This window comes from Porphyromonas sp. COT-108 OH2963, from assembly GCF_000768895.1.
GTDB lineage: Bacteria > Bacteroidota > Bacteroidia > Bacteroidales > Porphyromonadaceae > Porphyromonas_A > Porphyromonas_A canoris.
Genome location: NZ_JRAP01000012.1, coordinates 173,014 through 221,874, shown reverse-complemented (window position 1 = coordinate 221,874; position 48,861 = coordinate 173,014). Strand labels below are relative to the sequence as shown.

General features: G+C 43.9%; 41 protein-coding genes (1 of these 41 only partly in view). 27 read left to right on the top strand and 14 right to left on the bottom strand.

Features of this window, described 5'->3' with window-relative positions:
- Positions 1-488: 488 nt before the first annotated feature.
- Positions 489-4,178, top strand: coding sequence for a leucine-rich repeat domain-containing protein (locus HQ39_RS07525; protein WP_036865083.1), 3,690 nt, complete (start codon positions 489-491; stop codon positions 4,176-4,178).
- 210 nt (positions 4,179-4,388) lie between these two features.
- Positions 4,389-4,691: a hypothetical protein gene (locus HQ39_RS09560; protein WP_152565535.1), complete on the top strand. Its 303-nt coding sequence runs from the start codon at positions 4,389-4,391 to the stop codon at positions 4,689-4,691.
- Between the two features lie 132 nt (positions 4,692-4,823).
- Here HQ39_RS09560 and HQ39_RS07515 read toward each other — a convergent pair whose 3' ends face one another.
- Entirely contained in the window at positions 4,824-5,534 is a 711-nt protein-coding gene (locus HQ39_RS07515) for an alpha-N-acetylglucosaminidase TIM-barrel domain-containing protein (protein ID WP_262498724.1), read from the bottom strand.
- A gap of 90 nt (positions 5,535-5,624) precedes the next feature.
- On the opposite strand from HQ39_RS07515, the gene HQ39_RS07510 reads away from it, so the two are divergent.
- A complete protein-coding gene (locus HQ39_RS07510) occupies positions 5,625-7,094 on the top strand; it encodes a sulfatase family protein (RefSeq protein WP_235317654.1) in 1,470 nt (489 codons plus the stop codon).
- Between the two features lie 572 nt (positions 7,095-7,666).
- Here HQ39_RS07510 and HQ39_RS07505 read toward each other — a convergent pair.
- Positions 7,667-7,846: a DUF3853 family protein gene (locus tag HQ39_RS07505; RefSeq protein WP_410524595.1), complete on the bottom strand. Its 180-nt coding sequence runs from the start codon at positions 7,844-7,846 to the stop codon at positions 7,667-7,669.
- 348 nt (positions 7,847-8,194) lie between these two features.
- On the opposite strand from HQ39_RS07505, the gene HQ39_RS07500 reads away from it, so the two are divergent.
- From HQ39_RS07500 to HQ39_RS07460, 9 genes are all read left to right on the top strand, one after another.
- Positions 8,195-9,268, top strand: a complete 1,074-nt coding sequence (locus tag HQ39_RS07500) for an adenine-specific methyltransferase EcoRI family protein (RefSeq protein ID WP_052079530.1) — start codon at positions 8,195-8,197, stop codon at positions 9,266-9,268.
- A 148-nt stretch (positions 9,269-9,416) separates the two neighbouring features.
- Positions 9,417-10,589 (top strand): HNH endonuclease family protein, encoded by a 1,173-nt coding sequence (locus tag HQ39_RS07495; RefSeq protein ID WP_036865077.1) that lies wholly within the window; start codon positions 9,417-9,419, stop codon positions 10,587-10,589.
- A gap of 41 nt (positions 10,590-10,630) precedes the next feature.
- On the top strand, positions 10,631-11,557 hold the full coding sequence (locus tag HQ39_RS07490) for a site-specific integrase (protein WP_052079533.1): 927 nt from the start codon (positions 10,631-10,633) through the stop codon (positions 11,555-11,557).
- A gap of 716 nt (positions 11,558-12,273) precedes the next feature.
- The gene (locus tag HQ39_RS07485; protein WP_148297500.1) at positions 12,274-12,642 is read left to right on the top strand and encodes a hypothetical protein; all 369 of its coding nucleotides are present in this window, start codon (positions 12,274-12,276) and stop codon (positions 12,640-12,642) included.
- Positions 12,629-13,021 (top strand): hypothetical protein, encoded by a 393-nt coding sequence (locus HQ39_RS07480; protein WP_018964974.1) that lies wholly within the window; start codon positions 12,629-12,631, stop codon positions 13,019-13,021. The genes HQ39_RS07485 and HQ39_RS07480 overlap by 14 nt, the downstream gene beginning before the upstream one ends.
- On the top strand, positions 13,018-15,069 hold the full coding sequence (locus HQ39_RS07475; protein ID WP_036865069.1) for a bifunctional DNA primase/helicase: 2,052 nt from the start codon (positions 13,018-13,020) through the stop codon (positions 15,067-15,069). The genes HQ39_RS07480 and HQ39_RS07475 overlap by 4 nt, the downstream gene beginning before the upstream one ends.
- Positions 15,057-15,368, top strand: a complete 312-nt coding sequence (locus HQ39_RS07470) for a helix-turn-helix domain-containing protein (protein WP_036865067.1) — start codon at positions 15,057-15,059, stop codon at positions 15,366-15,368. Before HQ39_RS07475 ends, HQ39_RS07470 begins: the two co-directional genes overlap by 13 nt.
- A gap of 119 nt (positions 15,369-15,487) precedes the next feature.
- Positions 15,488-16,261: a type IV toxin-antitoxin system AbiEi family antitoxin gene (locus HQ39_RS07465; RefSeq protein WP_036865064.1), complete on the top strand. Its 774-nt coding sequence runs from the start codon at positions 15,488-15,490 to the stop codon at positions 16,259-16,261.
- Entirely contained in the window at positions 16,258-17,049 is a 792-nt protein-coding gene (locus HQ39_RS07460) for a nucleotidyl transferase AbiEii/AbiGii toxin family protein (protein WP_036865062.1), read from the top strand. Before HQ39_RS07465 ends, HQ39_RS07460 begins: the two co-directional genes overlap by 4 nt.
- Positions 17,050-17,121: 72 nt before the next feature.
- On the opposite strand, the gene HQ39_RS07455 is transcribed toward HQ39_RS07460, so the two are convergent.
- Entirely contained in the window at positions 17,122-18,786 is a 1,665-nt protein-coding gene (locus HQ39_RS07455) for a helicase-related protein (protein ID WP_235317652.1), read from the bottom strand.
- Between the two features lie 416 nt (positions 18,787-19,202).
- On the opposite strand from HQ39_RS07455, the gene HQ39_RS07450 reads away from it, so the two are divergent.
- On the top strand, positions 19,203-19,967 hold the full coding sequence (locus HQ39_RS07450) for a ThiF family adenylyltransferase (protein ID WP_025837274.1): 765 nt from the start codon (positions 19,203-19,205) through the stop codon (positions 19,965-19,967).
- Here the strand turns inward: HQ39_RS07450 and HQ39_RS07445 are convergent.
- Positions 19,959-20,726: a response regulator transcription factor gene (locus HQ39_RS07445; RefSeq protein ID WP_036852786.1), complete on the bottom strand. Its 768-nt coding sequence runs from the start codon at positions 20,724-20,726 to the stop codon at positions 19,959-19,961. The genes HQ39_RS07450 and HQ39_RS07445 overlap by 9 nt on opposite strands.
- A 172-nt stretch (positions 20,727-20,898) precedes the next feature.
- Between HQ39_RS07445 and HQ39_RS07440 the strand changes: the two genes are divergently transcribed.
- The 5 genes from HQ39_RS07440 (at position 20,899) to HQ39_RS07420 (ending at position 26,767) form a co-directional block, all read left to right on the top strand.
- Positions 20,899-21,645 carry an N-acyl amino acid synthase FeeM domain-containing protein gene (locus tag HQ39_RS07440; RefSeq protein ID WP_036865060.1) on the top strand — a complete coding sequence of 249 codons (747 nt, stop codon included), beginning with the start codon at positions 20,899-20,901 and terminating at the stop codon, positions 21,643-21,645.
- Between the two features lie 220 nt (positions 21,646-21,865).
- Positions 21,866-22,111 carry a hypothetical protein gene (locus tag HQ39_RS09550; protein WP_025837280.1) on the top strand — a complete coding sequence of 82 codons (246 nt, stop codon included), beginning with the start codon at positions 21,866-21,868 and terminating at the stop codon, positions 22,109-22,111.
- A gap of 126 nt (positions 22,112-22,237) precedes the next feature.
- Complete coding sequence (locus tag HQ39_RS09280) at positions 22,238-23,449, top strand: M50 family metallopeptidase (protein ID WP_025837283.1); 1,212 nt, start codon at positions 22,238-22,240, stop codon at positions 23,447-23,449.
- Positions 23,412-24,470 (top strand): hypothetical protein, encoded by a 1,059-nt coding sequence (locus HQ39_RS07425; protein ID WP_025837285.1) that lies wholly within the window; start codon positions 23,412-23,414, stop codon positions 24,468-24,470. The genes HQ39_RS09280 and HQ39_RS07425 overlap by 38 nt, the downstream gene beginning before the upstream one ends.
- Positions 24,467-26,767 carry an outer membrane beta-barrel protein gene (locus tag HQ39_RS07420; RefSeq protein WP_025837287.1) on the top strand — a complete coding sequence of 767 codons (2,301 nt, stop codon included), beginning with the start codon at positions 24,467-24,469 and terminating at the stop codon, positions 26,765-26,767. Before HQ39_RS07425 ends, HQ39_RS07420 begins: the two co-directional genes overlap by 4 nt.
- Before the next feature lie 5 nt (positions 26,768-26,772).
- On the opposite strand, the gene HQ39_RS07415 is transcribed toward HQ39_RS07420, so the two are convergent.
- From HQ39_RS07415 to HQ39_RS07380, 8 genes are all read right to left on the bottom strand, one after another.
- Complete coding sequence (locus tag HQ39_RS07415) at positions 26,773-27,192, bottom strand: hypothetical protein (RefSeq protein WP_036852788.1); 420 nt, start codon at positions 27,190-27,192, stop codon at positions 26,773-26,775.
- 333 nt (positions 27,193-27,525) lie between these two features.
- Positions 27,526-27,834: a helix-turn-helix domain-containing protein gene (locus tag HQ39_RS07410; RefSeq protein ID WP_025837292.1), complete on the bottom strand. Its 309-nt coding sequence runs from the start codon at positions 27,832-27,834 to the stop codon at positions 27,526-27,528.
- A gap of 7 nt (positions 27,835-27,841) precedes the next feature.
- On the bottom strand, positions 27,842-28,111 hold the full coding sequence (locus tag HQ39_RS07405; RefSeq protein WP_025837294.1) for a helix-turn-helix domain-containing protein: 270 nt from the start codon (positions 28,109-28,111) through the stop codon (positions 27,842-27,844).
- Positions 28,112-28,696: 585 nt separating this feature from the next.
- The gene (locus HQ39_RS07400; protein ID WP_036865059.1) at positions 28,697-29,986 is read right to left on the bottom strand and encodes a site-specific integrase; all 1,290 of its coding nucleotides are present in this window, start codon (positions 29,984-29,986) and stop codon (positions 28,697-28,699) included.
- Positions 29,987-29,996: 10 nt separating this feature from the next.
- Positions 29,997-31,250, bottom strand: coding sequence for a site-specific integrase (locus HQ39_RS07395; RefSeq protein WP_025837298.1), 1,254 nt, complete (start codon positions 31,248-31,250; stop codon positions 29,997-29,999).
- Positions 31,251-31,516: 266 nt separating this feature from the next.
- A complete protein-coding gene (locus tag HQ39_RS07390) occupies positions 31,517-35,935 on the bottom strand; it encodes an Eco57I restriction-modification methylase domain-containing protein (RefSeq protein ID WP_036865054.1) in 4,419 nt (1,472 codons plus the stop codon).
- 94 nt (positions 35,936-36,029) lie between these two features.
- Complete coding sequence (gene topB, locus HQ39_RS07385) at positions 36,030-38,105, bottom strand: type IA DNA topoisomerase (RefSeq protein WP_036865053.1); 2,076 nt, start codon at positions 38,103-38,105, stop codon at positions 36,030-36,032.
- A gap of 25 nt (positions 38,106-38,130) precedes the next feature.
- On the bottom strand, positions 38,131-39,534 hold the full coding sequence (locus HQ39_RS07380; protein ID WP_036865051.1) for a DUF4099 domain-containing protein: 1,404 nt from the start codon (positions 39,532-39,534) through the stop codon (positions 38,131-38,133).
- A 390-nt stretch (positions 39,535-39,924) separates the two neighbouring features.
- On the opposite strand from HQ39_RS07380, the gene HQ39_RS07375 reads away from it, so the two are divergent.
- The 9 genes from HQ39_RS07375 to arsB all read left to right on the top strand — a co-directional run bounded on the left by HQ39_RS07375 (position 39,925) and on the right by arsB (position 46,114).
- A complete protein-coding gene (locus HQ39_RS07375) occupies positions 39,925-40,251 on the top strand; it encodes an ArsR/SmtB family transcription factor (RefSeq protein WP_005800946.1) in 327 nt (108 codons plus the stop codon).
- A gap of 77 nt (positions 40,252-40,328) precedes the next feature.
- The gene (locus HQ39_RS07370) at positions 40,329-40,562 is read left to right on the top strand and encodes a thioredoxin family protein (protein WP_005800948.1); all 234 of its coding nucleotides are present in this window, start codon (positions 40,329-40,331) and stop codon (positions 40,560-40,562) included.
- 9 nt (positions 40,563-40,571) lie between these two features.
- Positions 40,572-41,015: a nitrophenyl compound nitroreductase subunit ArsF family protein gene (locus HQ39_RS07365; RefSeq protein ID WP_036865048.1), complete on the top strand. Its 444-nt coding sequence runs from the start codon at positions 40,572-40,574 to the stop codon at positions 41,013-41,015.
- Between the two features lies 1 nt (position 41,016).
- On the top strand, positions 41,017-41,724 hold the full coding sequence (locus HQ39_RS07360; RefSeq protein ID WP_036865045.1) for an aromatic aminobenezylarsenical efflux permease ArsG family transporter: 708 nt from the start codon (positions 41,017-41,019) through the stop codon (positions 41,722-41,724).
- Between the two features lie 34 nt (positions 41,725-41,758).
- Positions 41,759-42,085 carry an arsenite efflux transporter metallochaperone ArsD gene (arsD, locus tag HQ39_RS07355; RefSeq protein WP_005655270.1) on the top strand — a complete coding sequence of 109 codons (327 nt, stop codon included), beginning with the start codon at positions 41,759-41,761 and terminating at the stop codon, positions 42,083-42,085.
- 25 nt (positions 42,086-42,110) lie between these two features.
- The gene (arsA, locus tag HQ39_RS07350) at positions 42,111-43,823 is read left to right on the top strand and encodes an arsenical pump-driving ATPase (protein WP_036865041.1); all 1,713 of its coding nucleotides are present in this window, start codon (positions 42,111-42,113) and stop codon (positions 43,821-43,823) included.
- A gap of 4 nt (positions 43,824-43,827) precedes the next feature.
- Positions 43,828-44,256, top strand: coding sequence for an arsenate reductase ArsC (locus HQ39_RS07345; RefSeq protein ID WP_036865039.1), 429 nt, complete (start codon positions 43,828-43,830; stop codon positions 44,254-44,256).
- Positions 44,256-45,056, top strand: a complete 801-nt coding sequence (locus HQ39_RS07340; protein ID WP_009388541.1) for a cation transporter — start codon at positions 44,256-44,258, stop codon at positions 45,054-45,056. Before HQ39_RS07345 ends, HQ39_RS07340 begins: the two co-directional genes overlap by 1 nt.
- Positions 45,057-45,067: 11 nt before the next feature.
- Positions 45,068-46,114 (top strand): ACR3 family arsenite efflux transporter, encoded by a 1,047-nt coding sequence (gene arsB, locus HQ39_RS07335; RefSeq protein WP_036790587.1) that lies wholly within the window; start codon positions 45,068-45,070, stop codon positions 46,112-46,114.
- Positions 46,115-46,771: 657 nt separating this feature from the next.
- Here the strand turns inward: arsB and mobC are convergent.
- Positions 46,772-48,775, bottom strand: coding sequence for a conjugal transfer protein MobC (mobC, locus tag HQ39_RS07325; RefSeq protein WP_036865034.1), 2,004 nt, complete (start codon positions 48,773-48,775; stop codon positions 46,772-46,774).
- A gap of 51 nt (positions 48,776-48,826) precedes the next feature.
- On the bottom strand, positions 48,827-48,861 hold the final stretch of the coding sequence (mobB, locus tag HQ39_RS07320) for a conjugal transfer protein MobB (RefSeq protein ID WP_036865031.1). 1,249 nt of this gene lie beyond the right edge of the window; only the last 35 of its 1,284 coding nucleotides appear in the window; its start codon lies off the right edge, out of view — the gene reads right to left on this strand; it ends in the stop codon at positions 48,827-48,829.

The window sequence follows — 48,861 nt, the reverse complement described above, 5'->3', positions numbered from 1 at the left end:
AAAAATTTTCATGCGGACGAAAAAATATCTGCGTGCGCAGAAAAAGTATTTTCTTTAGCATAAGAGTTGTGGCGATCCGGGCATAAAAATATATTTTCACAGGCAGGAAAATATATTTTTATACGAATCGGAGGTATTTTTTATGCTTGCGGACATATTTTTGTCTGCGTGCGGAAATGAATTTTCATGATGACGGGAGATGAACGATCTCCTCTCTCTCCGAAACTTTTTCCCGTTTTTGGAAAAACTTTTTGGCTTGTTTTTTTGAGTTTTTTGGCTGAGAAGAGGTGCTTTTGGGGGAGAAAAGTTGGTTCGTGTCGGTATTTATGACTAAAGTTTTGGTTCTGTTTTTGAATCTTTGTACCTTTAGGACATCACGATATGCGGGAGAAGCCACACCTGAACATATAACCTGCCGCGGGTGGCGATCCTTGAGACTTTATGCGTTGTTACGAATGAATGAGAAACTAATGAAAACAAAAAATCAGATGGAACGTATTTCTATTAAATCTTTATTCGCGCCGGTTCTGCTGTTTGCCCTGCTGGCAATCGGCTGCCAAAACGAACGCGAATCACTATTACCGGGAAAGAGAGAAAGGCAGCTCACCTTTACGGCTTCCATGCCGCAGGATGGCATGACCACGCGTGTGGCTTTGGAGAAAGATCCGGGCAAGAACATCCTTTCGGCCCGCTGGGAGTCGGGAGATAAAGTAACGTTTGTCTTCGAGCAAGGAGCACGGCTTACGGAACCGGTGGAGGTGGTCGTAGGCAGCATCGGTCAGGAAGGCAAAAGTGCGAAGCTGGACATCGAAGTGCCCGAGATCATAGACACGGCGGAAGAGTACACCATTCACGCATTCTGCGGAGTTCCGGGAGAGGGAGTGAGTATTCGTAACAAAGAGATTCTTTTGGACATTCTGCCCTTGCGAGGCGATCGTCTGTCGGATATTGCCGTTCCCGTCCTTTCCAAGCTCAAAGTGGAGCCCGAAGATATGGCGGCTTCGGGCGAAATGCTTCTTCCGTTCGCACATCTCGGAAGTGTGGAGTATGTCGATCTCAAGAACAGCTCGGATGCGGAGCTGAAAGTGCTCAACTGTCATCTCTACGGCACCGATCCGGGAGCGGATGAGTGGCGCTATCTGCCCGGCAACGGGAAGCACTATCTCTACAAACCGATGACTGACGAGGTGGTGTCAGCAGACGGAGACAAGCCAAACCCTTTGGAAGCAGCGGGATCCGGCATCGGCATTGCACCGGGAGCGACTCACACGTTTGCCGTTTGGCATCGCCCTACGGGAAAGAACATTCCGGAGTTCGGCATATCCATGCAGACGGAGCATGGCACCAAACTCTCGGCCAACAAAAAGAGAGCCAAAGCGTTCTCGATGACTGCCGGCAAGGCTTATCGTGTGCAGGCGGAGTGGAAAGAGAACAGCCTGAGAATCCTGGGCGATGGCGTGGAAGAGGATCTGCCTTCGATCTCTTTGACCACGGAGAGGGCAGTTGGCGGGAAGATTTGGCTTTTGGTAGATGCAGATGACGCAGACCGTCCGGATGTCTGGATAGACCTGAACAACAACAATACCAAAGATGCAGGAGAGAGTGTAACCACGTTTGACGAAAAACAAGTATACACGCTCGGCTCTCAGACCATTACCGTGTACGGAAAGATAACTGTTTTTAACTGCTCCGCGGCAGGAATCAAAACGTTAGATCTTAGTAAAAGTCCGGCTTTGAAAGAATTGCTCTGTTTCGAGAATCCTCTCGCTTCGTTGGATGTGAGTAAGAACACGGAACTGGAAAAGCTGGAATGCTGCGATATAGATGAACTTACTGCTTTGGATGTCAGCAAAAACACAAAGCTGACTTATTTGGACTGCTCTGGCTCTTCGATCAGCTCTTTGGACGTGAGTGAAAATATACGGCTGACCAAGCTGGTCTGCCACTCTAATCCTCTCAATTCGTTGGATGTGAGTAAAAACACGGCTTTGTCCGAACTTTTATGTAACAAGATCGGGCTGAAATCTTTAGATGTGAGCAGTAACGCAGACTTGCAAGAGTTGTATTGCAACGGCAACAGCCTCACCTCGTTGGATGTGAGTAAGAACCCAGCATTGATTGTCTTGTCTTGCAGCGAAAATTTCCTCCCTTCTTTAGATGTGAGTGGTAATAAGAAGATGACTTATTTGGATTGCAGGGACAACAAAGAGTTGAGCTCTCTGAAGATTCCCAACAGTATAAATAATGCACTGTTCAGCCTCAATTGTAAGCTGGACGCAGAGACACTGGACGAAATATTCAAAACTCTTCCCGATGTAACAGGGCAAAGCATTGGCGATAAGAAGGTCTTTGTTGCAGGAAATCCCGGAGCGGACGCCTGTCATCCCGAAATAGCCACCCAAAAAGGATGGAAAGTGGATGTCGTGGGGCTTCCTCTTATCAATAGCATGGTGCTGACGACAGAGAAAGCGGTCGGAGAAAAGATCAATCTTAGCATAGATGCAGATGACGCGGACCGCCCGGAAGTCTGGATAGACCTGAACAACAACAAGAAAAAAGATGCGGGTGAGAGCGTAACCAAGTTTGGCAAAAGCCAAGAGTACACGCTTGGAGCCAAGACCATTACCATATATGGAAAGGTAACCACGCTGCGGTGCGAGAAAAATGGCCTCACGGCACTGGATGCGAGCAAGAACATTGCTTTGAAAGACTTGAACTGTTGGGAGAATAAACTCTCCACATTGGATGTAAGTAAGAACCCGGCTCTCGTCCGGCTCTCTTGCAATAATAATCTTCTCAATGCACTGGATGTGAGCGGGAACGTTGCTTTGAAGTATCTGTATTGCGGTAACAATAAGATCTCCCGTTTAGACTTGAGCAACAATAAGAATCTGACCTATCTGGAGAGCCGTGATAACAAAGAGTTGACATATCTGGAAGTTCCCGGCACCCTAAACTATGGCTTGGTTCTTTCCAATTGTAAGCTGAGCGAAAGCGTATTGGACGAGATCTTCCGGACACTTCCCGATGTGAGAGGACTCACCGACAACCAGAAGATCCTTATTGCAGGCAATCCCGGAGCGGCTGCTTGTCATCCCGATATTGCAACATATAAAGGATGGAAAGTGGATGTCGCGGGGCTTCCTTCTCCTTGGGAGATGGTTCTGGCGACAGAGAAACCGGTCGGCGCCAAGATCACACTTCTGTTGGATGCGGATGCGCCGGATCGTCCGGATGTCTGGATAGACCTGAATGATAATGATGTTAAAGACGCAGGCGAGGCAGTAACCACATTTGGCAGTTACCAGGAGTACACTCGCGGTAGCGAGGTCTTCACCATATATGGAAAGGTAACCAAGCTCGACTGCCATAATCAAGAGCTCTTCGGCTTGGATGTGAGCGACAACCCGGCTTTGGCATGGTTGGGCTGCTACAATAATAAGCTCACGGACTTGGATGTGAGCGACAACACGGCATTGAAGGTGTTGTACTGCGACGGCAACCGGATAGAAACATTGGATCTGAGCAAGAACACCCTTTTGGAATACCTGAACTGCTTCGATAACCTCCTCACTACACTGGACATGAGTAAGAATCCGGCATTGAAAGGGCTCCGTTGCAACCACAATGAGCTTTCCGACTTGGATGTGAGCGGCAATCCGGCTTTGGAAAGCTTGAAGTGCGAGAACAATAAGCTCTCCGCCTTGGATGTGAGCAAGAACACGGATTTGATGGTGCTTTACTGCGACAAGAACAAGCTCACCACCCTGGATGTGAGCAATAACATCTTGTTGAAGGTGTTGAACTGCTTCAAGAATCAGCTCGTCGCGCTGGATGTGAGCAAGAACACGGCTTTGGAACATCTGGACTGCTACGTAAACAACCTCACCTCCCTGGATTTGAGCAACAACAAGAATCTGACCGTCTTCGGCTGCGACAACAACAAGGATCTGAGCTCTTTGAAGATCTCCGGCAGCATAAACAATATGTTGTATTGCCGCAACTGTAAGCTGAGTGCCGAGACACTGAACGAGATATTCACCATACTTCCCGATGTAACCGGGGTGGCGGGAGGCAAGAAGACCATCTACATCCACGGCAATCCGGGCACGGATGAGTGCGACAAGAAGATAGCCACGGACAAGGGCTGGACGGTATCTCTTGACCCCGTTCCATAATCTCTGTTCTTGAGGAAACAGGTAGAAAAAATGCAGGCAGCGCCGGTACGATGATAAGTGCCGGCGCTGCTTTTTTTTGTGTCGCAACGGAAGAGGAACAGCAGGGTAGAAGAGCAAGCGGAGCGGGACACTTTTTCTGGGGCTGTAAGTGCTTCATAATAAGTGTTTTCGGAGGCGGAAAGAATTCTTTGCGGAAAGCGTCAAAATTTCTTGGCCAAGAAAAAATATTTTTGTGGCCAAGGAAAAAAAATTGCGTGGCCAAGGGGGGAATTTTTTGTGGCCAAGGGGAAAAATTTTTGTGGCCAAGGGGAAAAATTTTTGTGGCTAAGAGGAAAATTTTTTGTGGCCAAGAGGAAAAATTTTTGTGGGCAAGGGGGGAATTTTTTGTGGGCAAGGGGGAAATATTACGTGGCCAAAGGGGAAATATTTCCTTGCGGAAAGAAATTCGCCCCCATACGAAAGGAGTTGCAGATAACCCTTAGGAGAGATGAAAATAAGGAGAGAAAAAGCTGAGGATGGAGGAGGAGAAGATGGACTTTAATCCGGCTTAATTCCCAATGGATAGCTGCTCCAAGATTTCCCGGTATCTATCGGAAGATATACGGGGAGTGGAGGGGATTGTCGGGGCGTCGATCCATCTTTTTTCTATCTCGAAGTAGTCCGGTGCTTCGGTTCGGATGCCTTCAGCTTGCCATACAGACCATTCTTCTCCCCAAAGTTGCTGACATTGCACCGGAGAAACGGAGTGTCTTCGTAGCCCTTTCTTTTCTCCCAATTGTCGGTGTTTTCCCCGAACAGCTCGATCACAAGCGCATGCCGTTTGTCAAGACCCTGCAAGAGCTTTGTGCCGGGATTCTCTCCCCACCCTTGCAGCACCCAACAGCTCTGCGGAAAGGCTTGCATCATCTCCTTTTGGATGGCGGACGAAGCAAGGGCAACATCTACTCCGGAGCTATTCCCTCCCTCATGGAATGGATCTCCTCCAAAGTGTCTGAGATCATCACCATACAGCCGCTTCATCTCCTGGTAATAGATCTGCGCCACTCTTTTGAAGTTCGGATCCGTGGGAAGTAAAAAGTCGGGGCGTTGAAATCCTCCTGCCCATCTGCCTTGAGGGATGATGCCGGCAGAGAGTTTATCCTTGAGCGTCGTCGGCACCATGCCATAGAAGCCTTGCATGACCGGCTCGATACCCAACTCTCTCATCCGTTCGAGAATCTTCTGTTGCAACTCCTTCTGCTGCTCTATCAGAGTATCGCTTACGGGACCTCCCCAGCCCTCCAAGTTGCCCATCAGCCACCAGACACCAAACACAGGATGCGCAATGAAGTCTTTAATCTCCTCCTTATAGAGAATAAAGTTTATTTTTGCGGAGAAGATAAAAACGAAAGACTTATGAACAAGAAATATCTCGTTGGTTCGCTTTTTCTAAGCTTTCCCTTGGCGATGTGGGGACAGAGCAAAGATCGTCCCAATGTGCTGATCATATATGCCGATGACCTTGGCTACGGAGACCTGGGCTGTTATGGAGCTAAAGGCGTGGAGACGCCCAATATCGACAAGCTGGCAGAGGAAGGAGTCCGGTTCACCAACGCCTATGCCATGGCTGCGACGAGTACGCCGAGCCGATATGGTATGCTCACGGGAGAGTATGCGTGGCGGAAGCCCGGGACGGATGTTGCGGCGGGTGATGCAGGAATGATCATCAAGCCGGAGCAGTTTACCCTCTCCGATCTTTTCAAGCAGGCGGGCTATGCCACGGCAGCCATCGGGAAGTGGCACCTTGGTCTTGGGCCGGAGACAGGCAAGCAGGACTGGAACAAGCCTCTTACGATGGGACTGAAAGACTTGGGATTCGACTACCACTACATCATGGCTGCCACTGCAGACCGCACTCCTTGCGTCTTCATCGAACAAGATACCGTTGCCAACTACGATCCGTCTGCTCCCATCGAAGTGAGCTACCTGCGACCATTCGCGGGAGAACCTCTGGGACGGACACATCCGGAGCTCCTTCAGCTGCGCTCTTCTCACGGGCACGACATGGCGATCGTGAACGGCATTGGCCGCATCGGTTACAGTCGGGGAGGAGGTCGTGCGTTGTGGAAAGATGAGAACATCGCGGACAGCATCACTGCGAAAGCCGTGCAGTTCATCCGCGAGCACAAGGACCAACCCTTCTTCATGTACTATGCCACGAACGATGTCCACGTCCCCCGCTTTCCGCATCCTCGCTTCCGGGGAAAGAGCAGCATGGGACTGAGGGGAGACGCCATCGTACAGTTCGACTGGGCTGTGGGCGAACTCCTTCGCACCCTTGACGAGCTCGGCATCAGAGACAACACCATCATCCTCATCTCCAGCGACAATGGGGCTGTCGTCGATGACGGCTACGAGGACAGAGCCGAAGAACTTCTTGGAGAACACCGCCCGTCGGGAGGTCTGCGCGGATTCAAGTACAGTGCATTCGAGGGCGGCACTCGCGTCCCGGCGATTCTCTCCTGGCGCAGAGGGCAGCAGGGCAAAGGCACCTCCGACCGTGTCGTGAGTCAGGCGGACTGGCTGGCGAGCTTTGCCCACCTCCTCGACATCACGCTCTCGTCCGGTGCCGCTTCCGATAGTCGCCCGGCGCTCTCCGCATGGCTTGGTCGGCACGATGCTCCGCACCGCTCTCATGTGATCGGGCAGGCTGCCAACAAGACCCTATCCGTCCGCACACCGGAGTGGAAATACATAGAGCCGTCCAACGGAGCACCCATGATCACGTGGGGGCCGAAGATCGAGACCGGCTACCTCCCCCGTCCGCAGCTCTATCACCTCCCATCCGATCCGGAAGAACGACACAACGTTGCCGACAAGCACCCTGACATCGTCCGTCGGATGCAGGCAATCCTTCAGAAAGAACGCAATCCCTAAAGCCACCGGCTGTTTGGAAAAAAGGGGAAGAGGCTCACCGATCATGGCGAGTCTCTTCCCCTTTTTTGTTTAGTAGTAAACGAAAAATTAACTTCCGGAATTGGACAGATTGCTTATTGATTAGGCAATTTTACCTCTAAATATCAAGCTGAGAATTGTATTGAAAATTCGGACATCGGAGTAGAAATGTACTACTTCTCCAAAGGTTCTGATGCTGTTATTTGATCTGTCCAAAAAGGTTTGTTGAGATAATGGATATTAGACGACTGCCAAACCCATCCGAAAAGGACTATCTACGTCTCGACAGATACAAGCAGAGGTACGTATATCTTAGACAAAGAGAGCCGTGATCTTATTTTTGTGCATAAAAAGGGAGTATATCGCATGAGTCGTGAATTGTCAAAATGATACTTACGACACCTAAAAGCCGAACTCAAAAGTACTTGGGACAAAATTATCTTCCTTGCATGGAACAAATGAACTAACCTTCCGTTTTGCAATTAGCTATTTAAGCGCAAGATCTGCACCTAAAGATAATCATCTACCTTGCTTGATGTGGATAGTGATAGGAATTACAGCTGAAAAATGAGCGATGCCAGAGAGATCATGATCATACACATGGTGTTTTGTTCTTTGGAAGGTTTTGCCTCCGTATTCGTATTGCTGGGCTGTGAGCCGTGGCGAGCAAGGAAGAGCAATTCCTCGCCTGTCATCTGCCATACGGGCTTGCCCAAAAGTTCTTCTAAAATCATACTTCATTGCAGTTAAGTTGTGAATACTTTTGCCCTTGTGCTTCGGGCTATTAGTCAGCTCTGACACTGCGAAAGTATGAGCTAATTCGTTGTTTATGAAATGGTAGGGAGGTGTCAGGAAATACAAGGAAGTCGCGGGAAATCAAAGCTCCTCATAGATCCCCCCTGAATACGCATTTTCACACAAAAAGAGGCTTGCAGAGCATCACTGCCCTTGAGCCTTTCTCCACTTCTTGTCCTCCCCAAGCCCCACTTCTTCGTTTTCAGTGTTAAATAGGGAAATCCCCTCGTCCCTCTGCAAGCTTCTTCGTACCTTTGTAAGATAAATAGGATTTATAGATAGAATATATGGCAAATAGAAACCTCAAAGATGCTAAAGCAGCTAAGAATGATGAATTCTATACGCAATATCACGACATAGAGGCTGAGATGAATGCCTATTTAGAGTATAATGCGGAAGTATTCCGAGGCAAGACGGTGTTGCTCCCTTGTGATGATCCCGAATGGAGTAACTTCACACGTTTCTTCGTGGCTAAGTTTGAAGAATTGGGACTAAAGAAGCTCATTAGTACGAGCTTCGCTCAAGAGAGCAAGAACTACAAATCTGATTGGCAACCCTCCCTATTCGAGACAGAAGATCCTCGATACAATGCAGAGAAGTCGGCTATTTGTGGTAAAATATTCACCCTTACACATGACACTAATCATAGTGGCAAGATTGATATAGATGACTTGGAATGGGAATATCTCGAGGGCACTGGAGACTTTCGTAGCCCTGAGGTAACGGCTCTGAGGGATGAAGCCGATATTATCATTACCAATCCTCCGTTCTCGCTCTTCCGTGAGTTCCTCGCTTGGATTATGGAGGGAGATAAGAAGTTTGCCATCATAGGCAATATGAATGCCATTACCTACAAAGAAGTCTTCCCTCTCATCAAGGATAATAAAATCTGGCTGGGAGCCACTGGGAATGGGAAGGACATGGTATTTGCAGTTCCTAAAGGTGCTAAGGTTGATGAAAAAGATAAGCAAAAAGCGGCTCGGTTAGGGTACATTGGAGACTATACAAGATTAGGCAATTCTTGTTGGTATTCCAATATCGAGCATGGACGTCGTCACCAGCCACTGGCTCTTATGACAATGGAGGACAATCTGCGCTATAACAAGAAAATGAAAGGAAAAGAGGGTTATGAACGTTACGATAATTATGATGCGATAGAAATTCCTTTTACTGATGCAATCCCTTCAGATTATGATGGAGTTATGGGCGTTCCTATCTCTTTTTTGGATAAGTATTGTCCGGAGCAATTTGAAATCTTAGGGATAGACCGATATATAGAGGATAATCCTATTCCAGGTAAACGATTTAGTATCAATAATAAAGAGGTCTATGCTCGAATACTCATTAAGTTCTTACTCTAATAAAAATGCGTTTGTAGATTCTCTGACTTTGAATAAAAGGCTGTGCGATACCACTTTCTCTATGCCAAAGTCCGTTAGAAAACCCTTTACCTTCGCTTTCAGTACACCCTAAGATTTCAACTCAGTTACATAAATACAAAAACAATAAATGAAAACAGAACTACATACAGAATGGACTATTGCAGATATCTGCAAAGGGTTTGTTTACAATGAGCTAGAAGGAAAGGGACTATTTGGTCTAGATGGAAGGCTAACGATACAGCCCGAATATCAACGGCATTATATCTATAACGATGGTAAGAAAGATGTAGCCGTTATTAAGTCCATTTTAAGTTCCTATCCTCTGGGGTTGATTTACTTTAATCGTACAGCAAACGGCCAATATGAAGTGCTGGACGGACAACAACGCATCACATCTATAGGACGCTTTTTTACAGGTAAGTTTGCTATAGAAGATGCCAATGGTAATATGCAATATTTCTCTGGTTTGCCTGTGGAACAGCAAAAACTCATCTTAGACTCAAAACTCTTGGTGTATGTCTGCGAGGGTGAGGAGCGAGAGGTCAAAGAATGGTTTAAGACCATCAATATTGTAGGCGTACCTCTTAACGAACAAGAACTGCGTAATGCTATTTATTCAGGTTCGTTTGTCAATGCAGCAAAGCGAGTTTTTAGTAACTCACAGAATGCCGAAGTCCATAAATGGAGTCACTACATCAAAGGAGATGTCAAGCGACAAGATTATCTCAAGGTTGCTCTCGAGTGGGTCAGTACAAGCCATCAGCAAACTGTGGATGCCTACATGAGTATGCACAGGCATGATAAGGTAATTACAGGGTTAGAGTCCTACTTTCGATCGGTAATTGATTGGATTGCGACCACCTTCACAATGACAGATCGAGAAATGTGTGGTCTCGAATGGGGGCGACTCTATGAAACATATCACACAACACCCTATAGTATCGATCATATTACAGCACGGGTGAAAGCACTCATCGCTGATGAAGCCATCAAGTGCCCACGTAATATCTATGAATATGTATTAGGTGGGGAGCAGCATACTCACCTCTTGGATGTGCGTTTCTTTGACGAAAAGGATAAGAAGGTGGCCTACAAGCAACAGACAGAACGTGCAGAGAAAGAAGGGAAATCAAACTGTCCGCTGTGTGCCATTGGGGAAAACGCCAATAAAACACGCATTTACAAACTCTCAGAGATGGATGCCGATCATGTAACAGCATGGAGCAAAGGTGGTAGTACAACTCTTGCCAATTGCGAAATGCTCTGCAAGACGCACAACAGATCGAAAGGAAATAAATAGAAGTTCCCATCTTGTACATGTTATTCTATGAACTAAAAACAATGTACAAGATGCAAACAACATTTCATCAAGTCGCACAATCGTGGTGTGAGGCCAAGCAACCTCTGGTCAAGTACTCCACGATGTGCGCTTATCGGCTTATCCTTCGTACACATTTGTTGCCCCAATTTGGGGCAATGACTCAGATTGCAGAGTCTGATGTCCAAGATTTTATTATTGATAAGATTAATAAAGGACTCTCCAAGAAAACCGTTCGAGATATCATTGCCGTACTTAGGGCTATTATCAAGTATGGAGCAAGACAAAAACTATTTGAGTCGGAGAACTGGCATCTAAGTTACCCAACAATAGAGAAAGGTAGTAAGTTGCCTGTGATGTCGGTTAAGCACCAACGCAGGCTTATGACTTATCTCATCGAGCAGCCAGACTCCAAGAATATAGGGATATTGCTCTCGATCTGTACGGGTATGCGTATCGGGGAAGTGTGTGCATTAGAGTGGTCTTGCGTAGATTTATCTCATCGAATTCTTCGTATACGGCAAACAGTAGCACGCATCTACGATTGCGAAAAAGGGGCTACCGAGCAAGTTTTTAGCACTCCTAAGACAAAACATTCGTTTCGAGAGATTCCTATGAGCAGACATCTGTTTGAGGCTTTGTGTATCTTGAAGAAGTCATCCGTTTCGCCCTTTGTTGTTGGTTCGTCTATCAAAGCAATAGACCCTCGCACTTATCGAGATTATTTTGCCCGATTACTCAAGCGCCTACGGATTCCTCCGATTGTTTTTCATGGCCTCAGACATACATTTGCAACACGCTGTATAGAGAGTCAGTGCGACTATAAAACTGTCAGTACTATTCTCGGACACTCCAATGTCTCAACAACACTTAATCTGTATGTACACCCAAACCTGCAACAAAAGAAACGTTGCATTGAGAAGATGAGTCGATTCCTTGAGACAAAATAGCAAATGATCTCAGTATAAGGAATGATAATTTACCTGTATTTCTTGTAGGTTGCCTTTATCGGTGCAACCGCATAACCTTAAACAAAATCACCACCCAAGCTGTAGTCTTAGGTGGTGATTTTATTGCCTCTAAATTTTTGGGTGTAATAAAGGGTGTAAACCGCATACTCTTGCTGATTTACACCCTTATTGCGGAGAGAGAGGATAATGAACTATATTCTTCAACTCCTTGTATCGTAATCTTTTAGTCCTTTTTTCTTCTTTTGGTGTAGCCAAATTGTAGCCACCAGAGAGTTCTTAGAGAGTACTCATAGATACTGCTATTGGAAATACTCACTTGTATTTCTTTGGTTCAAAAGTACTCAAAACAGGAACACTTTCCAAACTATTTGATAGGAAATATTTTATCAGCCTCTTGGCTACAATTTTCAGTGCACGGTGCAAGCCCTTATATATAAAGGGACTTGCACCGTGCACTGACTTTCATTAACCTATACATGGCAAATCCTCCTCAATGGTATCATAATACCAAATAATGGTAATATAATATTCTGTTTCTGAGCTTTTCTCTATGGAACTTTGCAGTAAAAAATATAAATACTTATACGATGCCCAAAAAGAAATGCCCCAAAATGGAAGAACAAGGATGCCTGTTTATTGTCTGTCCAACTTTAGAAATGAGACTTCGAGCTTCTTCCAATCTCAAGAGAGTTGCAATGAATGCAAACATGGAATACTCCAATTTTATTAAAGCTTGTAAGTTAGAGAGCAATCTCAATCTTCGCACCTATCTAAAGTGTGCAAAGGCATTTGACAAGGAGGTTGTTTTACTTCATCTCCCTTCAGGCTTTGTGGAATCTATTACGACTCCTCAGAAACATCAATGGTTCTCTACTATCGAACAAAGAGACCTCATGGAGATTGTACGCAAGCTATTCCAAATAGACACAGAAGTTATACTTTTCCACATTGAGCACTTTGTGCATCAAATGAAAGAGCAAGGAGATGATGAGAGCATGAAGCAACTATTCGCATCATTGTTCGAAGTTGTACAGAAACTTTTGAAGAATTATGGACACAAATAATCCTCTATCGTTGCTTGACGAAGTCAGAGCTCTTCGTGAAGATATCAGACAGGTGACAGGCTTCATTCTGGAACTCAAACGTGACTACTCGGTACTGGAGGATAAAATAGAATTGAATAGTTCTGATGTTCTTCGCCTTTTGGGCATCTCGAAAGCATCATTGGCGCGTTGGCGAGAAGCTAAAGTTATTCCCTATCGCTACCTGTCGAGCAATCATGTGGTTTATCCTTTTAAGGGCTTATATCTTGCTATCAAGACGGGACGAGCAACTTTCAAGGGCTTTCGCAGGTTAGAAGCTTTGCAGAGAATGAATGCTTACAAAGATGGTATCATTAAAGGCTATATGGGAGAGGATACGGTAATATTTGAAGAACTATGAATCTGAAAGAAGAAATCTTAGCTCGCACCAATCGGGGTTTAGAAGTATTCTGCTTTTATATGCCGATTGACTTCGTACCCAAACGTAACTTTAGAAACCCTCTGTACGACGATAGGCGTGCCTCCTGTAACATCTATTTGGATGCTAAAACGCAGTGTTACCGTATGAAAGACTTTGGTAATGATATGTATTCGGGAGACTGTTTTTGGTTTGCTGCTACTATTTTGGGATTAGATGTAAAAGCAGATTTTCGTAAGGTCTTGGAGTGTATTATTGAAGATCTACATTTGAATATCTCAGATGATAGTAGTGAAAGGAAGAGATATTTGCCACGTCCCTCTCCCCCTGTTATCAAGCCTAAGCGACCTATAACAAGCACAGAGCACCTCAAGCGATTCAAGTTATACGAACAAGCCTTTACGAACGAAGAACTAAAATTTTGGATGCATTATGGCATCAACAATAAGACCCTTGAACGCTTCCATGTTCGCTCCTTGGCTCGTTATGAGTCCATTTCATCTCAAGGGAAGCCCTACTTCCTACAATCCTCTCTGGAGGAGCCGATGTTTGCCTATATATTGGGAGATTTTGTAAAACTCTATCGCCCCAAGAGTAAAGTACGCTTTCTTTATGGAGGAGAGAAAACAGAGGATTATATTTTTGGATTTGAGCAGCTCCCCAGTAAGGGAGATGTACTCTTCATTACGGGAGGAGAGAAAGATGTACTCACTCTTGCTGCTCATCATTTTCATGCTATTTGCTTTAACAGTGAAACGGCTCTTATTCCTGAGCCCACTATCGAAAGTTTACAACTCAGATTTCGACACATTATCCTCCTTTATGACACGGATGAAACAGGACAAAGAGAAGCCGAACGCCAGGCAGAATTACTCTCTCATCGCAACGTGTTGAGCTTGACTCTACCTTTGGCAGGGAGCAAAAATGAGAAAGATATATCAGACTTTTTCGCTTCGGGTAAAACTGAGGCAGAGCTTAGAGCCCTGATAACTCATAGGCTATCGGAAATATATACACAAACAATGATGATGCTACGTTCTTGTGAGATAGATTATGACAACCCGCCGGATGCTTCCAAAGCCATAGTGTCCGTAAAAGGTGTCCCCCTTGGAACACAAGATAATCTTCTCTGTGTTACGGGAGGTGAGGGTACAGGGAAAAGCAATTATATCTCGGCTATTCTTTCCGGAGCCCTTGGCATAGAGCGTTTGAATCCCGAACAAACCTTGGGCTTGGAGATTACAGCTAACCCCAAAGGCTTGGCTGTATTGCATTACGACACAGAACAATCGGAAGCTCAGCTGTATAAGAATTTAGGCAAGACCTTACGAAGGGCTTCTTTATCAACTGTACCTGAATTTTATCACTCGTTATACCTTGCCTCCTTCTCTCGAAAAGATCGTCTCAAACTGATTCGCGAGAGTATGGATTTGTTTCACCATAAACATGGGGGTATTCATCTGGTTGTAATTGATGGTATTGCAGATCTCATACGCTCGGCCAATGACGAAAGTGAGAGTATTGCCATAGTAGATGATCTCTATCGTTTAGCCGGGGTTTATAATACTTGCATTATTTGTGTGCTTCACTTTGTTCCCAATGGTATCAAACTCCGCGGTCATATCGGCTCAGAATTACAACGTAAAGCTGCGGGAATTTTATCTATTGAGAAAGATGATAACCCCGAATATTCAGTGGTAAAGGCTCTGAAGGTAAGAGATGGCAGTCCTTTGGATGTGCCGATGATACTTTTTGGCTGGGACAAAGATTTAGATATGCACGTTTATCGAGGGGAGAAATCAAAGGAGGAGAAGGAGAAGCGTAAGACCGATGAACTTATTGCTGTTGTGCGAGAAGCGTTTAAGCATAGCCACAGACTTTCATATCAAGAACTCTGTGAGGTGCTGATGCGAGAGATGGAAATCAAGGAACGTACTGCCAAGAAGTATATTGCTTATATGAGGGAGCAGGAAATTCTGACTCAGGATACAAGTGGGTATTATCAAAGAGGAGAGTTATGTCGAATTTAGAGAATCAAACCGAAGAACTCTGGCAAAAACGCCTGTTTGAACGTATTTTATCTCTGGAAGAAAAAGTCGACCATCTGCTCGTTCTACAAGAGCAATGGATCGACACAAAGATTCACCCTCCCTTAAAGCCCGAGTATCTTGACATTATCGATGTATCTAAACTTCTTAAAGTGGAACAGAAGACTGTCTACAACTGGGTTTGGTCTGGTAAAATACCCTATCTTAAGGCTAATGGACGATTACTCTTTAAGCGAAATGAGATTGATGAGATGCTAGAAAACGATAGAATATTGGAGTAGATGTTGCAACAAATAGAATATCAGAAGTTTGCATGCTCGAACTTAATTGTCTAAATTTGCAAATGGGGACGAAAAGTGTCCCTATTTGCAAATTTGAACAATAGGTAGATTGCCTGAAGATGGTTTACGGAACTTTTATTGAAAGTGTGCTTGCAGAGGGACGACTAACATTCTCTCGCGAGAAACTAATTAGTCGTGGAGTATCTCCTGAGTTAGTAAAGAGAACTATCTCTAGATATACTCAGCTGGGTAAACTATATTCTATCAGACAAGGTTTTTATGCAATTGTTACTCCAGAGTTTAGTACTCAGAATAGAGTACCAGAGGTGTTATTCATTGATGACTTAATGAAATACCTACATACTCCCTACTATGTTTCTCTATTATCTGCCGCAGCTTTACATGGTGCCGGTCATCAACAACCAATGAGTTTCTTTGTAACACAATCAGGCACAAAAATTAGGAATATTGAGACAGGAAAGCATTTGATAGATTTTACTTTATCCCAACATTGGGAAAGTGAGTCCGTTATGTCATTAAAAACAAGAACGGGATATATCCAAGTTTCCACACCAGAAGCAACAATCTTCGATTTGGTTATATATCAAAAGAAAATCGGTTTAGGGAGAAGTATTGAGGTTATTCAAGAACTGACTGATATTATACAAAAGTCTAAAATGAGATCACTAGTTCGTTTCTACCCTGTTGCGATACGACAAAGAGTAGGGTACATCTTGGACTTCATTGGTGTAGATTCAACAATAATAGAATCTTCTCTAAAATCTGAAATCCTACATAAGGTACCTTTTTCTCTGTCTAAACCAAGAGTTGGTACAGCTGACGAAAAGTGGAAGGTTATAATGAATGAGACAATAACAACGGATATCCTATGATTCCTCAAAGATATATTATAGAGTGGCGACATATAGCTCCGTGGACAAATGATGCCCAGATAGAGCAGGATTTGGTAATTAGTCGAGCTTTAGTTGAGATGTTTCAATCTAAGCTGTTGCGCAATGCTTTGGCTTTCCGAGGAGGAACAGCCTTGCATAAGCTATTTATTGCTCCCCAAGTGAGATACTCTGAGGACATTGATTTAGTTCAAATCTCATCAGAGCCCATAAAGCCAATCCTTATGGAAATCCGTAAGCGGTTAGCATTCTTAGGGACAAAACGTGTCGTTAAGCAACACATTCATAACAACACGATATTGTATCGATTTGAATCAGAGATGCCTCCTATTGTCAATCTCAGACTTAAAATAGAAATCAATACACGAGAGCACTTCAGTGTTCTGGGACTACAAGACTTCCCTTTTCGTGTTGAGAATTCATGGTTTTCAGGAGAGACCACCATCAATACATACAAATTAGAAGAGTTATTAGGAACAAAGTTGCGTGCATTGTATCAGCGTCGCAAAGGTCGAGATCTCTTTGATTTGTATTGGTCTCTCAAGCAAGGAAATGTTGATTTAGAACAAGTATTGGCTTGTTACCAAAAGTATATGGAGTTTGTCGTAGACAAAGTCCCTTCTAAAAAACAGTTCTTAGCGAATATGGAAGATAAGATGCAGGACGAGGAGTTCCTCTCAGATATGAGAGCTATTATTCGTCCAGGGATAAATTACTCTCCGCAGGAGGCTTGGACACTGGTAAAAGAGAAACTAGTTGATTTGTTATAATGAATCTTGGCACAATCATTAGTAAAACAAATTGTGGCAAGCCTTTACTATTAGGCTTGCCACAATTTATTTTTATATTTTCCACTTGGGCTTAGAGATTACCACACGACTCATGATGCCCGGGTTTTCTGGCTCGCTCTTCTTAGGAGCGTGCATAGAGGACTGCGGCGTTGTCATGTGTTGGGGCAAAGTGTGAGTAGACTCTTGCGTTGCCCCTTGAGAGGTCGTGTTTTGTACTCCTCCTTGTCCTTGCCTCTTCTTCTCTCCATCTTTGATTTCTTCCTTCTCAGGCTCAGGCGGAGCAAGCTCTAAGGCAATTTTTCGGTCGAGTTCGGCAGCTTGTCCTTTGAGCAAACGCAGTTCGTTCTCCTTCTTCCACGATCCATTGGCAATTGTCGTGTACACCCCAATATCTGCCGTCGCCTTGGCAAGTTCCTTCTCATGTGTCTCAATGACCTTAGGGATACGTTCGAGGGCATTGACAAAGTTAGCACAGGCAAGTTTAGGATCACTGGCGAGCTTACCATTGTTATAGGTGTAATAGATACCTTCCTGCCCTTTGACAAAAAATCGATTGGACGACATCTGAAAGAGGTCTTTCATGGAGCTTTCTGTCTTTACCATGATAGAGAAACCGTAAATTTCTCCGATTTTGTGGTGTTCACCGTTGGTGCGGGCTTTCTCTTCAATCTCCCGCAAGCGTGCTACCATCGTCTTGATGTCGGCACCCTCTTCTACGCCTTTGAGGACAAGTTTATTGATGGGATTGCCTTCTTCATCACGCTGTACTCGGCTCTCAAATGTCACCATATCGGCTTTTGCCTCTTCAACACGCCCCGTGTGATACTCCACTGAGTGCTGCATCTCAGCCAATTTACCGCTGGCGGCATCACGCTCTTTGAGAAAGGACTTACGCTCTGACTCAAGAGCTGTTATCTTCTTATCAAGCTTGGCTTTCTCCAAAAGGTCTGTATTACCCGAGAGTACGGCCACATATTCCGAGAAGTTCATACCGCTATCCTCGTCCATAGAACCCTCGTCAATCGTACGAGAGCCGAGCGTATTCGTTTTGAGCTGATTGATGAAGAGCTGCTTGTTGTGTAACAGATTGAATTTGTAGCTATCTAATGAACGCTCAACGGCATAGATAATGACATCAACCTTATTGTCGGCAAACTCTTTGGCTATGAGGTTCCCCTTACGGATAGCTCGTCCGTTGCGCTGTTCAAGGTCTGAAGGACGCCAAGGCGTATCGAGATGATGAATCGCTACCGCTCGCTGTTGAGCATTAACTCCCGTTCCAAGCATTTCGGTGGATCCGAACAGGATGCGTATACTCCCCTTATTCATGCCCTCAATTACTGCTTTTTTAGCTTTCTCATTTTTGCATTCTTGAATGAAGCGGATCTCTGATGAAGGTATGCCATAGTCTTCAGTGAGCTTACGCTTGATTTCGCTATAGACATTCCACTCTCCGGGCTTGTAAGTGCCTAGGTCGGAGAATACGAACTGCGTACCTTTCTGCGCGTTGTACTTTTGATAATAGTCATTGAGCATTTTGGCGCAGTGAGAAGCCTTGTTGTCGATGTGGTCTTCGTAGGCAGGATCAATCATGCGTAGGTCAAGGCTCATCTTTCGGGCGTAATCGGTTGCGATAAGCATTTTCGCCTTTTCCTCTCGTTCGCTTAGCGGTTCCCGCCCTAAGACAGTCGCATTCCCTGTCTTGGCAAACTCCATCAATCTCTTAATAAAATCCTCTTGCTCAGGTGTTGGAGGGATGTTGTGCAAGATCTCATTCTTCTCTGGCCGATCGATACCGATGTCCTTGGCAGTGCGGAAATCGCAGATCTCCGCATAGAAGGATGTTTGTGAGCACTAACCTATTGATTACGAGCTATTGGCTGGCTGTCAATTAGTCCAAGGGGAACGATTTGGAAACGAGCGAACTGCACTTTATCTCTACGTCCTGCTACAACTCAAAGAACGCTTAACTGCTCGTTGCAAAGGTATCTTATTCCTATTATCTAACCAAAAAAACTCTGATTTTATTTGTAGAAAAAGTATGCTCCCCAATAAAAATTACCCGTTTGGGTATTGTGAGTGTTCAAATAAGGTCTGAACTTTGTAATCGTAACTATTAAGTAGAGATTTCTATGAAAAGATATGAACGAAATCGGATATATCTGTCCGAAAATGACCAAAAGAAGATAAAAGATTATCGAGTTTTGCTCGGAGGTGCGGGTATCGGAAGTAACATTGCAGAAACATTATTGCGTTTAGGCTTTGAGCATCTTACTATTGTTGATGGTGATGTCGTGGAGGAGAGTAATCTCAATCGACAGAATTATCTATTTAGTGATATTGGACGTCCCAAAGTAGAGGCTCTTAAGGAGCGTCTATTAGGGATTAACCCATTGGCTAAGATAGTGGCGATCCCTAAATATATTGACGAAAACAACATAGAAGATATTATCAATGAACATGATGTCGCAATCAATGCTTTAGATTTCAAGAGTGACATCCCATTCATTTTTGACAACCTATGTACAGAAAAAGGGATGTATGTGTTACACCCCTACAATATTGGTTGGGCAAGTGCTGTAATGGTTATTGCTCCCAATGGACAAAAACTTGATAGTTTACTTTCCGAAAACGAAAGTATAATAGGTTTTGAAAAGAAAGCAGTAAAACATCTGACGGACTACTTCAATTATTGGGTCCGTCCAAAAATTTGGATAGAAGAGATAGTTCAGAAATATGAACAAGAAGAGAGCCTGTTGCCACCTCCACAATTAAGTATCGCATCTTCGTTAGCAGGAGGTTTGTGTACTGCCATTATACTGAGATTGGTACGAGGAGAGTTTGTCAAGACTTTCCCGAAGTTCTATTACTACTCCGATTGCGATGACTTAAATTAACTTACGGTGAGTTGCTATCGAGATTGCTTCTGTAATGTTGCTTACTTCGAGCTTAGCAAATAGGCTTTTACGATAGCCTTTCACAGAATCTTCAGATCTATTGATCTGTTGCGCAATTTCACTAACTGATAAGCCTTGGTTCGATAAACGAATCACGGCTTTTTCATTTAAAGAAAGCTCTATCGGTTCTATTTGCTTCCATCTTCCTAATTGAGGCTTAAAAATCCATCTGTTTTCAGGATTACACGAGGAAATATACGCAACTCCAACTTTGGTGGAGGGGGCTAATGAGACAACGCATAGAGCAAGCCAGATATTTCCTCTCGCATCAAGTTTAAGCGGTGTGATTTGATGATTGATTAGCATACTTTCTCGAGGTTCCTTTGCGTATAGATGAAAGTTGTAGGATATACTATACTTCGCTCTGTCTTGCACAGCTATATCACGAAAGAACTCAAACCCAGCACGATTTACTTGCTGTAGAAAAAGGAGATCCGGCTCGGGAACATGTTTCAGATAAAAGTTGTATCCTTCCTCAAGGACATCTTCTACAGCTTCATCACATAAGAATAACGGATTGTCGCATACGTAAAGGAAGTTCATGCGATAGTAATCTATAATGTAGAGTGATTTATAGGTTCCTCGTGCAAATGCCTTAACAGAATCAATATATGGTTGCAGGGTATGATACTCCGACTCCTCTATTTGTGGTCGGACATCACTCGGTAATTGGAACTGAATACTGTCATTTTCTTTCATATACCAGCTTTTATTGCTCTGTGATACAAATATACCAATATATAAGGATTTATTACCCGAAAGGGTGAAAAACATGATAGTTGAACCTTATTGAACTAAAATCACCCGTTCGGGTATTGCGTCCCAAATGCTTCATCACGAGCTTTGCATCAAAATAATATATAATCAATATATGGATAGATTTATAACGCATCAAGGCGACATCTCGCTATGGCAAATCGATAAAAAAGGAATTGCATCTTTAGCGAAGTTTGTGGTTGAAGAAAACTTTATGCACCACGAAGGAAAAATGCTTTCATCTTGTGAGAGTAGTGAAGAGTATCATCATGTACTACAAGAAGAACAGGCATTCTATGAGTATTCCTCCATTATCGTAGCTAAAAATACTCAAGGAGATATCATTGGTGCCATTCGTATAGCTTGTTGGGATAAAAATCCGCACACCATACCATTGGTAAAACTTTTTGGAGATCATCTCATAGATCTGGAGCAATTACGCCATGATCACAAGCACTTGTGGCATATAGGTCGTTTTGCAATCAACCGAAATTATACAGATAACGGGAGGCTTTTCAAACTCTTGATGCTATATGCTATTAGCCCAATATTTCGATACAATAGAGGTGTCTTATTGGCTGAAATTGATCAAAAACTATTGCGTACATTAGGGGCTTTGCATATTCAAGCGACCCCCCTATCCAAGGGAATAAGTTATCTCGGATCTACCACAATTCCTATCACTATCTACAAAGAAGGATTAGATGAGTTTATGCTCAAGTATGCTTATCTAGCTTTTGATATTCAGTTCAGAGAAACCCAAAGAGAATTACCCGAATGGGTGAAAATCAAGCCGAGAACACAGAATTACCCGAATGGGTATTGTCAAGATAATCAAGGTTATAGAACTTTGCAAATGTAAAACCTATCAATAAGCGCTGTTGATAATTATAAAGTGTGATACAACTCAAATAAGAAGGGCGTGCCCTTCGGATTTGCATCGATAATTTCTTGTCGATCGCAAAAATCAACTCACGAACAAAGTTGGCTTACTTTGGTATCAAAACAGTCCAGACCTTACTGTAAAGGCACAAAAATCCTTGAGTGAAGAATAGGAGTTATAACTTAAATAATCAATCAAAATGAGTAAAACAGATTTTGAAAGAATCAAGTTTGAAGAACTAGAAGACCGTTTCGAAATGGAAGCTGCAGGGGGATCTTGCGAAAGGAAGTGCTCTGGTGGCGATGGCGGTGATGGTGGTGATGGTGGTGGTAACGGCGGCAATGGCGGCAATGGCGGCACAATCGAAGTCAAGCCAGACATCAAAGTCAAGCCAGAGATCAATTCTGGAGGTGGTACGGGGAGCAATCCATCACTGGCACTATAAAAGATAAGTTAGATCTACTAAACCCCTAACTAAGTTTATGCAATCCTGGAGAGGAGGGACACTACTCCTCTCCAGAGATTGACTATAGAATGAAGGATTGTAGACTTCTTTATAGATTTTTGTAAAATGGAATCTGCAAAAAACGAAAGGGAAATTAGTGTTTCTCAGCAAAAAAAAGGTGTTTGGAATGTATCATACAAAGGAAGATATTTTCAGGTTAATGATATTACGAAACATCTAATTATTTGTATTATTAAGGGGCTTTCAAACGAAGATACTCTGCATAGTGTATCAAAAAAATTTAGCGATATACGATTAGAACACTCTGATATAGATTTGGTTAGAAAAAAGATGGAATCAATAGAGGAGAGTCATATTTGCCACAAAAGTGCATACATAAAATTCAAGAAAACATTAGTTCGGCTAGAAGAGAAGAGGTGTACGACTCTATTAAAAAGATTGTCATCGCTTTTTGACACAAAGGTTGTTGTTGTTGTGATGGCAACATTTTTTTCTCTTTTATTATTGCGACATAGGGATTTATTTTGCGTAAATCGCCATGAATTATTCGCTACAATAAAAAGTAATCCGTTTTTGGTGCTTCTCTATATTGTAATAAGTATTGGAATCATATTTATACATGAGATGGGGCATGCTGTAGCTTCTGAACGCTACAAGGTTTCCCCAAAAGAAATTGGTTTTGGATTTTATCTTTATTTCCCAGTATTTTTCACTGATGTCTCTAGATCATGGATGGCAACAAGACGCCAACGAATTGTGATTGATGTTGCAGGATTTTATTTTCAAATAATATCAATGACAATTCTTTTGCTGTTTTCTTTTCTGTATACAATGCCAAACCATATACTTTTTGCTATAATACTTGACAATTTAATTGTTATTATATATAATATGAATCCATTATTTCGATTTGATGGATATTGGATTTTTAGCGACATTTTCGGCATAACTAACTTGAGAAATAAAAGTTACTTTGCTATAGCGGAAATAGTATTGTGGATTGGGGCTAAGTTTCGACAATGTAATCAGAGAGAATTTTCATACCCAATTCTTGTATATCTCTATTCTTGTATTAGCCTTCTTTTTGTTTTTACGATGGTTTCCACCTTTGTCATATTTGCCTTTAGACGTTTAGTGACATTAATATCAATGCTAATGCAGAATTCTATTCCTTCTGATAATAGTATTTGGATATTCCTTATCTCTACAATACTATTATTTGTGGGAGTTTATTTTTCATCAATTTCGGTAATACAAACAACTAATACAATAAAAAAGTATGTCTTACAACTACGCAAAGAAAGTAGCATCGATTAACTCAATTATCGAGAAAAGATTAAAGGACGGAGAGAATACCCTTCAGAGAGCTATGATAATTGCGTCTCTAAAGCGTTTCTATCCCGAATTAAAAGAAGAACAGTATGATAGTTTTCTTCGTTCTGTTTTGATAAATCAAGAATTGGCATGGCAAGAACAGTCAGATGTAAGCATACTGACCTATTGCACAATATCAGACAACCTTGATCACTTACATACCCCCGCAATTTATTGTTCTTTTCATTTGTCTTCATACAGATTGAGTCTATTGTATTTGCTAACTCTAAAGAAACCTATTACATTATTGGCATCGCAAAAAGTAATTGATTCTCAGAAAGAAATAATTAGTAAATATTCAAGTCTTGCGTCAGGAAATTCTCCAGTGAAACTTATAAATGCAAATTCTCCTCATTCATTATTATCCATGGCAAAAGATCTCAAAGATGGAAGGAGTTTATTTGTATTTATAGATGGGAATACAGGAGTTGGAATTGCTACAGAAGAAACAAAGTTAACATCTGTTAGAATATTAGAATCGGAAATTCTTGCTCGTTCTGGAGTTGCCCATTTGGCTCTTATTACCAATACTCCCATTGTGCCAATCATCACTTTTAGAAATGAAGGAGAATATCCTTCAATTAAGGTGTTTCCTAAACTATTGCCATCTGAGCGATATACAGATCGGAGTATTGAGGCAGATTTGCTAACACGAAAAATATATTCTATTGCAGATCCTTTACTTAAGAAATATCCAGAACAATGGGAGCCGTGGCTGTATCTGTATAATTTTGTTTCAAAGAATCATTCCAAATCCAACAATGTGAAAATATTCAAATTCAACAAAAACAGGTATTTGTTTTGGAATAATAAAAACAAGTCATATTTAATTGACAATGTCGACTACTCTGTAATCGAATTAGACTCTAATACGACAGAAGAATTACAGAAAGATGTGATTTGCATAGAAAACATTCAAGATAGCATACTAAGAAATTTAATTAATAATCAGATCATCATATGAAAAGAAGTTTCATTGTATTCCTATTCATTCTCTCTTCGATAGTATCTCTATCTGCTCAGTCTGTAGTTGAGACAAGAGGTTCCATTGTCGACAAGGCTGGAGATCCTCTGATCGGAGCTGTCATCTTTTTTAGGAATGTGGCTGATAGCCTTGCTACATTCCCTGCGGTTACTGATAGAAATGGGTGCTTCAAGCAACTTTTAGCACCATCTCGGTACTCCTATTCGATCTCTTATTTGGGAGAAGAGTATAACCCGAAGTCCAATCTGTTGACCATAAAGGATCAGCCCATAGACATAGGCACTATTAAGATCTCTGTGAGGGCTGTTCAATTAGGGGAAGTCGTAGTAAGGGTAAATCGTCCCTTCGTCTCATATAAAGGGGTAAACCCTGTGTATAATCTAAATGCCAATCCAAGTATGAAGGGTAGCAACCTATTGGATGGTATCAAACATCTACCTGGCATCTATCAGAGAGAGGGGGCAGGACTGAGCGCTTATGGCATTTATGATGTGACTATTGCTCTGAATGGTCGTGTGTTATTGCTCCCAAAAGAAGAAGTTCTCTCCTATCTTACCACCTTTAACACGAGCGATGTCGAGAGCGTGGAGGTAATACGTAATCCTGGACCAGAATATGGAAACAACTTAGATATTGTACTCAATATCATAACCAAAAAGAAATCTTGGCAAGACGAGTCCAATATCTTTGTCTCCTCGGATATTACTTCTCAGAGAGGAGATCTTTTCTCAGAAGCATTAAGAGGAAGATTTAACCTAAACAAAGGGATCTCTCGCAACTATCTCTCTGCTTCGATCTCTAATCTCAATCGCAAGGAAACCTTAGAGACTACTTTTGGTGTTGATACCACAACGATCACTCCTCGTAGACTTTATGGCATAGAAGCTGGCTCGGATCTTCAGTTGTCCAAGAGTTCTCTATTAGGTGGTCGAATAGGCTTATCTAAGATTACGGAGGCTCTGAGAAACAATCACACGTCACAGGTAAATCTTGACAGGAATGTCGTAACGGGGACTCTATATCATCACTTTAACAGAGACAATTGGGCTTGGGATGTTAATGGGGATATGCTGTTTAGTAAGAGTGATATCTTGTATCAATCACTCCAAGAGGCAGCTTCCTCTGAGCATGATAATAGAACTCAATCTTATCGTGCCACATCAAACTTCTTCTATCGATTCTCTCCTTCTTTCAAGATACAGACAGGCATTATCAGTAGTCACACTTTGCTTAATGAGAGAGCTCAAAAAGGAGAGCTGGATCTGAGATATAGAGAGCATCAAAACTCCGTCTATGCCACACTCTATTATCAGCATAAGAGCATAAACGGACGAATGGGGGTACAGCTTAATAACGACATTCGAGCCTTATCGGGAGTCTTTTCTCAGGACAAAGCACAGAGATGGAGCTGGTGGAATTGGCAACCTTACTTTAGTGTGGATTATAGCATCGCTCGGCATCATTTACTCTCGTTAGTCTTATCGTCCTATTACAATCGCCCACAGTTTAGAGACCTACTACCATATACTTCAGGATCTTCGGGCTTCTTGAAGCGAAAAGGCAATCCCGATCTGAAGAACAGTTTTAGATACAACCTATCGCTCACTTACTCCTTTATGAGGGCTGCCAGTCTTGAATTCAGCTATTCGGACGAACGCCTTCCTATTGTCGAGATGATAAGTCGGCAAGGAAGTAACTACTACCTCTCTCGCAATAATTTGGATAGGAGTCAATACATCAGAGTCGTTGCAGGACTGCCTATTCCTATTATTAACAATCAGGATCTAGGGATAAATTGGCTTGCTTCCACCTACTTTGCATTTCATCGACAATTTGACAGAGGGGTGGTCAACGATAGCCACATAGATAGAACGTTCAATGCTTATTATCTGATGCACAGTCAGAGTCTAAGCCTCCCGAAGAATTGGAACATCTTAGCACAAGCAACCTATTATAGTCCTCTGTTTATGGGAGTATACCAGACTACCAAACCGCAATGGTGGATTGATCTGACCGTGAGCAAACGGATTGCCAACTGGAAATTTTCCCTCTCAGGGCGAGACCTTCTGAATAGCAATATAGCCGAAGGACAAGTCGTAGGACTACCCATGGAGATGCACTTCAAGAAGAATTGGCACCAGCCTTCTGTCACTCTTTCTATCTCCTTATTTATTGGGAATGATAAGCTAAAAGGGACCCGAAAGATGAACACATCAGAAAGTGCCGACAGAATTGTATCAACGGCTGATGAAAGCATTTCTTTGCAGAAAAAATAAAGATATCATCCAAATCTATCAGCATACTCTTCAGTCAGTTTGATCGCTTGCAGTTGGAGTTTGATGAGGAGAGCGGAGTACTTTTCTAGTTTGCGGAGCATCCGCTGTGCAGTGGCGATGGAATGGTAGCTATTAAGCGTTTTGGTTGCTTCGTTGTAGAGAATGCCAATCTTATAAGTTAGGGTTACTATACTAGAGAGTTCACGCAGATATTTCTCCGCTGACTTATCCTCTGTTATCACTTTGAATGTCTCTCCGAGGAGTCTTGCCCTAACAAAGTCACTCTTTGATTTTGCACCCGACCTTTGGTAAAGGTTAATGACCTTCTGTTGGTCTTTAGGATTGGGTAATCTGATGTGCCATCTGTCCCATTTGGGACAAGTGGCACATCTGCCGTCTGGCTTGTCCGTTTTCTTTTCTTTCATTGTTCTTTAATCACGACTTTGGAGTGATTTAATCCCCTTTCGGGTCAAGGGGCTTTGTGCGACAAATGTTAATTTGTGGTACAAAGACACACCTTGCCAATATCAAGATTGGGGTATGCTTGGGTCGCTGATTGCTCAGCATTCAGTAAGTCTGTTAGTTCTTGAGTTCAGAGTTTGCTGTGTAATTCCAAAACGCAGTTCAGAGGTCATTATATGGTTTCAAAATTGAGTTCAGAGGTAGTTGTATGAGTTACTCTGGGACTTGGTCTAAATAGACTAACTGACCAATTGACCAACTGACCTAAGTCTATTCTGACCTGAGTTGGTCTAATCCTACTTCCTGACTGTTAGAATGGGGTTATAATGCCTTTCGAGCATCGCTTGGATGTCGCTCTGCTTATACAATATCTTGCCTCCTATCTTGTAAAAAGCTAAGACGCCATTGCTTCGGTACTCTTGGAGTGTTCGACTGCTAAGTTTAAGCAATTCGCAGACTTCCTCGCCAGTGAGGAAGACCTCTCCGCCTAACATTGGGCGAGCCGAGGCACAATAACGCTCCAATTTGGCTAATACTCCCTCCATCATTTGAGTAAACACCAGTATCTGAGGGTCTTCTCTTGTAATCATTTCATTCTCTGCCATAATGGGTTCATTCAGTTTTTGAGTTCAATGCTTCTGTGATGTCACTCTCTTTGTAGTAGCACTTATGCCCAATCATTGAGAAGGGGATTTTGCCTGTATCTCTGAGCGTCTGCAAGGTTCGCTTGCTGATGCTCAGTCTACGGCAGACGGCTTCGTTGTCGAGCCACGCTTCTGTTTGGGGCGGATTACCAATGAACTGCTCCACTCGGTGGATAAAGTCGGCAAAGGAGGAACGGAGCATCTCCCACGCTTTGCCCTCTACGATGATAATTCTCATTGCTTCGGTTGGTTTTAGGTTGCGTTCTTGATTTAGTGCAAGCAAGGGCTATCGCTCTCGCCTGCTTTGTTATTTGAGGGCAAAATTAGGCGGAGAAATGCAGTCCTCAATGGGCTGTAGATGAAGGCAGAAAGTCAAGGAAATGACAAGAAACGAAGCCTCTCCAATAGGCTTGTATTGCGGTAATGAGATGAGGTGTTGGCTCGTTCCTATGGGCGAGAATTATAAGTTTGAGATGTCGATTTGTCGATAAATCGATAAATCGATAAATCGAACGTTCGATTTATCAAGAGTTTTATAATCTGTTTGAGCGATAGCCAGCACGATTGTTTGAGCTACCTCTCAACCGATAGTCAGAGCGATAGATAGCTTTAAGCCTTGCTTGCGTCCAAAGAGCCTGAGTCTGTCGTGTTCGTTCGGGCTTTTCTCTCGAGGGCGGTCTTGCCGAGCAAGGTGGGAGGGAATGAATACTACCGCTATAATACAAGAAGTCCTGCGGTAGAGATTCTTCCCTCCCTCCGCAGGACTTGACCTTGATAGGCAAACAGACCGCCCTTGTACCTTTGCCCGATATGAATACGACCCTTAGGCGGTGGACGGCTCGGCTTGGTTGGATATTGACTTCTTTCTTGGTGGACAAACTCGCAAGGCTTTGCGTAGCGTCTGTGTCTGCTCGCTTCCCATTAAGGGGAGCATCTCCTTGGCGATTTTCTGCTTGCTGACTTTGGCATATAGCTCCGTAGTGGAGATAAAGCGATGCCCTAACATTTTACTCACTGTCTCAATCGGTAAGCCGTTCTCCAAACAAATGGTCGTGGCAAAGGTATGTCGTGCGACGTGCGAACTTACTTCTGTCGATGTTGAGCAACCAGCCTTAACGAGCAGCTCACGAATTTTACGATTGAAATAGCAGTTTACTGGGAACTCTCGAAAGTATAGCCCCTCAGTGCGTCCTTGCCCTACAAAGGCGAGTATCTCCTCCGCAATAGGCAGGAGTGGTACAATGCAACAATTCTGCGTCTTGGTGCGGTAGAGCGAGATGTATCTGCGTCCATCGCTAAGGGTATAGATGTCCTCCATACGCAGTTTCTTGATGTCTGAGAAAGCCAAACCAGTGAAGCATCCCAAAAGGAATATCAGTCGGTGGTGGTTATCCATAGAGCGGTGCGGACGATAAGCCAATAGTTTCTGTAAGTCGTCTCCGCTAAGGCTATTTCGCTCGTAGGTGGGTGTTTCGATGTCTATGAGTTCAAATGGGTCTTCTCGCATATAGTCCTCCATAATAGCCCTACGGACAACTTGATGCAAATGCCTAAGACGATTAGCAACACTGCTTGCTTTATTACCTAAATCACGAAGCATATAGAGGCGATAGTCCTCTATCAAAGCCTTATCCACTTCGTAGGGTAAGCATCGCCTCTTTCCCTTGCTGTCAAGGAAACGAGCAAAGCTCTTGCAACTATCCCCAAAGGCTCTAATCGTAGCCTTGCTAAGCGTCTTACCGCTCTGTGCCTCCTTCTCTTGGAGTAGCGAGCTATAAAGCTCCACGAGCGTTTGTTGGGGCTTGTTCTGACGCAGATGCTGCTCTTTGAGGTACTCGGCTGTGATGTAATGCTCCTCTCGGAGAATACGCTCATAGAGTGCATTCAATCCCTGCTCAGTTGCATTCAGTGTGTTATTGATGCCTTGTGCTGTGGGAGCGGAGCTTTTTACTTGCCCCCTCTTGGCTTGCCAATCTTCGGGGGCAGTATATTGCTTGGTAGAGAATGAGGAGGTTTTACCATTGCAGGAGATACGACAGCGGATAAGACACAGCCCCTCCTCGTTAGTCTTGCTTCGGTCTATATAAAACAGAACTGAGAATGTACTTTTCATTGTGGTAGGCTTAGTTGGTTAAACGATAGTGGGCTATTTCGGGAAGAATACGCTCTACATCTCTAAACACACGCTCGGGAGAAGTCTCGGCATAGACTTGTGTAGTCTTGATTTGACTATGCCCTAACATCTTCGACACACTCTCGATAGATACCCCTTCAGATAGGGTCATCTGCGAGGCAAAAGTGTGGCGAGCCATATGGAAGGTTAATCGTTTAGAGATTTTGCAGAGCTTGGCAATCTTCTTGAGGTGGATATTGACGGTATCTGCCCCAGGAATGGGTAGAAGATAACCCTTGGGCGGTTCGTGCCGAAAAGCTCGGTTGTGAATACCTTTGTATTGCTCAATGAGGGCAGATGCCTCGGGCAAGAGTGGTATGTGGCACATATTGCCAGTCTTGACTCGTGGTTTGCGTATCCAAGTCATACCACCTTCTTCGATAAGATGCTCTGCTGTGAGGTGGTAAATATCCGTGTAAGACAAGCCCGTATAGCAAGAGAAGACGAACATATCCCTTGATACCAGCTCATAATCGCCCAGTTGCGTTTCGTCTAAGGCTACGATACGCAGGAGTTCCTCCTTGGTAATGTAGCGTGGCGAGCCAACATCCCAACGGATAGAATAGCCTAAGAAAGGGTAAGAGTCGATGATGTGCCGTTTGTGTAGGTCTTTCAGTAGCGATGCCAGCATAGAGAGGTAGCCAGCCGTGGTATTGAGTTTGTATCCCAGCTCACGAGAGAAATAACCCTCGAAATCCTCTATAAAGGCTCTGTCGGCTTTGGGTGCAGGCACATCGCCCATTCGATGGCGGTGTTTGATAAAGGCTTCGAGATGGTTGCGGAATTGCAAAAGGCACTTATACCTTCGCTCACTGCGGTCTATGCCCACACGCTCACGAAAGCGTGCGAGGTATTCCTCCAAATGATAGAGTAAACCTTGGCTACCGCTGTTTAGCCCAAACACAAGGGCTTTGACCGCCTCTGCCGTTACCGCTTCGCCTTGCTTACGCTGTAAGCCCTCAAAGGCTCGATGGACGGAAACTTGCAAGCGGTCGAGCTCAGTATTCACGGACACGGCTTCGGCACTCTTGCCTACAAGCCTATTCTTACGGCTATCCCATAGCTTGGGCGAGCAACTTGTCTTGCAACTAAACTGTACCATTGTTCGCCCCACACTTAGGCGAGCCATAATGGGGCTTTTGCCGTCTTTGCTCTGCGTACTTCGCTTGAGGTAGAAGAGCAACTTCAATGTCTTTTCTTTCATCGTTGTTTTTGTTTACAAAGTTAGACCTCTAAGAGATAGTTGTCGCTGCGCAAAACGCTGAAAACGAATGAGAAAGCATCGTTTTAGTTGCCACTTTTTTCCTCTTCTTGCCAAAGCCTCAAAAGGGGAACGATTTGGTAACTAAACTCGCTCCTTTTACCGCCCTTTTTCGCCTTTTATCCTCGGTGCAAGGTGGTGCAGATATACTCAATCTTATCTGTTAATCAGATAGATAGCATTTCTCTGCTATTCCTTGCTCCCAACTCTCATATTTCCGCATAGAACGAGGCGAGTTCCGGTACCTTAATGAAGGTGCGGAAGCGTTCCTTCTGAATGATTTCATTTGTTACTGAAAACTCATAGTCGGTGCTTTTCTTGGCAAAGACTGCTGCCCAAGCATCAAAGCTGTTGATACCTTGCTTCTCAAGGGCTTGCGGACGCAGGTATTTGAAGAGCAAATAAAGCTCGGTCAAACTATTGGAGATTGTCGTGCCGGAGAGGAAAGTCGCCCCCAAGTCCTTGCCCGACCGCTCCTGAATGGTACGAATTGCAAAAAGCATATTGAGGGCCCGTTGTGAGCCATCGGGGTTCCCCAAGCCTGATACACGGTCATGACGGGTATTGAACATCAAGTTCTTAAATCGATGCGACTCATCCACAAAGAGGTGATCAATGCCCATCATCTTAAAGTCTACGGCATCGTCCTTGCGTTCGGCTATGCTGTCTTGGATATCTCGGAGCTTAACCTCTAAGGTCTGCTTCCGTTTTTCCAAGCCCTTGAGCATACCCCGAGAGATGTCCCTACCCTGTTGGCGCAACACCTCGAGGTTCTCTTCCACCGAGTCCATCTCCTTTTGCAAGATAGCCTGCTGTATTTCGAGGGCTTGAGGGATCATTCCAAACTGCTCGTGGGTAAGGATAATACAATCCCAATCGTTGTTCTTGATGTCGTTGAAAATACGTTGGCGGTTCTGCTTGGTGAAGTCCTCTTTACCGGGATAGAGGATTTTGGCATTAGGGTAAGCTTTGCGAAAGGTATCGGCAATGTCAAAGACATTCGCCTTTAGGCCGATAATCATCGGCTTATTCACTAAGCCCAATCGCTTCATCTCGTAGGCTGCTGTACACATAATGAGAGTCTTGCCTGCTCCTACTTCATGGTCGCAGATACCCCCTCCATTGGTTTTGAGCATCCAGACGGCATCCTTTTGGCTCTTATACAGGTCGGGAATCCCTAACCTCTTGAGGTCGAGGTTAGGGAAAGATTGATGCGAGCCGTCAAAGTTTGGACGGACAAAGCAGTTGAAGAGTTCATTGTAGCGATCAGCAAGTTGCTCCTTAAAGTTCTCAGGACTTCTCCCCAGCCAATCAACAAATCCTTGGCGGATCTCTTCAATCTTGGCATTGGCTTGCTGTATTTTCTCACCATCTCTGACTTTGATGGTTTTCGTTTCCCCCGTGGTCTTATCTACCACCTCCTTGTTCTTATTGATGTCGGGGATGGTATTATGTAAGGCATGCTTGAGGAGATGTAAACCATCATAGCGACGAAATTCCCCTTGCACCGCATACTTGTGCCAGATACAGGCATTCTTCCTATCACAGCTAATCGTGTACTCATCCATGTTGGAATGGTAACTGATACGAATGTCCGTTTCAAAGAACTCAGAGGCAAACTTCTCATATACACTACTCGGAATCCAACGCTCTCCAAAATTAAAATCAAGGTCACTAAAAGGAATTGGCGTTGGGCGCGCTGCCATGAGTGCTGCCAAGCTCTGCTTACCTTCCTCATGGTCGGGGTGGTCAAGCAACCAAGAGGCAAGCCTATCGGCTTTCTCAATCACATTGCCTGATACGAACTTGTCGGCAACCTCGTAACCATCTATCTCGGGATTGAAATAGATGCGTCCTTCCAAGGCAGAGAGGATATCCGACTCTTCCATCTCAGGAAGCAGAGAGCTCATATAGTCAAGTTCTACCGTTCCGTACTTATTGAGCGAAGCACTGAGTGCTTCCAAGGGGTCTGCAGCAATGGTGAGTTCGGATGTGGAGAATGCCGTGGGATGGTCAAAGATATCGGCTTTGACAAATTGACCATTTTCTGACCTTTCGAGGAAGAGCATTTCCACCCCTGTGGCATCCATCTTGATGATATCGATATTGCTCTTCTGATTGAAATGTCCCCAGCGAGCGACATAGCTGTCATATAGTCGATTGAGTTTGCTACGCTCCTCTCTTTCTTCAGAGTGATTGATTGCTTCGTAGTCGTATAGGCGATGATAGCTCTCACGTACCTCAATATAGGCTTTCAGTCTTGACAGCTGCGCATAAGGCAAATCCATCGGATTGAAAGTCGGATGCCTTTTCAGATCGGAGATAAATCCCACTTGACCATTCTGCAATACGATAGAACCATTCCTCAAATGTGAATCGGGAGCAGAGAGAAAAGGACGAGGAGAAGCGTCAAAGATTTTCTTACTCTCGATAGTAGATGGAGCCGAATAAGACTCGTTTTCATTTGCAAAGTCGAAAAGACTACGTTCATAGCCACTTGTTGCTTCCTTTTTTTTGTTGGCTCTATGACGACGCTGTGTAGTTGAATGAGCAATCTTTGTCGTGGAAGTAGTATCTGATTTCTGCTTGGACGCAGAGATCGGTTCTCTAATACCCTCATTGAACAGTGCAACCTCTTGTGTCCATAGGGTGTACTCCTCCGGAGCAAAAAGAAAAGTTTCAGACCAATCAGGACTCTCCATTGTGGGATGGTGATCATCATCGAAGTAAACCGTTTGACCGTTCATCTCTCGGGGAGGTTCCACATCCGTTCGTATTTCGGGTACCTCCTTTTCGTATTGACGATGCAGTGTTAAAGTAGGAACTCCTTCGGGCGCAGGTTCTTCTTGGGACGTAAGACCGACCGTAGGTGTTTGCTTTTCTTCTGTATTCTGTACCTCAGTTTTTCCCACCTCTGTCTCTTCTCCAATCTCTTCTGATACATTTTCCATCGCGGGAGTAGCTTCCTTAGTATATCGTCCTCTAACAAGTTCCTCGAGTTCCGCGATTTCGTGAAGTTTCTGAGGTTTGAAGTATAGATCTCGCTCTATGCCTAAGCCATGTATATTGACTTCCGCCATCTCATCGAGAGACATAATACCGAGTTCCCATTCATAACCCATGGTTACCGCACCGAAGCCGATACGCTCTTTGGGGTCATATTCGAGCAAATAAGCTGTGTAAGCTCCCATCGGAAAGAAGTAGCGGGCATAGGCGACTTTATCTCCGATTAGTTCCCCTTCAGTGCTGTAGAGTTTAGGTAGCTGTTTCTCGATGCTCTTAGGCAGGAGCGTGTAGGCATCGTTAATCTTGTCATCCTCCTCTGCACCTTTGCCTTTTTCCTCTTTGGACTCAGACAAGCCTGCTGTTACCCCCAATTGATGGAGCTTCTTTTCGGCTTCAGCTTGTCGCTCTTCCTCTGTCATAGCAATGCCTGTCTCATACAATTTTCTGTCAAAACGCGTCCTTATATCCTCTGAGAGCTGAAAGCGTAGACTTTGAGCCATTTCCTCAATACCACCATCGAACTCATAGACCCACGTGGGTTTACCATAAGGGTCTGTACCCATCGTGCGACTTGTGGCGATGGTGTGTTTCATCACTTCCTGCCACTCCCCCTCAAAAAGAGAGCTATGATTAAAGGCAATAGAGAAGCCATCACCTTTGGGTATCGGGAAAGTGCTGATAAAGGCTTGCTCCATCCCTTCGCCAATATCTTTACCCGACTGCTTTTGCAGGACAATGAGGTCGCTTCCGACTTCTGTGCCGGCATTCTCACTGAACATACCCGAGGGTAGGCGAATAGCCGAGATAAGCCGACTGTTTTGCATCAGATAGCGACGGATAGGCTCGTTACGGGGAGCATCGAGGACACCTTGTGAAGTGATGAAGGCAAGTAGCCCACCCTCCTTGAGCGTATCCAGCCCTTTAACGAAGAAATAATTATGAATGGCTCTGGTAGATTCGCTCTTGAGTACATCCTTACCCTTGGTATAACTACGGTCGTAGACCATAAAGTCTCCAAAAGGGATGTTACTTGTCACAAGGTCGTACTTATCCTTGTCCTCCACTTCTCCAATGGCTTCAAAGGGTTGGTTCTGCACGAAGATATTCCCTTCACCATAGGGGTGAAGGGCTTGTGAAATGCGAGCCGTCAGGAGGTCTTTCTCCATGGTATCGACAAGACTTACCTGCTTGGCAAAGGTCTCGGCAAAAGCTCCCATGCCTGCGGAAGGATCCAAACATCGCTTGATGGTAACCCCGGTTGTCGCAATGGAGTCGGCAATAGCTGAGACAATATGTGTGTCCGTGTAGAAGGAGGTGAGTACACTCGCCTTTATACTATCCCAATAGCGTTTGGCGGTATGGGCATCTATCGCTTCTCGATAAATGAGTTGCTTGAGTTGTTGCGTGGGGACAAATAGGTTTTGCTCTGAGCCGGACCAGTGTCGGATGTCCTCGGCTTGGTCACATCTGTTGAGGACACACTTGAGTCCTCCAAAACCTTGGTAACCCCTCAATATTGTTTTTTCAGCCTCGGTTGCCTCTCGACGCTCTTTCTCTAAGCGGAGTACGACACGAATAGCTTCGGTATTAGCCTCTAAAACAACTTTCTTATTGTATGCCATGGTTGTAAATCAGATAAGGTTACACAGTCGATAGTGAAGAGCGTATCTTGCACTATCGACTGTTCGTTTTTTGCGGTGAAAGAAAAAAATGTTTTTATCCCTTCTTTTTCTTACCCTCAAACTCAAAGGTTGTACTGTTGTCGTCTTGGAGAACGAGTCGAGCATTGAACTTCTTACCGGCCTTGCTCACTAAGCCTTTGAGAATGGGTGTTCGTTTGGTATTGATCAGGTCTCTGAGATTATCCTCAGAAAGAAATGTGCCACAAACTTCTCGGAAGATGACGAAGCCACAGCCCTCATGTCGACACTTGGCAATCTTTGCATAGATACCGACACTTTCGTTACCACACTTGGGACAGCGATAGGTCGGGTAGCTCTTTTGGGGAAGCGATAGCTTCAAAAGCTCCTGACAGATTTGCTCGGTATACGCTGCAATACGCTGTCCGAACTCTTGGGTAGATGCCGAACCTGCTTCAATCGCAGAAAGAGCAACTTCCCACGCTCCTGTCATCTCAGCATTAGCGATACGCTCGTCTTTGACAATCTCATAGACCGAAAGCCCTTTTTCTGTGGGTACGATGCTTTTCTTCTTTCGTCGGATGTACTCTCTCAAAATCAGAGTCTCGATGATGTTTGCTCGTGTGGCAGGTGTTCCGATACCACATTCTGCCATTGCTTGACGGCTTTCTGCTTCTTCGACCTCTTTGCCGGCATGTTCCATAGCTGAGAGCAAAGTCGCCTCAGTATAGAGGGGCTTAGGTTTCGTTTTGTGTGTTGTGATTCCGACAGAGCTGACCTGCAGGGTTTCTCCTTCTGTGAGGTTGGGAAGAGATGCCAACTGCTCTTCTTCATTTTCTGTCTCCTCTCCTTTGTTCTTCTCTTTACCCTCTTGGGCAACGGCTTTCCAGCCGGAAGATAAAATATGACATGCTTTCCAAATATAGGAATGGGTGCCATCCATGAAGATGACCTGCATACGCTCCTCTTCTGAGTTCGGAGAGAAGGCTTCGATAAAGCGCGTACAAATCATCTGATAGATGGTGTTTTCATTTGCACTGAGCCCCAGTGCCCTTTCTCCGGTTGGGATAATGGCATGATGGTCGGTGACCTTACCATTATCTACGCTATGACGGTTGAGAGGAGCTGTCAAGCCCTCTCCAAGCATACTGAGAATAGCAGGAACTTCCTCGAAGACATCTTCACTGATGTAACGACTGCCTGTACGTGGGTAGGTTGCGACTTTCTTCTCATAGAGAGATTGAGCTATTGAGAGTGTCTTCTCTGCCGAGAAGCCATACTTTCGATTTGCCTCCTTCTGAAGTGTGGTAAGATCATACAAGAGAGGTGGTGGAGTAGCTCCTACCTTTCTTGTGAGTGATGATACAGTCAGTCGGCCCTGACTGCGGAGGGCACTGAGAGCAGTCTGTGCCGAGACCTCATTATCGAAGCTGTTTGTGCTAATGGCTTTGAGGAGGATCCTCTCCTTCTCCACTAAGGCATTCACTCTCCAATAAGGGACAGAAGAGAAGTTCTTGTTTTCAAGGTAACGACGGCATACCATCGCAAGCGTTGGTGTCTGTACACGTCCCAAAGAGTAACCTCCCTTACGAGCGATCGACAAGGCCCGACTGGCATTGATACCGACAAGCCAATCAGCCTCACTTCGAGCTTTAGCGGAATAGTAAAGGTTATCATAATCTCTCCCTGCTCTCACCTGAGCTAAGCCCTCACGGATTGCTTTATCTGTAAGTGAACTAATCCAGAGTCTATCGAATGGCTTGTGGCAGTCGAGGTATTGATAAATCATGCGAAATATCAACTCTCCCTCTCTTCCTGCATCGGTTGCTACGATGATGCGCTCTGCCAAACCAAAGCAATGACGAATGGCTTTCAGTTGTTTTAGAGCAGCAGGATCATCACATAGTTCTTTATCCTTGCGGACTTGGCGAACGATGAGTCGGAAGGGATTGGGACGAATGGGCAGGTCTTCGGCTTTATAGGTAGAGAAGCCATAAACTTCGGGCATGGCCAGCGTAATGAGATGCCCCATCGCCCAAGTCACGAGATAGCCACTCCCTTCAAGGTATCCCTCCTGTTTCGTATTTGCCCCTACAATACGGGCAATATCACGAGCTACCGAGGGTTTCTCGGCAATAATACATGTTATCATGGTTGGTTAATCTTGTCTTATTGGGTTACATCTTGCGTCCACGACGCTGTTGTGTCTTTCTCTCTTGCTTCTCTTTTTGCTCTGCCGAGGGCTGTGTTTGGCCGGATTTCAGTGGCTCTTTCACCTGCTTGGTAGCTTCGTTGGTCTTGCCGTGGTTATTGACGGCTACTTGCGTCTTGTGCTCTTCCGCCACGGCTTCGACCTTTCCCGTCCCTTGCTTCTTGTCTGGGTTCCATTTGTAAAAGCGTGGGCGATTTTGCTCTTTGTCCATACGGACATAGGCATTGAAGGGTTGCCCCTCTTTATCGATCATATTTTTGAGGTAAAGTGTGCGACCGTTGTCTAAGGCTTCTCGTTGCTTCTCTGACAGTTCTAGACCACAAAGCTTGCGGGGTGCCTTGCTTTGTTGACGATCTTGTCGCTGTTCCTGACGCTCTTTGAGACTCATGTTCTCTCCGAAGATGAACTCAATTCCTTTCTTCTCTGCATTGACCTGAAGCGTAGCATCGAAGGACTTGCCACTCTTAGCGGTCATACCTTCTACTTTCACTGCTTTGCCCTCCACTAGATCTTTGTATTGTTGGTCAGAGAGCGTGACGCCTTTGATCTCTCGAGGAATGCTTACACGGTCGGCACGCAAGGCGATAATCTCATTGGTCTGTGGGTCGATGGAGACGTAGGCTGCAAAAGGTTCACCGCTCTTGGGTGTTACTTCGATGGTTTTGCCGAGATTGCCGGTTGCGAGTAGTTGTTCCTTCTCTTCGGGTGAGAACTTGTAGCCCATATAGGGATAGTCGAGCTGTGGCTCTTTATGCATAGCGTGTACGGCTAACCCGATATTGCCCTCATTATCTGTACGGAAAGCAAGGCGAGCCTCTGTGTAGATAGTTGTATCTCCAATGGGGATAGCTATGGTCACGAGATTGCTCTTCTGCCAGTTGAGCATCTTCTCTAGCTCACCACTCTGCTCTAACCGATCACGGGAGAGTCCGAGATTGTCGAGCATCTTCCAGTCTACCTTTTCTGCATCAATGGCTGTACTCTTCTTCTGCCGTGGTAGATAGTCTTCAAAGGGTACACCAACCTCTGCCAACTGCTGTCTGCTTTCAGGAGTCTCTCGGTTTTGGAGCAGAGTACGCAGGTTATCTACGCCTTGCTCCACATTGTTTGCTAACACCTTGTATAGCCCGAAATGGGAGGGGTTATTGAACTGCTTGAGAAAGTTGGTCATGAAGTTCTTCAGCAGTCCATCCTTGCTGTTGAACTTCAGAAAAGCAGCCTGATTAGCGTCAAGTGGCTCAGTTGTTTTGAGCTTGCCCTTATCATCGATCCCCGAAACGATGGTGAGTTTCCCCGCCTCTTGCTCGTTCTTAACCTCCGTACGATCCTCCAAAACCAATACGTAGTTGTCATTGCTATTTGCTTCCATAAATCACTCTGTTTGATTTGAATAATACCTTTCAGACAGCAAATATATATAGGAGCAACTCTCCGCTTATCACCCGAGGATAAAGATGGAAATAATGGGAAACCGATAGTAATTAGGTTCTTGCAGTCAGAGTTGAAGCATTACATAAAGTAATCTCGTCTAAGTCTCTATAGAGGAACTCGAAAATTCAAGGAGACTATTTTTGACTATCCAGTGAGTAATGGGGAATTTCTTCGGACTTATGATTTCATTCTTCCGAAGTTTTATTTGGTTCATCCGAGATTCTGTGTGATGACTTAACTGTGGAACAGGAAAAAAGCTGGCTCGTATTTGGCTGTTCAAATTGTTGTTCGTACCTTTGCGAACAACAAAGAAGAAAGGAGAATTGGAGTGAAAGAGAAACAGTACACAACAGAGCAGGAACAGATTGCTCGGTTTGCCAAAGCAATGGGACATCCGGCACGGATGGCTATTCTTGCTTTCTTGGCAAAACAAGATAGTTGCTTCTTCGGTGATATTCACGAAGAACTACCTATTGCTAAAGCAACCGTTTCGCAGCATTTGAAAGAATTGAAAGAAGCTGGCTTAATTCAGGGGGAAATAGAAACGCCCAAAGTCCGGTATTGTATAAACCGGGAGAACTGGGAACTTGCCCGAAAATTGTTTGCAGCTTTTTTAGGGGACTGTAAATGTAAAGGTACATCGTGCTGTGAATAGCAGTACCTTTTTTTGGGAATAATTGTTCGTAGTTCTGCGAACTACGATTATTGTATTAACTTTAAAGTAGAATGACAATGGAAATTAAAGTATTAGGAACTGGGTGTTCAAGCTGTAAAGCCTTGTACGAAACGACCAAACAAGCTATTTCAGAATTAGGTTGCGATGCAACCCTTATCAAAGAGGAAGATTTATTGAAAATCATGGAGTATAACATTTTAGGGCTTCCGGCTTTGGTGATTGACGAGAAAGTCGTATCAGCCGGGAAAAAGTTATCCCTTGCAGAAGTGAAAGAGTTGATAACCAAATAAAAATGAACTATGAGAAAATTATTTTATCTACTGATTGCAACGCTGGTCTTAGTTTCCTGTGGTAACGGTTCAAAGAAAAAGACCGGAGAAAATCAAGCGGAAGAAATACAGTCTAACCGCATAGAGGTTCTTTATTTTCATGGAGCGCAACGGTGTATCACTTGCCGGGCGATAGAAACAAATACAGTAGCCCTTTTGGATAGCCTTTATTCAAAAGAAAAAGCAGACGGTAAAATTATCTATAAAGTGATAGATATTTCAAAGAAAGAAAATAAAGCGATTGCAGACAAGTACGAAGTTACATGGTCGTCTTTGTTTGTAAACGGCTGGAAAGACGGCAAAGAGAATGTAAACAACATGACCGAGTTTAGTTTTTCCAATGCGAAAAATGCACCGGACAAGTTTAAAGAGGGAATTAAAAGCAAGATTGACGAATTGTTAAAACAGTTGTAAGATGGATTTTCTTCAATCGCTATTAGACAACAGTTCTATTCCTGCTATTACAGCTTTTATATTGGGGATTTTAACGGCGGTCAGCCCGTGTCCGTTAGCGACCAACATAACGGCAATAGGATTTATTAGTAAGGACATAGAAAACCATCACCGGATATTTATAAACGGATTGCTTTATACTTTCGGCAGAATAGTAAGCTATACGGTTCTTGGCTTTATCCTTATCCCTATTCTCCGTGAGGGAGCAAGTATGTTTATGATTCAAAAAGCCGTAAGCAAGTACGGGGAAATGCTGATTGCTCCGGCGTTAATCATCATTGGAATATTTATGCTCGATATAATAAAACTCAATCTACCGAAAATCAATATCGGCGGTGAAAGTTTGAAAAAGAGGAGTAAAGGCGGTTGGGGGGCTATGCTATTGGGTATTTTATTCGCCCTTGCTTTTTGTCCTACCAGTGGAGTATTTTATTTCGGTATGCTTATGCCTTTGTCAGCAGCGGAAACGGGTGGGTATCTCTTACCTGTAATTTACGCTATTGCTACGGGATTACCCGTAATCCTTGTTGCATGGATTTTAGCGTACAGTGTTGCCGGACTGGGTAAGTTTTATAACCGGATGCAAATATTCGAGAAATGGTTTCGTAAAATAGTTGCCATCCTCTTTATTGCGGTAGGAATTTATTATGCAGTAGTCTTTTATCTATAAATAAACATAGAGTATCATTTTAAATAAAAACAGTATGAAAAAGATAGAAATTTTCGACCCGGCAATGTGTTGCCCTACGGGTCTTTGTGGAACAAATATTGACCCTGAATTAATGCGTATTGCGGTTGTTATTGAAACATTGAAGAAACAGGGTATCATCGTTACCCGTCACAATTTACGTGACGAACCGCAAGTGTATGTAAGTAATAAAACAGTAAACGAGCATCTGCAAAAACATGGGGCGGATGCACTGCCTATTACTTTAGTGGACGGCGAAATCGCTGTTTCAAAAACCTATCCTACCACCAAACAAATGAGTGAATGGACGGGTATCAATTTGGATTTTATGCCAGTAAAATGAGTATTCACCAGCTAATTATATAAAAATGAAAACATTTAATTTATCAGATATAGATTTGACGAAATACCTTTTCTTCACCGGAAAGGGCGGTGTAGGAAAAACTTCGATTGCTTGTGCTACTGCGGTAGGCTTGGCAGATAATGGAAAGAAAATACTTCTTATCAGTACAGACCCGGCTTCAAACCTGCAAGACGTGTTTAATCAAACACTGAACGGACACGGTACGGATATTCAAGAAGTACCCGGCTTAACGGTCGTTAATCTCGACCCGGAACAAGCCGCAGCCGAATACAGGGAAAGCGTTATTGCTCCTTTCCGGGGACAACTGCCCGAAAGTGTTATTCAGAATATGGAAGAACAACTTTCAGGCTCTTGCACGGTAGAAATTGCGGCTTTTAACCAGTTTTCCGATTTTATCACGGATGCCAATAAAGCAAAGGAATACGACCATATCATCTTTGATACAGCCCCCACGGGACACACGTTACGAATGCTACAACTGCCGTCAGCGTGGAGTACATTTATTAGTGAGAGTACGCACGGTGCATCTTGCTTAGGTCAATTATCCGGTTTGGAAGAACGGAAAGGTATCTATAAGCAGGCGGTTGAAACACTTTCGGATGCAAACGCAACCCGCTTAGTGTTGGTTAGTCGTCCTGAAATCGCACCATTAAAAGAAGCCGCACGTTCTTCACATGAATTGCAATTACTGGGAATTAAAAACCAGCTATTGGTAATCAACGGGCTTTTGCTGCAATTAGATGAAGCCGACAGCGTATCGAAACAGATATATGACAGGCAGCAAAACGCTCTGAAACAGATCCCTGCGGAACTGCTGGCATATCCGTCTTATTATGTTCCTTTACGGTCATACAATTTATCTAATATTGCGAATATCCGTCGGATGCTTCACGATGATAATTTAACAAATGATGCGAATTATCAGCGGATTACCGATGCCAAAGGGGTAGATGAACTGGTAAACGACCTTTATCAGTCAGGGAAAAGGGTTGTTTTTACTATGGGAAAAGGCGGCGTGGGAAAAACCACTTTAGCCACTGAAATAGCCCTGAAATTAACAAAACTTGGCGCAAAGGTGCATCTTACCACCACCGACCCGGCAAACCATCTGAATTATAACCTTGCTGTTCAGGCGGGCATTACGGTAAGCCGTATTGATGAAGCGGAAGTATTGGAAGCCTATAAAAACGAGGTTCGCAGTAAAGCTGCGGAAACAATGACTGCCGAAGATATGGAATATATAGAGGAAGATTTACGTTCACCGTGTACACAGGAAATCGCAGTATTCCGGGCTTTCGCTGAAATTGTCGATAAGGCGGAAAATGAAGTCGTAGTGATTGATACCGCACCTACCGGACACACGTTGTTATTGCTGGATGCAACGGAAAGTTACCATAAAGAAGTGCAACGTACACATGGCGACACTCCCGTTTCTGTAAGAAAACTGTTACCACGTTTGAGAAACCAGCAGGAAACAGAAGTCGTTATTGTGACCCTGCCCGAAGCAACACCCGTTTTTGAAGCCGAACGTTTGCAAATGGATTTACAACGTGCCGGGATTAATAATAAATGGTGGGTCGTGAATGCTTGCTTGTCATTAACAGGCACCGAAAATTCTTTCTTGCGGGCAAAGGCGCAAAATGAATTGGCTTGGATTAAGAAAGTAGAAGAATTATCAAAGGGAAATGCTGCCCTGATAGCTTGGAAAAACAACTAAAAACATGAAGATTTTAATTCTTTGTACAGGAAATAGCTGCCGCAGCCAAATGGCACATGGCTTTTTGCAATCATTTGACAATAAACTGGATGTCTTTTCAGCAGGAACAAAACCTGCTGAAAAGGTTAATCCGATGGCGGTAAAGGTTATGGATGAAATGGGTATAGATTTAACCCACCATACCCCTAAAAGTGTAAACCTATATATAGGACAGGAATGGGACTATGTTATTACGGTCTGCGGTGGGGCAAACGAAAGCTGCCCGATGTTTACGGGTGAAGTAAGGAACAGGCTGCATATAGGATTTGACGACCCATCAGAAGCAACCGGAACGCCGGAGTTTATAAACAGTGAATTTCATCGGGTACGGGATGAAATAAAAGCCCGCTTCTATCAGTTCTACATCGACCATATCCAAGGAAAACAAGAATAATGCACCAATATATCTCTAAGTTCAATGTTCCAAAGATGGATTGCCCATGCGAGGAAAATTTAATCCGTCTGAAATTAGGCAATAGCCCCTTAGTGGAGCGTCTCGATTTCGACTTGGCGGAAAGAACCTTAGTTGTCATCCATCACGGGGAAGTGAAGTCGATTCAGGAACAGCTTGAAACATTAAACCTCGGTGCCAAGCTAACAGCATCTTCTCTCTGCGATGAAGCAAAGTCTGAAACCACCTCCAAAGTTCAGAGACGGGTGTTGTGTTGGGTGCTCGTCATCAACTTTCTATGTTTCATCATAGAAGCCACAACAGGCATCATCTCCCAGTCGATGGGCTTGGTCGCAGACAGTTTGGATATGTTGGCAGATGCTTTGGTTTACGGCATGAGTCTGATGGCTGTTGGAACAACTATAGCCCGTCAGCAAAAAGTAGCAAAACTCAGTGGCTACCTTCAAATTTCACTGGCTGTATTGGGGCTCATCGAAGTTATCAAACGCTTTATGGGCCTCGAAACGCCCCCAGACTTTTTAGTTATGATTGTCATCTCGTTCATTGCACTAATCGCCAATACAGCCTCTCTATGGTTGTTGCAGCGCACAAAGAGCAAGGAGGCCCACATACAAGCCAGTGTTATTTTCTCAGCCAACGATGTCATTGTCAATATAGGAGTCATCGTTGCAGGGCTGTTGGTTGGACTATTGAACAGCAACGCCCCTGATTTGATCATAGGCATCATTGTCTTTCTCATCGTCATTAGAGGCGCGATACGCATACTGAAACTCTCAAAGTAAAACTATAACATATGGAAAAAAATCAAGGCATTGGATTGTTTGAGAAATACCTAACAATCTGGGTTACTTTATGTATCATTATAGGAATTGCAGTAGGACAATGGCTTCCACTAATTCCGCAAACATTAAGCAAATTCGAGTATGCCAATGTGTCTATACCCGTGGCCATTCTAATTTGGTTAATGATTTATCCAATGATGCTAAAAGTGGATTTTCAAAGCGTTAAGAATGTTGGCAAGCGTCCGAAAGGGATAATGGTGACTTGCGTTACAAACTGGCTGATAAAGCCGTTTACCATGTTCGGAATAGCTTATATCTTCTTCTATGTGGTTTTCAAAACCTTTATACCTGCCGGGTTAGCCGAAGAATATTTAGCCGGGGCGGTATTATTGGGGGCTGCACCTTGTACGGCGATGGTATTTGTATGGAGTTACTTAACGAAAGGCGATGCCGCTTACACGCTGGTACAGGTTGCGGTAAACGATTTAATCATATTAGTAGCATTTGCGCCTATTGTAGCTTTCCTGCTGGGAGTTGGTGGCGTATCTATCCCGTGGGACACTCTGCTGTTATCCGTAGTATTATTTGTTGTGATACCACTTGCTGCCGGGGTTATTACCCGTATAATGGTTATTCGTCGCAAAGGAGTGGACTATTTCAATAACGTATTTATTAAGAAATTTGATAATTATACGGTAGCTGGATTGCTATTAACGCTTATTATCCTGTTTTCCTTTCAAGGAGAAACGATACTGAACAATCCCCTGCATATCTTATTGATTGCAGTTCCGCTTGTGTTGCAAACGGTTCTGATATTCTTCGTTGCTTACGGTTGGGCGAAATGGTGGAAATTACCCCATGATGTTGCCGCACCTGCCGGAATGATTGGGGCAAGTAATTTCTTTGAATTGTCAGTTGCTGTGGCTATTTCTCTTTTTGGTTTACAGTCCGGGGCTGCATTAGCTACGGTGGTGGGCGTACTAGTCGAAGTTCCGGTGATGTTGATGTTAGTAAGGATTGCCAATAACACACGAAGCTGGTTTCCGGCTACAGAATAACAATAGGGCAAAAGTCTTAATCTAACTTTATCGTAAAAAGGCTTGGTGCTGGAAATGTTTGTTCCTAACGTTTCCGGCATTCTGCCTTTTACAAAAGCCAGAATTAAGATATATCTTTCGGCACCAAGACAACCGCAACAATATGAACAATGAAATTGATTTTGAAGTATTTATAAAAACATGGACTGTACTATCTATGAAAAAGTAAATGTTGATAACTAGAATATTTCAATAGAGGTAGTTCTCGATGTCGTAGAGTGTCTGCAACGGTCACTTCAGATGAAATCTCCATCGAAGATTATTTTGAATTTGAGAAGCTTGTTAGCTTCAACTTTGTTTCTTTACTACGTAGCATCAATGTGATTTCTAAGCGTATACTCCTTTGTGATGTAGGTATAACTCCATTCATAACAAAGGTATCAAATCTATTTCTTCCTCCACTAGTATTTCAGCTTGAAGAATATGGATTGCCAAGAATGCTAAGTCGAAAACTTCACAACTCACGAGTAATTGATTTGGAGCGAGTGGATATTTCTATCAACGACGTTCTTGATGAGTTCCTAAAGGTATGAATGAATCGAATTATTGAGACTGCACAATTATCAGCGGTGGATCAATTTATCTTATCCTATTTTTTTGAGGGGATAACACCTTTAACTACTCCCTAAGTAAGTTCCTGAGTGTTGGGTCAGCTTTGATACGAGCAGTCTCAGAGTCTACGAGGGATAGCACCTCTTGCTTGACTTGGCGATAATTGGCTTCAATAGTCTCACGCAGACTGTCGGAGCCATTTTCGTTTGTAAAGTCCGCTATGATGGGGATAGGCTGGTAAGCTTTCGTTTCAGCAGAGACCTTGGCAACATCCACAACGATCTCAGCGTGGAAGATTTTCTGATCGATGCGTTCATCGAAATTGTCAGAGACAGCCCCAACGAACATACCTTGTGTAAGGTTACTAATCTTACTTGCAGGAATCAAGCTATCCATCTGCGTAGATATAGATGTGGACTTGTCGTTACGATTGATGGTCATGGACTGCCGTTGCTGAAGCACTTTGCCAAAACGCTCGGAAAGCGTCTTAGCCGTTTCACCTACAACTTGCCCGCTAAAAACATTGCCCACGGTGTTCTGTATCACTTTACTCTCCTTATCCCCATAGTCACGGGTAAGCTGAGAGAAGTCCTGAAACCCCAAGCAGACTGCCACCTTGTTACTTCGGGCTGTGGCTATTAGGTTATCGAGACCACGAAAGTAGATAGTAGGTAGCTCATCTATAATCACCGAGCTTTTAAGTTGATGCTTCTTATTGATAAGCTTCACAATGCGACTATTGTAGAGTCCGAGGGCTGCCGAATAGATATTCTGGCGGTCGGGATTATTGCCCACAACAAGAACTTTCGGCTCATTAGGATTGTTGATGTCGAGCGAGAAATCATCACCCGTCATTACCCAATAGAGCGCTGGTGAAATCATTCTTGAAAGCGGTATCTTGGCACTGGCAATCTGTCCCTGCAACTGATCCTGCGCCCCTCCCTCCCACGCATCCATAAAGGGAGAAAGATAGTTGGCAAGCTCATCGTAGGAAGTGAGTATCGGGAATATCTGGGCATACGGTCGATTCAAGAATTCTATGGCATGGGGAAAGGTGCAATACTTTCCCTCCTCGTATATCTTCAAAAACCAAATGATAGCTGCAAGCAAGATAATTGGAGACTCCACGAAGAAATCACCCTGCTTCTGAATCCACGAGCGGTTCAGGTTGAGCATGATGGTGTAAGCACTCTCGTAAGCATCTGATATATCCGTCATAAAAGCTGGATTGATGGGATTACAGCGGTGCGACTTACGAGGGTCATCAAAGTTAATCACAAAGAACTGTGGTTGTACCTTATAAGCATCCAAATGGGTACGTAAATGGTTATAGGCAATCTCCGATAGGTCGGGGAACTTGTAGTCATAGATGTACATCGCAAAGCCTTTCTCAATCTGCTGCTTGATGTAGTTATTTACGATAGCGAAAGACTTGCCCGAGCCAGGCGTACCCAAGACCATTGAAGCTCGAAACGGATTGACCACATTGATCCAACCATTGTTCCATTTCTTCTTGTAGTAAAAGCGTGTCGGCAGATTGACCGAGTACTCGTTCTCCATCAGTCTCGTCTCCTGCATAAAACTCTCATTCTCCGTATTGAATACATCGTTCATTAGGTTGTTTTTCAGCAGGCGACTCATCCATACTCCAGCCATCAGTAGGCAGATATACCCCACAGAGAGTGTGAAGATGTAGAGCGAAGCTGCACCAACGACTCCAATCGGAAGTGCCAGTAGCCACCAATTGAGGAAGAATAGCACAAAGCCGATAGTCAGAACCGTCCAAATCTTAGCCCAAGTAATCTTCTCTTCCTTAACTCCACGAGTTCCTAAGCAAGAAAGGGTAAGGAACAGCACACAAAAGAGCTTCGTCCAAAGGATCGAAGAGAAGAGTCCTGCTGTCCGTTGAAAGTTCATCAGAATCTTATTGAGTACCGAGAGCGTCAAGCCCCAGGTGTGGAATGCTTCATAGCAAAACCAATAGCAGTTAATGAGGAGGAATATCACGTATAGTCCTCGCATGAAGTCCATAATCTTGCCAAGTGCTCTCAAATCATCTTCTTGTGCCATAGCTGTATTGTCGTTTGAATGCTGTTATAATCGTGTTTGAATGCTGTTCGTTTACCGTTTTCTTCGCTTTAGTCTGATCTTGTTTT

Coding starts and splice junctions, on each gene's coding strand:
- HQ39_RS07475 (WP_036865069.1), top strand. CDS start 13,018: ATGAATCTGAAAGAAGAAATCTTAGCTCGCACCAATCGGGGTTTAGAA.
- HQ39_RS07340 (WP_009388541.1), top strand. CDS start 44,256: ATGCACCAATATATCTCTAAGTTCAATGTTCCAAAGATGGATTGCCCA.
- HQ39_RS07445 (WP_036852786.1), bottom strand. CDS start 20,726: ATGAAAGAAAATGACAGTATTCAGTTCCAATTACCGAGTGATGTCCGA.
- HQ39_RS07420 (WP_025837287.1), top strand. CDS start 24,467: ATGAAAAGAAGTTTCATTGTATTCCTATTCATTCTCTCTTCGATAGTA.
- HQ39_RS07465 (WP_036865064.1), top strand. CDS start 15,488: ATGGTTTACGGAACTTTTATTGAAAGTGTGCTTGCAGAGGGACGACTA.
- HQ39_RS07480 (WP_018964974.1), top strand. CDS start 12,629: ATGGACACAAATAATCCTCTATCGTTGCTTGACGAAGTCAGAGCTCTT.
- HQ39_RS07525 (WP_036865083.1), top strand. CDS start 489: ATGGAACGTATTTCTATTAAATCTTTATTCGCGCCGGTTCTGCTGTTT.
- HQ39_RS07390 (WP_036865054.1), bottom strand. CDS start 35,935: ATGGCATACAATAAGAAAGTTGTTTTAGAGGCTAATACCGAAGCTATT.
- HQ39_RS07360 (WP_036865045.1), top strand. CDS start 41,017: ATGGATTTTCTTCAATCGCTATTAGACAACAGTTCTATTCCTGCTATT.
- HQ39_RS07450 (WP_025837274.1), top strand. CDS start 19,203: ATGAAAAGATATGAACGAAATCGGATATATCTGTCCGAAAATGACCAA.
- arsD (WP_005655270.1), top strand. CDS start 41,759: ATGAAAAAGATAGAAATTTTCGACCCGGCAATGTGTTGCCCTACGGGT.
- HQ39_RS07380 (WP_036865051.1), bottom strand. CDS start 39,534: ATGGAAGCAAATAGCAATGACAACTACGTATTGGTTTTGGAGGATCGT.
- arsB (WP_036790587.1), top strand. CDS start 45,068: ATGGAAAAAAATCAAGGCATTGGATTGTTTGAGAAATACCTAACAATC.
- mobC (WP_036865034.1), bottom strand. CDS start 48,775: ATGGCACAAGAAGATGATTTGAGAGCACTTGGCAAGATTATGGACTTC.
- HQ39_RS07505 (WP_410524595.1), bottom strand. CDS start 7,846: ATGATTTTAGAAGAACTTTTGGGCAAGCCCGTATGGCAGATGACAGGC.
- HQ39_RS07490 (WP_052079533.1), top strand. CDS start 10,631: ATGTACAAGATGCAAACAACATTTCATCAAGTCGCACAATCGTGGTGT.
- HQ39_RS09280 (WP_025837283.1), top strand. CDS start 22,238: ATGGAATCTGCAAAAAACGAAAGGGAAATTAGTGTTTCTCAGCAAAAA.
- HQ39_RS07410 (WP_025837292.1), bottom strand. CDS start 27,834: ATGGCAGAGAATGAAATGATTACAAGAGAAGACCCTCAGATACTGGTG.
- HQ39_RS07485 (WP_148297500.1), top strand. CDS start 12,274: ATGAATGCAAACATGGAATACTCCAATTTTATTAAAGCTTGTAAGTTA.
- HQ39_RS07470 (WP_036865067.1), top strand. CDS start 15,057: ATGTCGAATTTAGAGAATCAAACCGAAGAACTCTGGCAAAAACGCCTG.
- HQ39_RS07510 (WP_235317654.1), top strand. CDS start 5,625: ATGTGGGGACAGAGCAAAGATCGTCCCAATGTGCTGATCATATATGCC.
- HQ39_RS07405 (WP_025837294.1), bottom strand. CDS start 28,111: ATGAGAATTATCATCGTAGAGGGCAAAGCGTGGGAGATGCTCCGTTCC.
- HQ39_RS07345 (WP_036865039.1), top strand. CDS start 43,828: ATGAAGATTTTAATTCTTTGTACAGGAAATAGCTGCCGCAGCCAAATG.
- HQ39_RS07495 (WP_036865077.1), top strand. CDS start 9,417: ATGAAAACAGAACTACATACAGAATGGACTATTGCAGATATCTGCAAA.
- HQ39_RS09550 (WP_025837280.1), top strand. CDS start 21,866: ATGAGTAAAACAGATTTTGAAAGAATCAAGTTTGAAGAACTAGAAGAC.
- arsA (WP_036865041.1), top strand. CDS start 42,111: ATGAAAACATTTAATTTATCAGATATAGATTTGACGAAATACCTTTTC.
- HQ39_RS07365 (WP_036865048.1), top strand. CDS start 40,572: ATGAGAAAATTATTTTATCTACTGATTGCAACGCTGGTCTTAGTTTCC.
- HQ39_RS07460 (WP_036865062.1), top strand. CDS start 16,258: ATGATTCCTCAAAGATATATTATAGAGTGGCGACATATAGCTCCGTGG.
- HQ39_RS07395 (WP_025837298.1), bottom strand. CDS start 31,250: ATGAAAGAAAAGACATTGAAGTTGCTCTTCTACCTCAAGCGAAGTACG.
- HQ39_RS07415 (WP_036852788.1), bottom strand. CDS start 27,192: ATGAAAGAAAAGAAAACGGACAAGCCAGACGGCAGATGTGCCACTTGT.
- HQ39_RS07440 (WP_036865060.1), top strand. CDS start 20,899: ATGGATAGATTTATAACGCATCAAGGCGACATCTCGCTATGGCAAATC.
- HQ39_RS07500 (WP_052079530.1), top strand. CDS start 8,195: ATGGCAAATAGAAACCTCAAAGATGCTAAAGCAGCTAAGAATGATGAA.
- HQ39_RS07400 (WP_036865059.1), bottom strand. CDS start 29,986: ATGAAAAGTACATTCTCAGTTCTGTTTTATATAGACCGAAGCAAGACT.
- HQ39_RS07455 (WP_235317652.1), bottom strand. CDS start 18,786: ATGGAGTTTGCCAAGACAGGGAATGCGACTGTCTTAGGGCGGGAACCG.
- HQ39_RS07425 (WP_025837285.1), top strand. CDS start 23,412: ATGTCTTACAACTACGCAAAGAAAGTAGCATCGATTAACTCAATTATC.
- topB (WP_036865053.1), bottom strand. CDS start 38,105: ATGATAACATGTATTATTGCCGAGAAACCCTCGGTAGCTCGTGATATT.
- HQ39_RS07370 (WP_005800948.1), top strand. CDS start 40,329: ATGGAAATTAAAGTATTAGGAACTGGGTGTTCAAGCTGTAAAGCCTTG.